General features: G+C 59.1%; 42 protein-coding genes, 1 tRNA gene and 1 pseudogene. 15 read left to right on the forward strand and 29 right to left on the reverse strand.

Annotation, left to right across the window (positions count from 1 at the left end):
• Nucleotides 1–52: 52 nt before the first annotated feature.
• The 4 genes and pseudogenes from K6U75_07460 to K6U75_07475 form a co-directional block, all read right to left on the reverse strand.
• Nucleotides 53–1060: pseudogene (locus K6U75_07460) on the reverse strand (Gfo/Idh/MocA family oxidoreductase).
• Nucleotides 1061–1218: 158 nt separating this feature from the next.
• Nucleotides 1219–1893: a prepilin-type N-terminal cleavage/methylation domain-containing protein gene (locus K6U75_07465; GenBank protein MCL6474872.1), complete on the reverse strand. Its 675-nt coding sequence runs from the start codon at nucleotides 1891–1893 to the stop codon at nucleotides 1219–1221.
• A complete protein-coding gene (locus K6U75_07470) occupies nucleotides 1890–2372 on the reverse strand; it encodes a hypothetical protein (protein ID MCL6474873.1) in 483 nt (160 codons plus the stop codon). Before K6U75_07470 ends, K6U75_07465 begins: the two co-directional genes overlap by 4 nt.
• Nucleotides 2373–2623: 251 nt before the next feature.
• A complete protein-coding gene (locus K6U75_07475; protein MCL6474874.1) occupies nucleotides 2624–3406 on the reverse strand; it encodes a sigma-70 family RNA polymerase sigma factor in 783 nt (260 codons plus the stop codon).
• A gap of 250 nt (nucleotides 3407–3656) precedes the next feature.
• Here K6U75_07475 and K6U75_07480 point away from each other — a divergent pair, with 250 nt between their 5' ends.
• Nucleotides 3657–4475, forward strand: a complete 819-nt coding sequence (locus K6U75_07480) for a polysaccharide deacetylase family protein (protein MCL6474875.1) — start codon at nucleotides 3657–3659, stop codon at nucleotides 4473–4475.
• Here the strand turns inward: K6U75_07480 and K6U75_07485 are convergent.
• The 9 genes from K6U75_07485 to K6U75_07525 all read right to left on the reverse strand — a co-directional run bounded on the left by K6U75_07485 (nucleotide 4430) and on the right by K6U75_07525 (nucleotide 14074).
• A complete protein-coding gene (locus tag K6U75_07485) occupies nucleotides 4430–4648 on the reverse strand; it encodes a hypothetical protein (protein MCL6474876.1) in 219 nt (72 codons plus the stop codon). The genes K6U75_07480 and K6U75_07485 overlap by 46 nt on opposite strands.
• Nucleotides 4649–4654: 6 nt before the next feature.
• Nucleotides 4655–5152 carry a crossover junction endodeoxyribonuclease RuvC gene (gene ruvC, locus K6U75_07490; protein ID MCL6474877.1) on the reverse strand — a complete coding sequence of 166 codons (498 nt, stop codon included), beginning with the start codon at nucleotides 5150–5152 and terminating at the stop codon, nucleotides 4655–4657.
• A 14-nt stretch (nucleotides 5153–5166) separates the two neighbouring features.
• Nucleotides 5167–6546: an insulinase family protein gene (locus K6U75_07495; protein ID MCL6474878.1), complete on the reverse strand. Its 1380-nt coding sequence runs from the start codon at nucleotides 6544–6546 to the stop codon at nucleotides 5167–5169.
• On the reverse strand, nucleotides 6543–8042 hold the full coding sequence (locus tag K6U75_07500) for an insulinase family protein (GenBank protein MCL6474879.1): 1500 nt from the start codon (nucleotides 8040–8042) through the stop codon (nucleotides 6543–6545). Before K6U75_07500 ends, K6U75_07495 begins: the two co-directional genes overlap by 4 nt.
• A complete protein-coding gene (recO, locus tag K6U75_07505) occupies nucleotides 8036–8794 on the reverse strand; it encodes a DNA repair protein RecO (GenBank protein MCL6474880.1) in 759 nt (252 codons plus the stop codon). Before recO ends, K6U75_07500 begins: the two co-directional genes overlap by 7 nt.
• Nucleotides 8795–9472: a deoxyribose-phosphate aldolase gene (gene deoC, locus K6U75_07510; GenBank protein MCL6474881.1), complete on the reverse strand. Its 678-nt coding sequence runs from the start codon at nucleotides 9470–9472 to the stop codon at nucleotides 8795–8797. It lies immediately after the preceding gene.
• Nucleotides 9473–9548: 76 nt separating this feature from the next.
• Nucleotides 9549–12692, reverse strand: a complete 3144-nt coding sequence (locus K6U75_07515; GenBank protein ID MCL6474882.1) for a DNA polymerase III subunit alpha — start codon at nucleotides 12690–12692, stop codon at nucleotides 9549–9551.
• 13 nt (nucleotides 12693–12705) lie between these two features.
• Nucleotides 12706–12852, reverse strand: a complete 147-nt coding sequence (locus tag K6U75_07520; protein ID MCL6474883.1) for a hypothetical protein — start codon at nucleotides 12850–12852, stop codon at nucleotides 12706–12708.
• 25 nt (nucleotides 12853–12877) lie between these two features.
• Nucleotides 12878–14074: a hypothetical protein gene (locus K6U75_07525; protein MCL6474884.1), complete on the reverse strand. Its 1197-nt coding sequence runs from the start codon at nucleotides 14072–14074 to the stop codon at nucleotides 12878–12880.
• Between the two features lie 139 nt (nucleotides 14075–14213).
• On the opposite strand from K6U75_07525, the gene rodA reads away from it, so the two are divergent.
• Nucleotides 14214–15317: a rod shape-determining protein RodA gene (gene rodA, locus K6U75_07530; protein MCL6474885.1), complete on the forward strand. Its 1104-nt coding sequence runs from the start codon at nucleotides 14214–14216 to the stop codon at nucleotides 15315–15317.
• A gap of 104 nt (nucleotides 15318–15421) precedes the next feature.
• On the opposite strand, the gene K6U75_07535 is transcribed toward rodA, so the two are convergent.
• Both K6U75_07535 and K6U75_07540 read right to left on the reverse strand, forming a co-directional pair.
• Nucleotides 15422–17005: an FAD-dependent oxidoreductase gene (locus K6U75_07535; protein ID MCL6474886.1), complete on the reverse strand. Its 1584-nt coding sequence runs from the start codon at nucleotides 17003–17005 to the stop codon at nucleotides 15422–15424.
• A 98-nt stretch (nucleotides 17006–17103) separates the two neighbouring features.
• Nucleotides 17104–17664, reverse strand: a complete 561-nt coding sequence (locus K6U75_07540; GenBank protein MCL6474887.1) for a hypothetical protein — start codon at nucleotides 17662–17664, stop codon at nucleotides 17104–17106.
• A gap of 153 nt (nucleotides 17665–17817) precedes the next feature.
• On the opposite strand from K6U75_07540, the gene K6U75_07545 reads away from it, so the two are divergent.
• Together K6U75_07545 and K6U75_07550 are read left to right on the forward strand one after the other, a co-directional pair.
• Complete coding sequence (locus K6U75_07545; protein MCL6474888.1) at nucleotides 17818–18522, forward strand: thioredoxin family protein; 705 nt, start codon at nucleotides 17818–17820, stop codon at nucleotides 18520–18522.
• Nucleotides 18523–18720: 198 nt separating this feature from the next.
• Complete coding sequence (locus tag K6U75_07550; protein MCL6474889.1) at nucleotides 18721–20595, forward strand: radical SAM protein; 1875 nt, start codon at nucleotides 18721–18723, stop codon at nucleotides 20593–20595.
• Between the two features lie 63 nt (nucleotides 20596–20658).
• Here the strand turns inward: K6U75_07550 and K6U75_07555 are convergent, their stop codons facing one another.
• The 3 genes from K6U75_07555 to K6U75_07565 all read right to left on the reverse strand — a co-directional run bounded on the left by K6U75_07555 (nucleotide 20659) and on the right by K6U75_07565 (nucleotide 21963).
• Nucleotides 20659–20883 carry a hypothetical protein gene (locus K6U75_07555; protein ID MCL6474890.1) on the reverse strand — a complete coding sequence of 75 codons (225 nt, stop codon included), beginning with the start codon at nucleotides 20881–20883 and terminating at the stop codon, nucleotides 20659–20661.
• Nucleotides 20880–21131 (reverse strand): hypothetical protein, encoded by a 252-nt coding sequence (locus K6U75_07560; protein MCL6474891.1) that lies wholly within the window; start codon nucleotides 21129–21131, stop codon nucleotides 20880–20882. The genes K6U75_07555 and K6U75_07560 overlap by 4 nt, the downstream gene beginning before the upstream one ends.
• A gap of 118 nt (nucleotides 21132–21249) precedes the next feature.
• Nucleotides 21250–21963 (reverse strand): prolyl oligopeptidase family serine peptidase, encoded by a 714-nt coding sequence (locus K6U75_07565; protein ID MCL6474892.1) that lies wholly within the window; start codon nucleotides 21961–21963, stop codon nucleotides 21250–21252.
• Between the two features lie 130 nt (nucleotides 21964–22093).
• Between K6U75_07565 and K6U75_07570 the strand changes: the two genes are divergently transcribed.
• The 6 genes from K6U75_07570 to K6U75_07595 all read left to right on the forward strand — a co-directional run bounded on the left by K6U75_07570 (nucleotide 22094) and on the right by K6U75_07595 (nucleotide 26157).
• The gene (locus K6U75_07570) at nucleotides 22094–22348 is read left to right on the forward strand and encodes an NIL domain-containing protein (protein MCL6474893.1); all 255 of its coding nucleotides are present in this window, start codon (nucleotides 22094–22096) and stop codon (nucleotides 22346–22348) included.
• Between the two features lie 2 nt (nucleotides 22349–22350).
• A complete protein-coding gene (locus tag K6U75_07575) occupies nucleotides 22351–23304 on the forward strand; it encodes an ROK family protein (protein MCL6474894.1) in 954 nt (317 codons plus the stop codon).
• A 3-nt stretch (nucleotides 23305–23307) separates the two neighbouring features.
• Nucleotides 23308–23407: transfer RNA gene (locus K6U75_07580), tRNA-Sec, on the forward strand.
• A gap of 18 nt (nucleotides 23408–23425) precedes the next feature.
• Nucleotides 23426–23887: a hypothetical protein gene (locus tag K6U75_07585; protein MCL6474895.1), complete on the forward strand. Its 462-nt coding sequence runs from the start codon at nucleotides 23426–23428 to the stop codon at nucleotides 23885–23887.
• Nucleotides 23888–25039: a hypothetical protein gene (locus tag K6U75_07590; protein ID MCL6474896.1), complete on the forward strand. Its 1152-nt coding sequence runs from the start codon at nucleotides 23888–23890 to the stop codon at nucleotides 25037–25039.
• Nucleotides 25040–25158: 119 nt separating this feature from the next.
• The gene (locus K6U75_07595; protein MCL6474897.1) at nucleotides 25159–26157 is read left to right on the forward strand and encodes a hypothetical protein; all 999 of its coding nucleotides are present in this window, start codon (nucleotides 25159–25161) and stop codon (nucleotides 26155–26157) included.
• Between the two features lie 141 nt (nucleotides 26158–26298).
• Here K6U75_07595 and K6U75_07600 read toward each other — a convergent pair whose 3' ends face one another.
• Nucleotides 26299–27918: a peptide ABC transporter substrate-binding protein gene (locus K6U75_07600; protein MCL6474898.1), complete on the reverse strand. Its 1620-nt coding sequence runs from the start codon at nucleotides 27916–27918 to the stop codon at nucleotides 26299–26301.
• A 334-nt stretch (nucleotides 27919–28252) separates the two neighbouring features.
• Between K6U75_07600 and K6U75_07605 the strand changes: the two genes are divergently transcribed.
• Nucleotides 28253–30427: a heavy metal translocating P-type ATPase gene (locus K6U75_07605; GenBank protein ID MCL6474899.1), complete on the forward strand. Its 2175-nt coding sequence runs from the start codon at nucleotides 28253–28255 to the stop codon at nucleotides 30425–30427.
• Between the two features lie 25 nt (nucleotides 30428–30452).
• Nucleotides 30453–30755: a hypothetical protein gene (locus tag K6U75_07610; GenBank protein ID MCL6474900.1), complete on the forward strand. Its 303-nt coding sequence runs from the start codon at nucleotides 30453–30455 to the stop codon at nucleotides 30753–30755.
• Between the two features lie 113 nt (nucleotides 30756–30868).
• Here K6U75_07610 and K6U75_07615 read toward each other — a convergent pair whose 3' ends face one another.
• The 4 genes from K6U75_07615 to K6U75_07630 form a co-directional block, all read right to left on the reverse strand.
• Nucleotides 30869–31720, reverse strand: coding sequence for a PEP-CTERM sorting domain-containing protein (locus tag K6U75_07615; protein MCL6474901.1), 852 nt, complete (start codon nucleotides 31718–31720; stop codon nucleotides 30869–30871).
• Between the two features lie 144 nt (nucleotides 31721–31864).
• Entirely contained in the window at nucleotides 31865–33427 is a 1563-nt protein-coding gene (ggt, locus tag K6U75_07620) for a gamma-glutamyltransferase (GenBank protein MCL6474902.1), read from the reverse strand.
• Entirely contained in the window at nucleotides 33424–34107 is a 684-nt protein-coding gene (locus tag K6U75_07625) for a Uma2 family endonuclease (protein ID MCL6474903.1), read from the reverse strand. Before K6U75_07625 ends, ggt begins: the two co-directional genes overlap by 4 nt.
• Before the next feature lie 31 nt (nucleotides 34108–34138).
• A complete protein-coding gene (locus tag K6U75_07630; protein MCL6474904.1) occupies nucleotides 34139–34783 on the reverse strand; it encodes a bifunctional 4-hydroxy-2-oxoglutarate aldolase/2-dehydro-3-deoxy-phosphogluconate aldolase in 645 nt (214 codons plus the stop codon).
• 101 nt (nucleotides 34784–34884) lie between these two features.
• Between K6U75_07630 and K6U75_07635 the strand changes: the two genes are divergently transcribed.
• Genes K6U75_07635 through K6U75_07645 form a run of 3 tightly spaced genes read left to right on the forward strand, consistent with a single transcriptional unit; the run spans nucleotide 34885 to nucleotide 37171 of the window.
• Nucleotides 34885–35847, forward strand: a complete 963-nt coding sequence (locus K6U75_07635) for a KpsF/GutQ family sugar-phosphate isomerase (protein MCL6474905.1) — start codon at nucleotides 34885–34887, stop codon at nucleotides 35845–35847.
• A 2-nt stretch (nucleotides 35848–35849) separates the two neighbouring features.
• Nucleotides 35850–36431, forward strand: coding sequence for an HAD-IIIA family hydrolase (locus K6U75_07640; GenBank protein ID MCL6474906.1), 582 nt, complete (start codon nucleotides 35850–35852; stop codon nucleotides 36429–36431).
• Complete coding sequence (locus K6U75_07645) at nucleotides 36428–37171, forward strand: metallophosphatase (GenBank protein MCL6474907.1); 744 nt, start codon at nucleotides 36428–36430, stop codon at nucleotides 37169–37171. The genes K6U75_07640 and K6U75_07645 overlap by 4 nt, the downstream gene beginning before the upstream one ends.
• On the opposite strand, the gene K6U75_07650 is transcribed toward K6U75_07645, so the two are convergent.
• The 6 genes from K6U75_07650 to K6U75_07675 form a co-directional block, all read right to left on the reverse strand.
• Nucleotides 37090–38265, reverse strand: a complete 1176-nt coding sequence (locus K6U75_07650; protein ID MCL6474908.1) for a hypothetical protein — start codon at nucleotides 38263–38265, stop codon at nucleotides 37090–37092. The genes K6U75_07645 and K6U75_07650 overlap by 82 nt on opposite strands.
• Before the next feature lie 15 nt (nucleotides 38266–38280).
• On the reverse strand, nucleotides 38281–39228 hold the full coding sequence (locus K6U75_07655) for a DUF6345 domain-containing protein (protein ID MCL6474909.1): 948 nt from the start codon (nucleotides 39226–39228) through the stop codon (nucleotides 38281–38283).
• A complete protein-coding gene (locus K6U75_07660; GenBank protein ID MCL6474910.1) occupies nucleotides 39216–39698 on the reverse strand; it encodes an ATP-binding cassette domain-containing protein in 483 nt (160 codons plus the stop codon). The genes K6U75_07655 and K6U75_07660 overlap by 13 nt, the downstream gene beginning before the upstream one ends.
• Entirely contained in the window at nucleotides 39699–40442 is a 744-nt protein-coding gene (locus tag K6U75_07665) for an ABC transporter ATP-binding protein (protein ID MCL6474911.1), read from the reverse strand.
• Nucleotides 40443–40513: 71 nt separating this feature from the next.
• A complete protein-coding gene (locus K6U75_07670; protein MCL6474912.1) occupies nucleotides 40514–41410 on the reverse strand; it encodes a branched-chain amino acid ABC transporter permease in 897 nt (298 codons plus the stop codon).
• 41 nt (nucleotides 41411–41451) lie between these two features.
• Entirely contained in the window at nucleotides 41452–42309 is an 858-nt protein-coding gene (locus K6U75_07675) for a branched-chain amino acid ABC transporter permease (protein ID MCL6474913.1), read from the reverse strand.
• Nucleotides 42310–42328 lie beyond the last annotated feature (19 nt).

Below are 42328 nucleotides of genomic sequence, written 5' to 3' on the forward strand. Positions count from 1 at the left end.
CATTCAGTTAAGGGGCGGAGGAATCCGCCCCTGTCACCACAGGCTTCATCACCTACTGCCTAGGTTGTGGTCTTATCTCCCCCCGTTCTATCAGGTGCACCAGCGGGTTGTCGGTGATGGTGAGCGGCAGGTCCACCCGCCCACGTCGTCGCACCGACTCGTAGCAGGCGAAGATAATCTCGGTGGCGTTGAGCGCGTTGCGGGCGCACAACTCGGACTCGCGCCCTTCGCGCAGGGCAGCAACGATGTCCGCAATCGCACGCTCGATGAAGCCCGGACCGTGCATATCCTCGTTACCGCAATCGACAGTCTCCCATTCGCCCCTTCCGAAGCGGCGGTAGCGCAACGCTGGCGCGCCCGGCTCCATGCTGCCCAGTTCAATAACTCCTTCGCTGCCGATAATGCGGTGATGTGCGCCCACAAAGCCAGCACCAATGCCCGTGGATGCCATGCCCCAAACGCCGTTGCGGTACTTCCACTGGGCAAACGCCTGATTCTCGTTGTGCGTGCCAAAGATAAGGTTCTCCGTGCGGTAGTCTATCTGGGCGATGACCCACTCCGCCAGAGTCTCGTTATTGAAGTAGTTGCACATGTCGAAGTTATGTGTGCCATAGTCATACAGGTTACCCGCCCCGAACTCCACACTGACCAGCCGCCCGACCACGCCTTCGTCCAGGAGCTGTTTCGCCATGCGGAAGGGTTTGCCAAAGCGCCGCTGGTGGTTGAAGGTCAGCCGCACGCCACGCCGTTCGCACTCCTGCGCCATCAGCCGTGCCGCGCCCCACGTGTAGTCCATCGGCTTCTCGCAGTGGATGGCTTTCACTCCCGCTACCGCGCAGTCGATCACCAGCTCGGCGTGCGTCATGGGCCAGGTACAGATGCTCACGATGTCCAGCTGTTCTTTCTCCAGCATCTCCCTGTGGCTGGTGTAGACTCTGGTGATACCGTAGGCGGCAGCAAAAGCACGCGCGTTCTCTTCCACGATGTCCGCACACGCCACCAGTTCGCAATCGGAAATCAGTTGGTAGGCGTCTGCATGGGCATACGCCATTGCGAACCCCAAGGGACCGGCACGCTCCGGTTTACGCCCCGTGCCAATGAATCCAACCCGAAACTTCGACACGTCTGTCCTCCTGATGATGTGGTGTGACGCATCGATGTTAGATGCGAACGCAGGGGTTTCCTACAATAATCGGCGTGGTGCAGGAGAGTACATTCCTATCGATACGGCCGCCCGCATGGACAATCGACTTCTGTCGCCTCGTCGTCCGGCATGCCACAAAACATTGATGGAAGTTCCTTGGGACAGGACAGGTCGCTGATGAGGTCCCAGGGTGGGCGAATGATAAGATAAGTACCATCCGAAAGCCGAAAACACCGGAGGCCGACTTTCTTCGTGCGTACTGCGCCGTCAGTACGCACTAGCAACACGTCCCCCTCGAAGGAGTTTTTGGCATACAGCCGCCCCCCGCATGGCGTGCCGTGTAGCACGCAGTAGAATACACCGTGATGGGGGTCGTGTCGGCGCAATATCTCGATATTCTTAGCCGAGTTGATGTCATCACTCAAGAGGTAAAAATAGCTCACGGGCGCAGACAACCGCTTCGTTGCATGTGGGGATGCCCCGGCGAAATGGTCGAGGGGACACGTGAACACCTGTTTGTTGCGCACGTAGGGGAATATCTGCACGATGCTTGCAGGATAGGTATCTTCGTGGTCCTCGCGATACATGCTCCAGGCGAGATGAAGCTGATGTAGATTGTTGATGCACGAAACGGTAAGCGAGCGTTTCCGCACTGCGGTCAGTGCTGGTAGTAGCAGAGCAACCAGCACAACGATGATTGCCAGCACGACAAGCAGTTCCAACAGTGTAAATGCTTTCTTTGTAATCATTGGCGCAACCTCTGTGCCAGCATGTCAGAAAGAGCAACAAGCTGCCACGTCACCCATAAAGCGCTTAGCAGGGACACGATGTCATCCAGAGCCATCACCAAAATACTCCAATCCGCGACAAAGTTCACTCCGCGCCCCACAACGACACCGATTCCAGTAACAACGAAATTAAAGCCACGCCGCCTCTTTGTTCGTATTCGGGCATCTTGGGTGGACGTATGTATCCAGTAGGCAACCAAGCCGATCACAGCTCCCACGACAGCTGCTTTATTCCAAATATGGGGAGGGGGAACAAAGACGAAACTCACTGGCATCCCCACCAAGGCGCGTGGCTGGTTAAAGAGCTCCGAAGCCACCCAATCACGGAACAACTGGAACAGCCGGAACACCACATATCCGGCGTACTGGCCGACCATACCGGCAACCAGCGCGCACAGACCGCCTTCCAAGATACGCGATGGCTCCCTTGCCGTGAGCATTTTGCCACTCCCCTCCTTCGAACCTACGGACATTGCTCCGGTGTTACCGGCGTACAATAGATTTGGGACCGGCTACGTGGACATGGAGGTTCAGGCGTCGCTTCCTGCTCGTAACAGCAGTCCCATGGTTGCCATTGTCCGCAAGTAACAAGAAAGTAGTTGTCCATCACCCACCAGCATTTGTTGCGTTTCCTGAGATAGTCTGCCCTACTGCCCCACCAGCCGTCGCAGTCACTATTGACTACGCGCTGTCACCAAGTATCATCCGTTCGATAATCAGAACCGCCCGGTGGGCAAGTGATAATTATGTACGTCGGCATGATGAGGCTCATCGCCCACCTAAATGGGTCGTTTACCACAGACATGCTGGCTGTGCCGCTACATCCCTCGCTAAATGTGTAGTTCCGGTAGATCGCCGTCCCTGCCAGAAGAGGAATCCCCCCGCAACTACCATAAGGAGAAGTATCGCTCTTGTCAGCACCAGGCGAAGCATGATCATGCACCTCCTTGGTTTTGTTTTCCGTATTATTAATCTCCCGTGAAGCCAAAATAGTTTCAATAGTTTCACAAGTATGCAAATCCTTGCGCAAACTTGCAATAGTTCTGTAGTAGCGTGTCTTGACTGTATTCTCGTTGCAAGAGAGAAGTTTGCCTATTTCGGCAAACGTGTAACCCTCAAGCACCTTCATCACGATAATTGTTCTCTGCTCATGGGACAGATGCTGTAACAAGTCTGCTATCTCCACCTCGAGGATGCCGCTAGGCCCCGTTGCAGGCAACGGAACCTGCTCCACGTACCGCTGCAAGAACGAACGCGCCCGCATATCAGCATAGTAGTCAGATAGAGCCGCCTTTAGAAGACGCGAGAGCAGGTGAATCTGCAGCGGGGTATCATCCCAAGGTGCTACCCCGCGCACTTGAAAATAGGAAATCGCAACTTCCTGGCATAAATCCTCAATATCGTCATACTTTACGCCCGACCTGCGCAAGATAGCCTGCACACGCTGTCGCCATAAGGTTTCCGAGACTTGCATTTGGTTCGCCTCCCTCAATAATGGGGCAAGTGACCATCGTCCACCGTCTGCTGAGAGAAGTGACCGGTTCAATCCCCCACGAAGAACTCCCACGGCTAGTCCAGGAAGAAGGTTACTCTTGCATTATAAAGGTTCACTACCGAACGCATTGTTTCCTTTCCATTTCACAAAATACAACCGAACAATCCTCGCATACGGTATGCCCCTGTCCTCGAATCTTGTATGGTAAAATGAAATCTAGAAGAAGCTCATGAGATGGACTGCCGCTATCATAGGGGCGCTGAATGTGGTGCTCGCGGTTGCCGTCGCCGGGCTTTGGTGGAGGCAGCTGCATCAGCCTGTGGAGCCATCCGCGAGCGACGGCGTTCCCTACGATGTCCAGCAGATGCTCGACCAGTTTCGCACTTACAAAATGTATCATGGCAACCCCGCACGCAAATGGATTGCCCTCACCTTTGATGACGGACCCCATCCTTATCACACGCCTGTTCTTCTGAAGACCCTGCGCCAGCTCCATGTACGCGCCACCTTTTTCGTGGTTGGCAGGAACGTGGACCGTTACCCCGAGCTGGTACGCCAGATGGTGGAAGACGGGCATGGGGTGGAAAACCACACGTACAACCACCTGCGCCTGAGCCAGATGCCTCTGGGGATTGTCCATGAAGAGATAGAGGCGGGCGCAGCAGCGATATGGCGCGCCACAAGACGCGTCCCGCGCTTCGTGCGTCCACCGGGCGGCATGACCAACCATGCCGTGCGGCAGGTTGCCCAGTTCGGTGGCTACGTCACGGTCATGTGGACAGACGACCCTGCCGATTATGAACGCCCTCCGGTAGAAACGCTCAGACAGCGGCTGTTCGCGCACGCAAGACCGGGCAGTATCATCCTGCTGCACGAGAAAGTCCCGCAGACGGTGCAGGTGCTTCCCGAGTTTGTCGCGGAAATGCGTCGGCGAGGCTACCAGTGCGTGACCGTCGAGGAGATGTGGAAGGATATGCAACGGTCGGTGCTGCAGATGGCTTCTTATGAGCGCGGCGGTTTGCCGTCGCCTCTTTTGGGGGGTTCCTGAGCATACAGTTCCGACAGCTCGGCAAACAGATTGCGTTCCACTTCCGACCGCTCCTTTTCATCGTACTCCTCGATACGCTTCTCCAGCAGTCGCGCCAGCCTTACCACTCGCCACACCAGCATCACGATGACCAGTCCACCCAGCACCCAGATCAGCACGCGCAATACGTCCATTGCGGGTCACCTCCCACGCGCTTCCAGTCCCTTCGCCCATGCGCTGTGCGCATGGCACAATGCAACCGCCAGTGCGTCAGCAGCATCGTCGGGCTTGGGCGTCGCGGAGAGTCCCAACAGTCTGGTCACCATATACTGAATCTGCTTTTTCTCCGCGCCCCCGTAGCCCACCACCGCCGTCTTCACCTGCAACGGAGTGTACTCTACCCACTCGATGCCTCGCTGCGCCGCCGCCAGTAGAATCACCCCAATCGTGCGCCCCACACTCAGCGCAGTGGTCTCGTTGCGGTTGAAGAACAGCCGTTCCGTCACCACCACATCCGGTTGATACTCATCCAGCAGACGGCAGACCTCTTCGTAGATGCGTTGCAGTCTGCGCGGCGCGGCGAGATTTGCAGGCGTAGTGATACAACCGAAGGTCATCACGGTAACCTTTTGCCCTTCCTGCTGCAAGACGCCGTAGCCCGTAATCGCGGTACCCGGGTCGAAACCCACTATGACCATCCTTTTGATCCCCTTCACCGTGCCTGCAGCCGTTCTGCCTGTGCTGCCAGCTTTACCAGCTTCTTGCCGTCCCCCACTACCAGAACATGTAATCGGTCAAGATGCACGTACTTTCGCGCCGCGTGAAGCACGTCCTGAGCCGTAACCGCCTCTACTCGCTGGATGTAGGTGTCGTAGGTATCGCGCGGCAGACCGTGTATCTCCAGTAACATCTGCGCGACCACCGCATCGTGTGCTGTTGGGAAGCGGAAGACGAAGGAGTTGACCAGGCTCTCCTTCGCCTGCTGCAGCTCTTCCTGGCCGGGCGGTTCTTCGGTCAAGCGGCGCGCCTGCTCCTTCATCAGCCGGATTACCTCTTCTGCCGACTCGCTTTTGGTCTGGCACCCCATCACGAATAGCCCCACCGGGTTGGCTGGTGCGAAGCTGCTCCACACCGCGTAAGCCAGCCCTCGCCGGTCACGTATCTCCTGGGTGAGACGCGAGGTGAAGGAGCCGCCCAGAATGTAGTTCAGCACATCCAGCGCGGCGCGCTCCGCTACACCGCGAGGCACTCCCAGATGCCCCACGCGCACGTGCGCCTGCTCCGCCTGCTTCGCGATGAAGCCTGTGACGGCGTTCCGTTCTTTGGGTAACGGCACGACGGGCAATCGGGGTTGGGAACCGTTCCAGTTGCCCAACAACCGGCGTATCTCCTGCAGGACTGCATCACGCTGGACATCGCCCGTGACGGCAATCCATAGGTTGCGGGGCGTTACCAGCCTTCGGTGCCATTCCAGCAGGTCACGGCGGGTAATCTTTTGCACCGTCTGCACAGAAGGTAACCTTCCCAGCGGATGGTTCACCCCGTACACCAGTCCGGCGAACTCCCTGCTGGCGATGCCCGCGATATCGTCGTTACGCCGTCGGATTTCCTCTACCGTACGCGCCTTCGCCAGGTTCACCTGCTCCTTGCGAAACGCCGGGGTTCGCACCAGCTCCGCCAGCAGGCTCAATCCTTTGCGCCAGTCCCGTGCCAGTGTGGAAAGGGAGATGCTCATCGTATCTCCCTCATCGGCAACGTCCAGTATCGCCGCCATATCCTCAATCGCCGTGTGGAACGCCTCTGGCGAACGGGCAACTGTTCCGCCGTTGCGCCATGCCCGTGCGAAGACGATGCTCAGCCCTGCCTTCTCTGCGGGCTCGTACAGCCGCCCCGCTCGCAGGCGCACCTCCACATCTACCAGCGGCAGGTCATGGTCTTCCAGCACATACAGCACAATGCCGTTGGGCAGGACGATGCGCTCCGCTTTCGGCAGGGAGTACTGCAGCGGAGGATACTCGATGCCCGCTGGAGGTAGCGCGCAGGCAATCGCTGACAGACATAACATCCACACCGTAAACGCCACGTTTCTCATCGGCCTGCCTCCGGTGCGGGTTGCAGCACCGCAATGGTGCAGTTATCTTTCTGCAGGTACTGGCGCGCCACACGCATCACGTCCTGAGCGGTCACTTTGCGCACACGCTCCGCAAAGCGAAACAGCTCGCGCCAGTCACCAAGCACTGCATCCGCCCATAGCAGCTGCGTCGCCATGCCCTCATTGGAACGCAGTTGTCGAATGAGGTCTGCCTCCGCCCATGTGCGCATCCGGTTCAGCTCAGCCTGGCTGACCGGCTGGGTGCGCAATCGTTCTATCTCACGCCAGATAGCTTGCTCCAGCTCCTGCACGGTGTGCGGATGACGGGGTACAGCGTCGATGACGAAAAGGTTCGGGTAGCGGTCGCCCGGAGCGGAGTAGGCAGCCACGCTCAGCGCGATTTTCTGCTTCTCTACCAGCTCGCGGTACAGGCGCGAGGTGCGCCCCCGCGTCAGAATGCCCTGTATCACCTCGAACACCACATCGTCATCGTGGGGTGCGCTGGGCTTGTGGAAGCCCATCAGCATCTGTGGGTTCGCAGGCATCTTCACCACCACGCGCCGAACGCCTCGCTGAGGGGGTTCTTCCGGAATGCGCCTTTCCGGCAGGGGTTGCGCGGGAATGCTCCCGAAGTATTTCTCCAACAGCGCAATGACCCGCTCCGGCTCTACGTCTCCCACCACTGCCAGCCACGTGTTGTTTGGTGCGTAGAAGGCGCGGAAAAAGCGGTCGATATCTGCCGTGCGCAGGCGCGAAACGTCCGACTCCCAGCCAATCACGGGGTTGCGGTAAGGATGCACCAGAAAAGCGGTTGCCAGAAAAGCCTCCCACAGCGCACCTTCGGGGCTATCGTCCACGCTCTGACGACGCTCTTCCAGCACCACGTCGCGCTCCTGATAGAACTGCCTCCAGACGGGGTTACTCATCTGGTCCGCCTGCATCCGTGCCGCCAGCTCCAGACGATTTGCTGGCACGCTGACGGTGTACACGGTTACATCATTGGATGTCCATGCATTCGTGCCGGGGCTGCCCGCCCGCTCGAAGATTCGGTCGTACTCCTGCGGGATGAGCCACTGGCTCACCTGTTCCAGCAGATCCTGTTCGCGCTGGCGCAGTTGGGCGATGCGCTGTTTATCTGCGCGTTCGCCTTTGGCGCGTTCCGCTTCCAGCTCGTCGTGCAAGCGTTCTATCTCGTCCCAAATGGGTTTCTCCTTCTCGTAGTCGCGCGTGCCGATGGTGGTCGTGCCCTTGAAAAGCATGTGTTCCAGCAGGTGCGTCACGCCAGTGCGTCCGCTTTCCTCGTCCACGCCTCCCACACGGTGCAGGATATAGAACGCACAGGTGGGAGACTGTTTGCGGGGCAGGATCAGCACGCGAAGCCCGTTCGACAGCCGATGCTCCACCACGCGCTCGGCGAAGCTGGTCTGGGCGTGAGCGATGCTGGCGAACAAAAAAAGCAGCATGGCTATGGCATGAACGAGACCCCTTCTCAGCATACCTCTCCTCCTGACAGCTCCTGTCGCAGTTGCCAGATTACCTGCGTGCTTTTCATCTCTCTATCCAGATGATACCTCAGATGCAGATGCACCGCGCGTTCCAGCTCACCCGCTGCCGCTTCGCCCGGGAAGTGTGCCTCGCCGCCAGCGTTCACCACGCGCCAGGTGAGCCACGCCAGTCTCGACAGCATCACTACGGGGTTCTCAGCGCGGGCACAAGAAGCGCATAAGACGCCGCCGGACCCGGGTTGAAAGCCAATCTTCTCACCGTCTACCGGCTTCGCGCAACGGGTGCAGGTTTCCAGTACGGGAGCGTATCCCTGCTGGAGCAGGACGGCGTTCTCCAGAAGACACAGAGTCCACATGGGATGGTCGCTGGTCTCCAGTGCGTCCAGAGTGTTCGACAACAGTTCAAACAGCTCCTCATCGGGCACGTTCTCTTCCAGCAAACAGTCCACCAGCTCGCAGGCGTAAATGGCAGCAGTGGCGTTGACCAGCAAGCGATGCAACCGCGCTCGCGCCCGTTCGACAGATGCCTGGGTAACTATCCAGAAAGTCTTGCCCTGAGCAAGGTGGAACCGCGCTCGCACACAGGTTTCGGTGGCTCCCGCCAGTTTACTGGTGGGTTTACGTGCCCCTTTGGCGATGGCAGAGAGCTTGCCCATTTCGCGAGTGAAGAGGGTAAGCACCTTGTCCGCCTCACCCAGCGGGCGTCTGCGCAGAACGATTGCCTGCACGTTGACGGGAGGCAACTATGTCCCCTCCTCGAGTTGCTGCAGCAGAGTCACCCCGCTGCTGGTGCCGATGCGGTCTGCACCCGCCTGAAGCAGTTCCAGCGCCAGACTCAGGGTGCGGATCCCTCCTGCCGCCTTTACTTTCAGCGGAGGAGGAGCCGCAGAACGCAACAGGCTCACATCATCGATGGTGGCTCCACCCTCACCGAAGCCAGTAGATGTCTTTACAAAGTCGGCACCGCCCTCCGCCACCGCGCGGGTTGCCTGTATCTTCTCTTCCTGCGTCAGGTAACAGCACTCGATAATCACCTTGAGCACAGCGGCAGGGGTCGCCGAATGGCACAGGGCGACTATCTGCTCGATCTCATGGCGCACGGTGCGCCAGTCGCCCGATTTCAAAGCGGGAAGGGCAATCACCATATCCAGCTCCGTAGCCCCCGCCGCCAGAGCCTGCTCCGCCTCATAGAGTTTGACTGCGGACATGTTCGCTCCCAACGGGAAACCCACCACAGTGCCCACAGCAACGTCGCTTCCCTGCAGGTGGCGCACGGCGATTTTCAACCAGCATGGCTGGATGCACACGCTGGCGAAGTGGTATTGCAACGCTTCCTCGCACAACCGCTCGATATCGGCGCAGGTGCTGGTCGGGCGAAGCAGGGTGTGGTCGATGCGTTTGGCGAGTTCCGCACGGGTCATATCAGTTACTCCTCCCGGTCTCATTGTATCGGATTCGAGGGAGGACGGTCAATGAGCAGCGTGCATCGGGCAATACTTACACCCGCAGGCAGACCTGCTCCACAGGCTCGGGAAAGCCGTTGGTGACATGCACAGGGCGATAGGGTTCCACGCGCTGCACAATCACACTCAACCCGCGTCCACGCCGTTGCAGGTGCCCTTCCACGATAACCAGCGGCTGCGTCAGCACCCAGTGCCCGTACGCCTGATACACCTTCTCGAACAGCACGGCATCTACCAGTCCGAACTCATCCTCCAGAGAGACGAACAGCACTCGACGCCCACTGCGCGTCGGCGGGCGATGGGGACAGACAACCAACCCCGCGAGTTTCACCCACGCGCCGTCGCGCACCATCGTCAGGTCGGCGGTACTCAGGATCTCCCGACGTTGCAGGTCGTCGCGCAGGAAGGTCATCACATGGCAATCCACGCTCAGCCCCAGTATCTCCCACTCATACCAGAACTTCTCCCATGCCGTAAAATCCTCCGCTTGCAGGGAGGGCGCTGGTAGGGCTTCGGCAGGGAACAGATTGCCCAGGGCCTGCCGCTGAGCCAGGGCGTATGGAAGTTGCATCAGCCACTGTCGGCGGTTAGGATGCCATGTATCGAAGGTTCCACACAGGATTAGCCGCTCCAGGGTATCTCTGTGCAGTGTGGCGCGACGACACAGGTCTTCTAAGGATTGGAACGGCCGTTCGGCACGCGCTGCCAACAGGCTCTCTATCTCCTCGCGGCTCATTCCCCGCACGCGGCACCACCCAAGACGGATGTTGCCCTCTTCCACTGTGCAGGCAATCTCACTGCGGTTAATGTCGGGCAGTAACAGGCGGATGCCGCGCGTTCGCGCCTGCAGCGCCAGGGTATTCGGGGGATAGTAGCCCATCGGCTGGCAGCTGAGCAGCGCGGCGTAAAACTGCGCGGGGTAGTAACGCAGCATGTAGGCGGTCTTGTAGGCGGTGTCACCGAAGCTGGCGGCGTGCGCCTCACAGAAACCATAGCCTGCGAAGCCATAAATCCACTCATACACCCGCATCGCCAGATGTGCGCTGTATCCCCGCTGCACAGCGCGCTCCACAAACAGTCTGCCCAATCGCTCCATCTCCTGTCGGGAGCGGTGGTGGGTCATCGTCTTGCGCAGCTGGTCTGCCTCGCCGGGGGTGAAGCCTGCAAGGCGCGTGGCGATGAGAATAATCTGTTCCTGGAACACGGGCACGCCGCAGGTATGGCGCAGGATGGGTTCCAGATGGGGGTGCAAATAATGCACGGGATCGTCTCCGTTGCGGCGGTTGACAAAGGGAGTAACCATGTCGCCGCGGATGGGTCCCGGGCGTATCAGCGCCACGCTGACGTCGATATCCATCTGGCACTGCGAGCGCAGGCGTGTATGCAGGCTACGTTGCGCTGGGCTCTCTATCTGAAACGCCCCGATGGTTTCGCCTGCGCGTATCATCTCGAAGGTATCGGGGTCATCGTAGGGGATGTCGCTCACGCGGAAGTCGGGAACACTGCGCCGAATCTGCCCTTCAGCGTGTTCGACGGCAGAGAGCATCCGCAGGGAGAGCAGGTCGAGTTTGACGAAACCCGCTGTTTCCACGTCGTCCTTATCCCATTGCACGACCTTGCGGTTCATCGGGGACAGCTGCACAGGCACAATGCTGTCGATAGGCTCGCGGCTGATGAGTATCCCGCCCAGATGCGTGCCCAGATGGTGCGGCAGGTTGGCAATCTGGGCGCACAGTTTCAGCATCTGTTGTACCTGATGGGCGGTGAAGCCGCTTTCACGCAGCTCGGGCGCGTTCGCAAAGGCGCGCTCCAGGTCGTCGGCATAGCAGAACAGGGGGATGCGTTTCGCCAGACGGTCTACCAGGTCCGAGGGCAAGCCCAGCGTTTTGCCAACCAGTCGCACAGCGGAGCGGGCGCGGTAGGTGGAGAATGTTCCCACCATCGCCACATGCTCCTCGCCGTAGCGTTGACGCAAGTAGTGGAAGACCTCCTCGCGGCGGTTGGCGTCGAAGTCAAGGTCGATATCGGGCTTCTGGCTGCGCTCGATAGAAAGGAACCGCTCGAAGGGGAGTCCGCGTCGGATGGGGTCGATATCGCTGATACCCAGACAGTAGGCGACCGCGCTGTCGGAGACGGAGCCTCGTGCCGCCCAGCGGATGTGCTGCTCTCGGGCGAAGCGGGTCAGCTCCCACACGGCAAGGAAAAAGTCAGCGTATCCCAGCGTGCAAATCACATGCAGCTCCCGTCGCAGTCGGCGGCGCACCTGGTCGGTGATGGACGGATAGCGTTGTTTTGCCCCTTCCCGCACCAGTTGCTGCAGCATCCGCTCGGCGGTTTGACCGTGTGGCAGGGGGAAGCGGGGGAACAGATCACGCCCCAGCGGCACCACGTCCGCTGCGCACCGTTCGGCAAGAAGCAGGCTGTTCTGCCACGCTTCGGGGCAATCTCGATACCGCTTCTGCCAGCTCAGCGCGTCCGCAAGGGTGTTGCAGTCATTGATGGGACGCAGTGGGTGTGCCTCCGAGACCGTAACGCCGAGACGGGCACAGGTCAGCAGGTCATGCGCGGGGAAGCGGTCTGCAGTGGCGTAATGCACGTTCGCGGTGGCAACAACGGGCAGCTGCAGGCTCTGTGCTGCCTCGATCTGGCGGGCGACTATCCATGCATCGCCAGGCTTGCGGGTGTGCTGCAGTTCCACGAACAGGTTCTCTTTACCGAAAACGGCACGCAGGGTTTCGAGCCATTGCCGTGCTTCCAGATAGCGTTGCGCCCGCAACAGATAGGTCAACCTGCCCAGACGACACCCGGTCAGCGCAATCAGACCTTCAGCATATCGCTCCAGCCATTCCAAGCGTACCTGCGCCTTGCCGCGCGGCGACTGCAGGTGGGCGCGTGTCAGTAGCTGGCATAGATTCGCATACCCCTTTCGATGCTCACATAACAGGGTCAGGTGGAGACCGTCTTCCAGCGTCACTTCCGCGCCCACGATGGGCTTGATTCCATGACGGTGACAGGCTTGTGCGAAACGCACCGCCCCGTAGACCCCATGGTGGTCGGTCAGTGCTAAGGCGGGCATCTCCAATCGCGCCGCCTCGGCAACCAGCTCCTCTACCGCGCTGGCTCCGTCCAAAAAGCTGAAACCCGAGTGTACGTGCAGGTGTACGCCTCCCTGACGCATTGTCCACGCCTCCTCAGTCCAGCCATTTCTCTAACGTCCATCGCTGTGTGGCAGGCTCCAGACTGACCTCCAGCACCCGCTGATGCTCGGTAAGCAGGCGGTAAAACACGCGCTGGCTCTCTCCCTGCCACCAGCGGCCGGTCTCTAACCACTCCTCCACCACACAAACCTGCCAAACCTGCCCTCTATACTGAATCCGACAGGGGCGTCCATCGCTCGTCTGCTCCACCTGAATAGGCAGAAAGGTTGCACGCTTCATAGTAGCGTCTCATCCTTTCGTTCCAGCTGGGTTCCAGTTGCACCAGGGGAAAACAAGCTTCCCCCCCAAACCGCCGACGCAGGTATGCCAGCGCCGCTTGCAGGTCACTGCGATGCGCTACTGAGGATTCCAATTCGAGCTGGGTTGGGCGGGAAGCCGTCGACCAAACCACGCGGAGTTGCCACCGAACAGGCTGGGGATAGGACGCACGCATCTGCCACAGGCGGTTTATCTGGGCATAGATAGCGCGTTCATCGGACAGGGGGGCAGGCAGTGAGCGGTGGAGATTCTGCCGTTTGCCGCCTTCGTACGTTAGCGTCAGACGCACCTCGACGATGCCCTGTCCGCACTGCGACGCTTTTGCTGCTATCTCGCGGGCTACTCGCTTCCACAGCGTCTGCACAGCCTCTTCGGTGATGGCGTCGGCGAACTCGCCGCCTGTTTGCCAGCAAGGCGGGGGGTAGAGCGCACGCACGCAGGGGCTATCGTAGCCCTGCGCCAGATACCAGACCGACAGCCCGTTCTCCCCCAGCAAGGTGCGCACCTGCCCTATCGGTTGTGACGCCAGCGTCCCGAAAGACGTCCAGCCCATCCGCAGGCATCGTTGCACGACCCCTTCATAGTCTGCTGGCAGCAGCTGCAGTGGCAGTGGCCATAGCGACAGCAAAAGCGGCGGCTTTAAGATTTTCAGGCGCAGACCCTCTCGCGCCGCCGCCCGCAGTGCCACCTGCGCCGAGAGCCTGCCAGTGCTGAAACCCGCCGTCAACGTGACACCCATGCGCTGGCTCTCGGAAAACAGCGTGCGCCATGCCTGCCTGCCACCATCCTCGAAGCCGCGCCAGTCCAGTAACATCGTGCGAGAGTCTATCGGCTCGGTTGCCAGGGCAAGCTGGGAACAGCGTTGCATCCATTGTTCGTACAACTGTTGGGTTGCCTCTATGTCTTCTCGCAGACAGAGCGCGTGGGGGCACACCGCGCCGACGGCGGACTGCGGCATGGAATGCCTCACGCCGAACGATTGCGCCAGCGCATTTGCCTCGACGACGCGCCCATCGCGTAACACGACCGCAGGGCGATCTTGTGGTGCCTGTAGCGCGCTCAGGGCAAACCCACTGGCGCGCACGCACAGGGTGTTCAATCCTTTCATGTGCATTAAAATAAGTGTATTTTTGTATATTATATTCTGGACGAGACCGCTTGTCAAGGGTAATCCAGTGTTGGCTTGCCCTTTCCCCTGCGAACCTGATACACTGTAGTCGCTCATGAATCGGAGATTTTTGCGAGAACTGGACTGGGCGACCATCCTGCTGGCGCTGGCGTTGTGTGCGTGGGGGCTGCTCATGATTTACAGCGCACGCCGGGCGCAAGGGGATGGACTGTTTTTCGTGCGCAAGCAAGCCATTGCGATGGGCATTGGCATTATAGCGATGTTTCTGGTCGCCTCCCGCCCGATACAGACGTGGCTAAGGTGGACGCGCTGGTTTTACGCACTGAATATCGGCTTGCTGTTCTACGTGGACTTTTTCGGCAAGACCACTAAAGGCGCACAGCGATGGATACCCCTTCCGGGAGGCTTCAACCTCCAGCCATCGGAGATGGCGAAACTCTTCGTTATCCTCACGCTGGCTGCCTGGCTTGCCAGCAGAGAAGAGCAGATACGTTCCCCTCAGCTGGTGCTGAAATCCTTAGCGTACATTGGAGTGCCTGTGCTGCTGATATTCAAACAGCCAGACCTGGGCACCTCGCTGGTGGTCATGGCGATATGGTTCGGCATGATGATGCTGGCAGGGGCAAACTTGAAGCATTTAGGCATCGTGTTGCTGGCTGGACTGGTGGCGTTTATTGCGCTGTGGCACACGGGCGTGCTGGAGGATTATCAGAAGAACCGCTTCATCGCCTTTTTGAACCCGGAACGAGACCCGCGTGGCTCGGGCTATCAGATTCTACAGGCGCGGATTGCGGTCGGATCGGGGCAGGTGTTCGGCAAGGGGCTGTTTCGCGGCACGCAGAACGAGCTGCTCTTCATTCCCGAACAGCACACGGACTTCATCTTTACCGTCGTGGCGGAGGAGACGGGCTTTGCAGGTAGTATCGCTCTGTTGTCGGCATACGCCTTATTGCTGTGGCGATTCCTGCGCCTCATCTTACAGTCGCACCGCCTGTACGTCAGGCTGATTGCGGCAGGCGTTACCACCTTTTTTGCCTACCATATCATCGTCAATACTGGCATGGTAGTTGGCATCCTGCCAGTGGTGGGGGTATGGCTGCCGTTTGTCAGCTTCGGGGGAACGGCGGTCATCACCTGCTTCGTCGCTCTCGGTTTGATGCAGGCGATACATCGGCAGCAGTATGAAGTGATGTTCTAACGCACACGGAATGCGCCGGGACCTCGGCGCGCTGAACTCGTATGCCCGCCTGTATAGCCCTGCGTAACTCCTGATGACATCAGTTTGGGAGAAGTTCCATCCGCTCACACCGGGTGCGTCTGCGGCCACTCCAGTTCGATGCCCTGCGCGCGTAGCAGGCTCTGGTAGTCCCGCAACAGGCTCTCGTCTTCGCGCACTTGATGGGGTTCCGTGCCACGCTGGATACAGAACGCTGCTAGTAATCCTGCCGCCTCGCCGATGTTCCATTCCACCGGGTGCAGGCGGAAACAGCCGTTGGTGATGTGCGTGGTGCCGATGTTTTTGCACGCCGGTAACAGGTTGCGCATGCGCACGGGCAGCAGCGCGCCAAGCGGTATCTGGAACGGCAACGCGCCGATATCGATGGAGTTGGTGCCGTTGGTGCTGGGGTGCAGGTCAATGCGATAACACCCCACGCCCACGCTGTCGGCAAAGGGCTGTGCCCTGTCCGCGCCCGGGTTCAGTTCGGAGGCGACGTGCTGTTCGGTCACGGTGAACACGGCGCGGATGCGGCGCGACTCGCGGATGTAGGGGAACATCGCCAGCCCGTCGTCGGTGCCGGTGATGTCGGGGCGCAGGTACAGGCCGGGGTAGCCGGTGCCGCCGTCGGGGCGCGGGGCTTCCGTCTGCAGCCAGTAGAGCAGGCTCAGCGACAGCTGCCGCGCCTCCTCCAGCCGTTGCTGCACGACCGCTTCGGGCTGGTCGATAATCGTGCCCGCAAAGTAGTCGTTTTGCGGCCAGTTGACGATGGTTACCTCGTGTGGAGCAAGCTCAGGCGGATAGTGGTCGCGACAGACAATGCGTCGGTAGGTAAACAGCGCGCGATAGGGGTTGTCGGTTTCGTGCGGGAACAGGAACCACCGCGTCTTTTCCAGCGTGATGGGGTGGGCGGTGTACCAGCTGAGCAGTTTGTCGGGCCAGAAGGCAGGCTGGTATTCGCGCCAGCGGTCGTACTGGGCGGGTTTGTCGATGGTGTGGCCGCCTTCAGGGTCGTACGCCATCGCGAAGCACCACGTGATCCCCTGCACGTTGTCCGGTTGCGGGGCGCCAGCCACGGCGTGTGGTTCGCCCGTTTCACGCTGCGATTCCGCGCCCACCACATACTCGGTACCGGTCATCGGCAGCAGGTCGCCCAATTCGGTGGCATCCAGCACATAGCGCGCCTGTACCGCCTCTTCATCACCCGTACGCAGGTTGCGGAAGGTAACGGCAAGCACGCAGTCGCCCTGCACCTCGGCGCGGATGGGCTTGCGATGCAGGCGGATGTCCAGCCATCCTGCAGTGCGCGGGTAATGGAGCATCGTTTCCAGCACGGCTAACCCCACACGCGGCTCGTGGCACAGGCGCGAGACCCAGCCGTTGCCCGGGTTTAAGCGGGGGTTATTGCGCGCCTGCAGGGTGAGCGGGTAGTGGTCTCGGTAGAACTGGCGTACAGCGTTTCGATACTGCCGGTAACGGGCGGTGCAGCCGAAGCTTTCGATCCAGGGGTGTTCGTCGGGGGGAACGGCTTGTGCGGTCAGCTGTCCCCCCACCCACTCGGTCTCCTCGGTCATAACCACCGTGACACCCAGGCTGGCAGCCGCCATCGCGGCGGCACAGCCGCCGGTACCTCCACCGACAATCAGCACATCGCAACGGGTTTCGCGCATCGTTCCCCCTCCACGAAGGCGCATATTGATTTGCTTATACTCCCCGAATCAAAAAGCCTCCTGCGGGGCGTGCCCGCAGGAGGCAAAACAGCAGCCGTTTACCGCCCCCAGCGTTCGAACACGATAAGGTCGCCCTTCCAGACGATGCCACGCCACTCCAGCTGATAGGGCAGCGGAGAGTTTTCCGGCACGAAGGTCATCTCCACCGTGTCAAACAGCATGATGCTGGGACCCAGAGCGTCGGTTGGATCGCGCCAGTCCACGATGGTAGCCTTCAGTGTGCCCTTGATACCCCTGCGTGTGAAACCGATGTAAGCGGTGGCTGGTCCGCTGAACGTGGCGGCAAAGGGTCTGTCCATTGCATACGCATCCGCATCGTGCATGACCACCAGCACCGGCACAATCGGTATCCAGCTGTCGACTGCCGGGGTCACCGTGCGGAAGACCAGCTTGCCCGCCAGGGGGTCATCGGGGGGCGTTACCCCCTCAGGGCACAGGATGTTTCGCACCGCTACCTCGATGGTGCCCGCGGTATGGGGGGTGTTGGTAATCAACACGGTGCCGGAACCGTAGCACTTCTGGAAGTAGCAAACGTTGTCCTGCGCCAACAGCGGGAGACTCCACAGCACCAGCGCAAACGTCAAGACGAGACGAGACATACCGGCTCCCTCCTTCGGGATTGGTGGAGTGATTTACCATTCTCGTAGACGATGCAAACGCCAAAAATGTTCCCTAACCCGTGATGAATCTCCGTCGCAGGTACCTGAGTCCAACTCTGTGGAAACCACCTGAGCCAGAGGAGGAATGAGAACATGGCTATCCTGACCGACAAAGATAAGGCAGCGGTACGCGAGCGGTTGAGCGAAATGGTCAACCCTGTAAAGATGATTGTCTTCGCGCCCGCCACCAACCTGATAGCACCGGGGCGACGGGAATGCGCCTTCTGCACCGAGCTGCGCGAGCTGATGAGCGAGCTGGCAGACCTGCATGACAAACTGCAGGTAGAGTTCGTGGACCCGTATGCCGACCCGGTTCGTGCAGCAGCCTACGACATGAAGAAAGACGAGCAGGGCTACCTTGTACCTGCCATCGTGCTGACCGGCTTGCAAAACGGCGAAGAAGTGGATTACGGCATCCGGTTCTACGGCATCCCCGCGGGCTACGAGTTCGCCACCCTGCTGGAGGACATCCTGATGATTTCCACAGGGCATCATCATCTGTCGCCGCAGGTGCTGGACGAAGTGACCAAAATCGACAAACGGGTGGACATGATGGTGTTCGTCACGCCGACCTGTCCTTATTGCCCACGTGCGGTGCTCACGGCGCACCAGTTCGCTTTCGTCAACCCGAACATCCGCGGCGCGATGATTGAGGCGATGGAGTTCGAGCAGCTCAGTCAAGATTGGAATGTATACGGCGTGCCTAAAACCGTCATCAACGAGGTGGTGGAGTTCGAAGGGGCAATGCCAGAAAACATGGTTTTGCGTTACCTCGAAAACGCTCTGGTGAAAGCGTAAAAATGGAAGGCGCGCCCTCGCCCCCTGCACCAGCGGGGGGCTTTTTGTTACAGAGCAGGCAATATTCTTTCTGGAACCCCCTCATTTCCCCTTGACTTTACGCAGGTTAAACGCCTATAATCAATCAAGCGGTGAACGGGCAAGGTGTACGGATTGTTTGTGCCCCGCATCGGCTGTAAAACGGAAGGCAGGAGAGAGATGGCTCGAGAATTACCGAGGTTGAACGTTATTCTGGTGAAACCCTCCAAGTACGACGACGACGGCTACGTGATTCACCATGTACGGGGTGTTTTACCCTCGAACACATTGAACGCGCTGAACGGCTTGTTCCGCGACGCCGCGCAGAAAATGGGCATTACCATCGAGATGCACCTCATCGATGAGACCGTGCAGCTGGTGGTGCCGGAGAGGGTGATGCGCAAATGGGCGATTCCCGGCGTTCCCACGCTGGTCGGTCTGGTAGGCGTGCAAACGAATCAGTTTCCCCGCGCGGTGGATTTGGCACGGCGGTTCAAAAAACTCGGCGCGATGGTGATTATCGGCGGGTTCCACGTGAGCGGTTCGCTGGCGCTGTTGGGACTGACACCCGAGCTGCAGCAACTGCGTGAGGAGGGTATCAGTCTGTTCGCCGGGGAGATCGAGGGGCGCACGGAGGAGCTGTTGACCGATGCCCTCCACGGCAAGCTGAAGTCCATCTACTGGCTGGGCGAATTGCCCGACCTGTCGAAAGAGTGGGCAGCACCCCTGGTAGACGATACAGTGGCACGGCGGTTCATGCTGCCTTACGCCGGGACGATGGACACCTCGCGTGGGTGTGTGTTCAAGTGTTCGTTCTGTACCATCATCCATGTGCAGGGCAACTCGATGCGTTACCGTTCACCGGAGCTGATTGAGAAACATGTTCGAGAGCACTATCCTCGCATCAAACATTACTTCTTTACCGACGACAATATGTCGCGCAACCCTCGCTGGAGAGAGATTTTTGAGCGTCTCATCCAGATGCGAGAGCAGGAGGGCATACGCATTACCTTCATGATGCAGGTGGATGTGCCTTCCTACCGCATTCCCGATTTTGTAGACCTGGCCGCACGCGCAGGTTGCTCGCAAGTGTTTATCGGACTGGAGAGTCTGAACCCGGACAACCTGAAGGCGGCCTCGAAAGGACAGAATAAGCTGAACTTTTTCGAGGAGATGATACAGGCATGGCACCGCTACGGTATCGCCGTACACACCAGTTACATCATCGGCTTCCCCTTTGACACCGTGGAGTCGGTGCGGCGGGACATCACCACACTGATGGAGGTGGTGCAGCCCGATCAGGCGAGCTTCTTCATGCTCACTCCCCTGCCCGGCTCGGTAGACCACCTGGAGATGACCAAACGCGGAGAGTGGATGAGCCCGGACTTTAACGAGTACGACAGCTTCCACGCGGCGCAAAACCACCCGAACATGACCAGAGAGGAATGGTTCAACGTGTATCGGGAAGCGTGGAGGCGATTCTATTCGGTGGAGAATCTAATCAAGGTGCTCAACCGTGCGACGCCGGAATCGTACTGGGGTATCTTCAAGAACGCGGTATGGTACGCTTACGCCACTCACTGCGAAGAGGCGCACCCCATGATTATCGGCTTCTGGCGGCTGAAAGGGCGTACCGAACGCCGACCTACCTTCCCGATAGAGAGCCGGCTGGCGTATGCCTGGCGACGCACGAAGGATACCGTGGTGCTATCATGGCGGGTCGTCCAGCTGATACTCATGTTCGAAAAGATATGGCGCGCCACCTGGCTCACGAAGCGTACGGCGGAGTGGCGCGAGAGCGTTGCACAAGTCAAGGAGGCACAGGTGCAGCGTCAACAGCGCGCAATAGCTCGAGCGGTGGCTTTCTTTACTTATCTGCACCTGCGCATGGGGCAATCCCGTGAGGCGTGGCAGGATGCCTGGCACTTGCTGAAACGCGGCAAACTATGGCATCCTCGCCTCTATCTCAGCAGCATCTATGGAACCATGTTGGGTGTGTCGGAACTGATGACTCGCGGCTGGCTGTTCCTGATGAACCTCGTGTTGGAGACGTGATTGGATATATTAGGAGCTCCACTGTTGGGTTATGCCTTCACGCCTGTATACAACAGGGCGTTTTTAACCCCACAGTGTCGGTACGCCGTCCACGACAATCTTGCGGTCTCGGCTGATAAGAGGCACACGCAAGAATAAGGCAGTGGCTGCGATAATGCGGGCAGAGCACGCCACCCTCCGTCCCTGCGCAGTAGCATCCTCTACGAGTGTGCGCACGCTGCGCGGAAGACGTGGGTCTGCAACAAGTAACCACACCAGTGCGTGAGTGTCCAGAAGATACTCAATCATGTGATATCATCCCGCAGCTGGCTCCATATCTCATGCCTCACCGCATCTATTTCTTCCAGAGAGGGAGCAGGTGCAAGGTCACCACAGTATCCCCATAAGCGGAGTTCCCCTGTACCACCGAGCATTTTTTGTCGTCCGATCGTCTGTTCAAGATGCTCGGTCATCTGCCTCAGCAGGCGGAGTTGCTCGACAAGGGGAAGATGCATGACCTGTGCCATGACATCCTCGGCTGTAGGTGTCTGGTTCATTAGGCACCCCCTTCGTCCGTCAGTGCGCAAAACACACACTTGTCGGTCTGTTGCTTTACGGTTCCTTCGCCACCACATACGATTATACCTGTCCCTCTCATGGTGCTGCCAGCGCACTCTATTCTTTTTTCTGTTCCAGCAGCCACTGGATGACCTGTGCGCTGCTGTAGGCGGGGTCCCACGAGTTATGACCGATGCCGGGCAGTTCGGTATACTTGACCATCGTGGACCCTGCCTTCTTCAAAGCCTCCACCATCTCGCGCGAGAAAGAAGGCGGCACCACGTTGTCGGCATCGCCGTGAAACACCCATATCGGCACATTCTTGAGCTTTTCCGCATCGGCGGGATTGCCTCTTCCACAAATCGGCACCACCGCGGCAAAGGTGTGGGGATACCTGGCGGCCAGCTCCCAGCTGCCGAAACCACCCATGGACAAACCGGTCAGGTACACGCGCCTGGGGTCACACGAAAACTCCTTCATCGTCTGCTGGAGACACCGGTACGCCGCCTCCAGCACCTCTCCGTTCCACCACTTATCCGCAGGGCACTGCGGCATGACAACAATACAGGGAAAACGCTCTGGATACGAGCGTATCGCCGAACCGATACCTACCTGCGTTTGCCTCAAACCGTCGCTACCGCGCTCGCCTGCCCCGTGCAGAAAGAGGATGATGGGGTACCTGTTGGTGGGCGTGTAGTCGCGCGGCACGTAGACCACGTAGGGCATGGTGACGTTGTCTCCGGCGTACGTCCTGTTCAGGAAACCCGTCTCCAACGGCTTATCGGCCTGCGTGGTCGCGGTTGCCAGTAGCAACATCATGAGCCACATCATTCTCCTCCCTGTCGTTTTTGGGTTTGATTCGCGTTTGCTCGCAGAGTTACCTGCGAACAGGTTCTTGCAGGAGTCTCCATAGCACGGGCAGAAACCATGTAAGGACATTATCCCTTAGAGGCAGAAACACATGGCGAAACTGAGAATGTTGATTACTGCCACCGCCGATCAGGTCAAGGAACCCTTCCTGTGGCGGCTGGGCAAGGACTATAATGTGGTGGTGAACATCAAGCGAGCGAACTTTACCGAGGATGGCGGCTACGCCTATGTGGAGCTGGACGGTTCGGTGGAAGAGATACAAAGGGCAACAGCGTGGCTGCAAACGACCGGCATGATTATCGAGCCGGAAGACAGGTCGCTCTTCCCCGAGAACAAGCCCGGATAGCAATGACCGACGCGCCTTATATCGTTGGGGTGGACATCGGCGGTACGAAGGTGGCATGTGTGCTGGCGGATGTGGAGGGGAACATCCTCGCCCGACAGTGGCAGCCAACCCGCGCCGGTGAAGGCTGGCAGGTAGTGGTTCAGCAGCTGTTCGAGATGACTGAACGGGTGCTGGAAGGGGTATCTCCTCACCAGGTGCGCGGCATCGGCATCTCGTGTGGAGGTCCGCTGGACAGCCAGAGAGGGGTCGTTTACTCGCCGCCGAACCTGCCGGGCTGGGATGCTGTGCCGATCAAGCAGGTCTTTGAAGACCACTTCGGGTTGCCCGCGCGCCTCGAAAACGATGCCAACGCCACCGCTCTGGCGGAGCACCGCTTTGGCGCAGGGCGTGGCACGCGCAACATGGTGTTCATGACGTGGGGCACGGGCGTCGGCGGGGGACTGGTGCTGGACGGCAGGCTCTATCGCGGCACCAACGACCTTGCCGGTGAGATTGGGCATACCACTGTCCTGCTGGACGGTCCGTTGTGCGGCTGCGGCAAACGAGGGTGTCTGGAGGCTCTGGCTTCGGGACCCTCTATTGCCCGCCGTGCGAGGGAGCTGGCCGGGGAATCGCCGGAAAGCCTCATCTGGCAGCGAACCTCCCCCAACGAGGTCACTGCACAGCACGTGGTAGAGGCGGCACACGCGGGAGATACCTTCGCACGGTTTGTGCTGGCAGAGGCGGGAACCTACATGGGTATCGGCATCGCGAACGTGGCGCAGATATTAAACCCCGAGCGGGTGGTTCTGGGTACCATCGCCGTCAAAGCCGGTGACCTGGTGCTGGAACCGTTGCGTCAAGCACTGCAGGTGCACGCCTGGAGCAGAGTGCGCGAGGTGCTGCAGGTGGTGCCTGCCGAACTGGGCGACCGCGCGCAGGACCTGGCGGCGGTGTGCCTGTGGCTGGAAGACTAGCACGAGAGCGCATGGGGACTGGTGTCCTCCGCAGCCTTCAAAGCTGTCTGCGGGGTGGGTTGCCCCCGTCCCGGGTGGGTTCGATTCCCACGCGCTCTCGCCACATCGGGAGGAACGGACGATGGAAGGCGAAGCTCCTGCGAACCGCTTGACATGGGCAACCATCGTGTTTGCCTTTGTGGGCTCGGTGGTGATGTACGGTGTGCTGGCGTACATGCTGCAGCAGAGTGGCGACCGCCCATCTGCCTCCGGGCTGGAAGCGATGCGTTTGCCAACCACTCTGCTGGGCGTTGCCTCTCTAGTGGCTTCGGTGGTGTGGGCGCAATCGCGCCTTGCCGTTCGCGGGGAGTACGCCTCCGTCACCACAGATATTCCCACTCCCAAGCAGTTTATCGTGCATACCTTAATCGCTCTGAGCTTTGCCGAAGCCTGCGCCGTGTTCGGGCTGCTGCTTTTCTTCGTGGGAGCGTCCTTCACCGATTTTCTGATGTTCGCCGTTCCCAGTGTAGGTGTGATGCTGTTCTTTGTGCTTCCCAAAGGCAGCGCATACTGGACGGCATGGGAAAGCCGCCGGGAGGAGTAGTTGCTGAATCTGGAGCGGGTGGAAGAGGCTATCCAGCGAGCCACCCAGCGACCAGAGCTGGACGACACCGCATTACTATTGTGGCTGCGCCGCGAGTTTGACCCGTCCATCGCCTCCCAGGCGGTGCAGCAGATACACCTGCGCCACCGTGCAAAGCAGAAGTTCTCCCGCGCCGAGCAGATGTGGTTTACACCCGAAGGTCTGGAGCAAAGCTCTTCGGAAATAGTCGCTACCTATCATGCCTCGCGCTTTCCCGAAAAGGAGCTGGTGGTGGACGCAGGCTGCGGTATCGGAGGCGACCTCATTGCTCTGGGTGGGCGCGGCGAGACGGTCGGTGTGGAACGCGATGCACTCAGCATCCACTTCGCCAAGCGCAACACGGAAGTGTATGCGGTGGAATCCTGCTGTCACCTGATTCATGCTGACCTTTTGCGCCTGCGGCTGGAGGAGGCTCCCTTCCTGTTCATCGACCCGGCACGGCGTGCGGAGCACAGGCGGTGGTCATCGCCGGACAAATGGCAGCCGGACTGGGCAACGGTGTGTCGTCTGGCAAAGAGCGTGCAGGGCGCACTGGTGAAGACAACGCCCGCGCTGCCCATGTCGTACATACCGCCAGATGCCGAACGAGAGTACATCTCCGTGGACAGAGAATGCCGGGAACTATTGCTGGCTTTCGGAGAGTGCAGGCAGGGGAGGTCAAATAGTGCGCTCATCCTTCCCGAAAAGGCAAGGCTGACCTCTGCCGGCTCCCCTGCCCCACCCATCCATACGCCGATGGACTGGATATACGACCCGGACCCCGCAGTGGTTGCTGCGCACCTATTGCCAGAGCTGGCTCAAGTGCTCGGTGGTTATCTTCTGCACCCCCAGATTGCCTACCTGACCTCCGCCAACCTCATACCCACGCCCTTTGCCCGCGCCTACCGGGTGCTGGAGCACTTTGCGTATTCCCGCAAGAGGCTTTTCGAGCGACTGCGCGCCCTGAAAGCAGGCAGTATCACGGTGAAAAAGCGCGGAGTGGCTGTGGAGCCAGAACAGCTGACGCGCGCGTGGAAACCCGCAGGCGACAGGGCAGTCACCGTGCTGATGTACCGAACCGATTCGGGAGTCACGGCGGTGCTCGCAGAGGATACGGGATTTGCTAACAGCTAACAACTGCCATTTGCACGAATGGAAATGTCTTTTTATCAATTTATAAGGCAGTTTACTTGATTTTACAGACAGTATGTGGTATAATACCTGCAACAACGTTCAGCAGGAGGACTGCCAGGATGCACGTGTTAGCAGCACAACGATTGCAAAGCCTGAAACTGGGCGAAGCGGTCACCTTCAAGAACCTGACGATGTTCCCGTTACTCGACGGCGTGCAGGGCGACCCCGATTACCTCACGCTGGATGACGCGCTGCAGCAGGGACTGGTTTCCGTCACCGAAGTACATGAAGGCGGTATCGTGAACAACCTGAAGGTCACCAACCGCAGTGGTTTTGCTGTGCTGATTGTGGATGGCGAGGAGCTGGTTGGAGCCAAGCAGAACCGCGTGGTGAACCTGACCATCCTTGTGCCCGCGCAGCAGACGGTAGTTATCCCCGTGACCTGTGTCGAGCAGGGACGCTGGCACCACGTCTCCCATGAGTTCTACACCTCGCGACAGGCGATGCCTGCCACGATGCGGGCACGAAAGTCCGAACAGGTATTCGCCCGCAGGATGATGGCGGGAGATGCTTATGCCGACCAGTCCGCGCTGTGGGATGAGGTTGCGATGCGCCAGATAGCCCTGGAAGTGGAGTCTCCAACCGGCGCCATGACGGACATTTACGACCGCTACGAGCACACGCTCAGCGACTACGAGCAGGCGTTCCAGCCGCTGGAGGCACAGGTTGGCGCGCTGTTTGCCATCAACGGGCGTATCGTGGGGCTGGACCTTTTTGACTTTGCCCAGACCTTCCGCCGCTTCTTCCCCAAGCTGGTGCGCAGCAATGCGCTGGACGCCATCACCTTCTTCCAGCCGGAGTTTACCCCCCTGACAGCCGACGGAGCACATCAGTTCATCGAACGGGTTGCCCGCGCCGACTCTCAGGTATTCCCGGCGGTAGGCGAAGGGGAAGATGTGCGTTTCCGCGCGGCAGGGGTAGTTGGTTCCGCACTTGTGGCAAGGGAAAGGGTGGTACATCTGTGCGCCTTTGCCCACCACTCGGGCGAAGACGACCACCACGAGCTCTTCACCAGCCTGATTCGCCCCAGTGAGCGCAGACGCAGGCACTGGTGGTAATTCTCCCTGCCAACGCGCCCTTCTGAACGCCGGCGGGGTATCTCGTGTCACGCGCTTCGAGATGCCTCGCCGGCGCGACGGATTTGCGGTATCAGCGGTTCGTCATCCACAGGTGGATATGACCGCTGTAACGTGATCGCCTCACCGTTCGATGTATGTGGTCACGTGCGGCAGATGCCCCATCAGCGAGTCGCGGATACCCTTCACATACGGCTTGATGAGCTCCACGTCGCGCTGGAAGTAGAGGGTAATCCAGGGCACATCTTCGGTCACAGCCAGGCGCTCTGCCTCACGGTACAGCTGGATGCGCTTCTGCTCGTCCTGTTCCCTGTCCGCCTGGTCACACAGCGCATCGAAGCGCGGGTTGCTGTAGCCCACCACGTTTTCGGGCGCGCCGGTGCGCAGCATCACTGACAGGAAGTTCTGGGCATCCAGATAGTCCGCTGCCCAGCGCAGATGGATGAAGGGCAGTTCCTTGCGGTCTAAGGCGTCCAGAAACGCCCCCCATTCCATCTCGCGCAGTTCTACATTGATACCCAGCTCCTTACGGTACTGCTCTTTAATCATCTCGGCGGTGCGGCGCAGGTCGGGAGTTTTCTCGCGGAAGGTCAGGGTAAGCGTGGGAAAGCCCCTGCCGCCCGGGTAGCCAGCCTCCGCCAGCAGCTGCCGTGCCTTTTCGGGGTCGTACGGGATACCGGCGAATTCGGGGTCGTGCCCCAGCACACCGGGCGGTATGATGCCGTTCGCCTTCTGCGGCACACCCATTAACGCCACCTTCACGATGGCGTCCTTATCGGTCGCGTACGCCAGCGCGAGCCGCCACCGGCGGTCTTTAAAGGGCTGAAAAACGTTCTGATTCAACCCCAGATAAAACACCGCTGCGCGGTCGAAGGTGCGCAGCTCTTTGCTCAACACGGGGTCCTGCTGGTCGCGCAGCAGGTCTCCCTTCTGCACGTCCACGATGTCCAGGTCACCGCGTTCGTACATGGCGTGGCGGGTACTGGCATCCAGCACAATGGGTCGTTCGATACCGTCCAGTCTGGGCGCACCACCGTGATAGTCCTTGTTCGCAGTCAGCACCACCTTCGAGCCGGGAACGTACTGGCTCACCTTGAAGGGGCCCGTGCCGATAGCACATCGCTCATTGATGCGCAGGCGTCTGCCGTTCACTTCGTCACCGTCCTGTTCAATCGCCTCGCGGCAGACCACGTAGGCGGTGGGGTAAGTGAGCTTGGCGAGAAAATAGGCTTTCGGATGATCGATGGTGATGCGCACGGTGTACTTATCCACCACCTCCACGCCCTTCACCTCTGTGGCTTTGCGGTTCAACTTATCCAGTGCGCCCACGATGTCGTTCAGGTAGGTGGCGGAGACGGGCGAAGCCAGCTCGGGGTCGCAGGCGCGTTCGATGGAGTACTTGAAGTCCTCCGCGGTCACCTCACGCCCATTGTGGAACTTCACCCCTTGTTTCAGGCGGAAGGTGTAGGTACGCCCGCCATTGCTGATTTCCCAGATCTCCGCCAGATTGGGTTGCAGGCGGTTGTTTTCATCCCACTGCACCAGTCCTTCGAAGACGTGGAAGAGCATATCGATGGTGGGACCGTCGCGCACCAGGGCGGGGTCAAAGGTGGTCGGTTCGGTAGTGAGCGCGTAGCGCAACACGTTTTGAGCGGGTGGCGCGGAAGCCTGCCGCTTGCCACAGCCCACTGCCAGGAGTGCGATGGACAGCAGTATTATGATAGAGAGTGCATATCTGCTCACGCTACGGTTTACCCCCTTGGTCTTTGCTCCAGCCGGTGTGTATTGTCGCAAAGCATTTGGGCATCACCTGCGCCGATTCCTGCCGGCAGCAGGTATAATCGGATAGTGGCAAATGAAGTTAGGAGTGACGCGGTTTCCATGAACACGCGGCGGGACAACCTTTTTCAGCGATTATACAGACAATTTCCTGTCATGCTGAGCGCAAGTGAAGCATCTCAGAGCGACAAAAAGAGATTCTTCGCTTCGCTCAGAATGACAGATGATGTCGCTTTATATCGCAAACCTCCCTTACAGTCTTTTAACTGCGTCACTCCTATGAAGTAAAGGCACACCGATGTCCCAACAGGAGATACATCTGCATATCGAAGGCATGACCTGCGCGGCATGTGTGGCGCGGGTGGAGCGCGCGCTGAAGCGGGTGCCGGGCGTGCACGAAGCGGTTGTCAACCTCGCTACCGAGAGCGCTACCGTGCACGCCGACCCGGGCGCGGTACCGGTGGAACGGCTGCTGGAAGCGGTAGAGATGGCAGGCTATACCGCCCAGCCCGTTACCGAGGAAACCCCTGCCCCCTTGCCTTCCCGCCGCACCGAGCAGGAACTGCAGACCGCTCGACGTCGGCTGTTAGCCAGCGTCGTGCTCACCCTGCCGGTCTTCGTGCTCAGTATGGCGGTGCACCATCCTTCCTACACGCTGAAACTGCTCCAGCTCGCGCTGACTACCCCTGTTCAGTTCGTTATTGGCGCGCCGTTCTACAACAGAGCATGGCACGCGCTCCGCGCCCGCAGTGCGAACATGGAGACGCTGGTCGTGCTGGGCACATCGGCTGCCTACCTCTACAGTCTCGTCGCTACGTTCTGGACGGGCGGCGCGGTGTACTACGAAACGGCGGCGGTCATTATCACGCTGATTACCTTCGGCAGGTATCTGGAGGCGCGGGCGAAGGGACGCGCCCGTCAGGCGATTGAACGGTTGATGCGCCTCGCGCCACAGGAAGCCACACGTATCCGTAATGGCGACGAGGAGCGCGTGCCCGTCTCGGCGATGCAGGTGGGTGACCTGCTGCGCGTGCGTAGCGGGGAAGCGATACCGGTGGACGGCGAGGTGCTGGACGGTTTCGCGACGGTGGATGAAAGTATGCTGACAGGCGAAAGTGTGCCGGTGGAGAAACGGTGCGGTGATAGCGTTGCCGCCGGTACCATCAACACCGACGGCGTGCTGGTGATACGTGCGCAGCGGGTGGGCGCAGATACCACGCTGGCGCAGATTGTGCGCACAGTGGAACGGGCGCAAGAGGCAAAGCCTCCCGTTCAACGGCTGGCGGACGCAGTGGCGGCGGTGTTTGTACCCATCGTGCTGGTGATTGCGCTGGGCACGTTTCTGGTGTGGCTTCTGGTGTTGAAAGCGGGGTTCACGACGGCGATGATACATGCGGTGGGGGTGCTGGTGATTGCCTGCCCGTGTGCGCTGGGACTGGCGACGCCGACCGCTGTGCTGGTGGGCACAGGCAGGGGAGCCGAGCTAGGCGTGCTGGTGAAAGATGCGGAAACCCTGGAACGCGCCCGACAGGTGGATACAGTCATTCTGGATAAAACAGGCACGCTGACCTTGGGCAAGCCGCAGGTGCATCATGTGGAGACGCGGAACGGAATGCCCGAGCAGGATTTGCTGAGGCTCTGCGCGTCGGCGGAGGTCGGCTCCACGCACCCGTTTGGGCAGGCGGTGGTGCAATTTGCCCGGCAACAGGGGATACCGTTATCCAGAGCAAACGGTTTTCGCGCCATCCCCGGCGGCGGGGTAACCGCAGAGGTGGAAGGGCATCGGCTGGTGGTTGGCTCCGCGCGTCTGCTGGAGGAAGAAGGAGTAGCCATCAGCCCGCAGGACTGGCAGAGGATACGCACCCTCCAATCGCAGGGCTATACCACGGTGCTGGTGGCAATAGACGGTGAAGCCGTCGGGGCGTTTGCCCTGCGCGACGAGCTGCATCCCACCGCACGCGAGGCGGTTGCTCAGTTGCTGTCGCTGCACATGGAGGTGTGGATGGTCACGGGCGACCAGCGCGTGGTGGCGGAAGCCATCGCCAGAGAGGCAGGTATTCCATCCGAACGGGTTCTTGCGGAGGTTTCACCGCAGGGTAAGGCAGAAGCCATTGCCATTTTGCAGGCTCAGGGACGCAAAGTGGCTTTTGTGGGAGATGGCATCAATGATGCGCCCGCTCTGGCGCAGGCGGACGTCGGTATCGCAATGGGCGAGGGCACTGACGTCGCGCTGGAGAGCGCGGGCATCGCGTTGCTGGGCAGCGACCTGCGCGGAGTGGCGACCGCCCTGAAGCTCTCACACGCCACTGTGCGCACGATACGCCAGAACCTCTTTTTCGCCTTCGTGTATAATGTACTGGGTATCCCTCTGGCAGCAATGGGCTATCTCAGCCCGATGCTTGCCGCTCTGGCGATGAGCCTGAGTTCCGTGTCGGTGGTAACGAACGCGCTGCGCCTGCGACGCGCCGTGTAGAAACTCTGGCAAGGGAGGTGGTGTGATGGCTATCAGCGGAATGGTGCATCACGGCCTGACTAAAGGTCAGCGCAAGGAGTGGCGGCGCAAAGGCTACGCTACCGCCAGTCTCTACGGGAAGGGCATCGAACCTCTGCAGCTGCTGGTTCCCGTCCGCGAGGTTATCGATAGCATCGTGCGGCAGGGTGGCAGGAACAACGCTGTGCTGGTGCTGAACCTGCAAAACGGCTCGAACCGCCTGCACACCGTGCGCGTGAAGGAAATCCAGCGACATCTGACCACACACGAACCCACCCATTTCGACTTCCACGTGCAGAACGCCAGCTGAACCATGCTCTCGCGCGCACGGCAGGCTTCACCTGCAGAGGCGAGAGCAACAAAAAGGCAATCCCTCTCCTGCTCTCAGGAGAGGGACAGGGAGGGAAGGAGCGTCCGGCTCGGTTAAGCCTTTTTGCGCAGGCGCAGCGCGACCGGCGCCAGACCGCTCAGCATCAACGCCCACGTGCCCGGCTCAGGGATGACGGGACCGGGTGGGGCGCTAAGGGTTACCACCTTCGTGAGGCTTCCGCTCAGAGTCTCTCCGAGTGTCAGCGTTTTCCGCCACTGGAACACGTTGGTCATGTCGCCCGTTCCGCCTGCTGAATTGGAGACATTGTACACTGCGCTGTCGTTCAGCAGGTCGCGCAGGTTGGCATAGAAGTCAATGTCGTAGCCCACCAAGTCAAACTCGCTGGCGATAACGTCCACGAGCGTGTTTCCCTCTTCGTAATGGACGTCAACCGGCAGCGGGGGGAAAGCGGTATCGCCGCCCGGAGTGTCGTTCAGGTCGAAATCCGAGTAAGCGAAGAAGTCGACCGTAATAGGCTGCGGTAAGGGTGAGTAAATGTGCTGGATGCTCCAGGCAACGTTGACGTAGGCAGAATTTGCGTTGACGCCGTTGAGCGTGTAGTCTAGCCTGATCAAAAGCGCATTTGGCAGATTACCAGCGTCTTCCCTAAAAACCAACTGCACGTTGTTGGCACCGCCGGACGTAATGGTGACCAGCTTGGTCAAGGGCTTTTCCGCACTATCTAGGTTGGTGCGGTACCACCACCAGTTTTGGTACATGTGGTCGGTACCGTTAGTGTCCTTGAAGTCACCAAGCCCCTGCTGGCTGATATTCTCGGAATACGTCCAGCCGTTGTGGGTCAGGGTGAAGGTAGTTGCCAGAGCCTGCGAACCGCCCAACAGCACGGACGCCAGCGCGCCCAGTAAAACGATACGCCACAGGTTTTTGAGCAAACCTCCAGACATGGGTTTCGCCTCCTTTGACGAATTTGTGCTTCGCCCTTAATCTAATGCAAAACCCATGCCAGAGGTGCTGTGCATAATACGGGTTCTCGGCAAAAGGCAGATGAAAAATGGCACAATTACTGTCAGTAGCAGTACGGGGATGGCTTACCAGCCGGCGGCGTGTCCGTCGCAGCGGGGGTCGGAGCCAGCGAGCAACGCCCTGCTTGCGGGGTGCACCGCAATGACCTGTACCGCACCCGATTGCCCCCACTCGGGCAGTAACAGCACGCGATGCCCCTTCTGCTCCAGCGCGACCAGGGTCTCCGTCGGCACGCGGCGCTCCACTTTAAGCCCCTCCGTGTCATGCTGCCAGCGGGGCGCCTCTACCGCCTCCTGCGGGTTCATGCCGAAATCTATCAGGTTGCAAATAACCTGCGCGTTGCTCTGCACCTGCACATCGCCTCCCGGCGTACCCCCCACGAAAGCCAGCTCCCCCTCACGGGTGAGCAGGTAGGCATTGAGGGTGTGCGCGGTGCGCTTGCCTGGCTCCAGCACATTGGGGCTGTTGGGGTCTAACGAGAAGCCCGTCATGCGGTTGTTGAACAGGACACCCGTGCCTTCTGCCACTTCCGCACAGCCGAAAGAGTGGAAGATGCTCTGGATGAAGGAGATGGCGTTGCCGTAGCGGTCTACCACACAGAAGTATGTGGTGTCGTGTTCTATCTCGCCTGCGGCAACGCGGTTGGCGGCGCGGTTGGGGTCTATCTGTCGCCTGCGCCGTTCCGCGTACTCGTTACTGAGCAGCACGTCCATCGGCACCGATACGAAGCGCGGGTCGCCGAGGTAGGCGTGTCTGTCCGCGAAGGCGAGTTTTTTCGCCTCCACCTGCAGATGGATGACGTCGGCGCTGAGCGCGCCCATGCGGTGCAGGTCGTAGCCCTCCAGAATGTTCAGCATCTGCGCGAGGATGTGTCCCTGCGAAACAGGCGGCTGCGCGTGCAGGGTGTAACCGCGGTACTCCACGCGAAGCGGTTCGAGCCACTCGGCGGGCGGCTCGGCAAGGTCTTGCTCGGTAAACAGTCCGCCGTGGTGCTGGCAGTGTCGTACGATGCGCTGGGCAATCTCCCCCCGATAGAACTCCATCGGTCCGTGCGCGGCGATGCGGCTCAGCGTCCAGCCAAGGTTTGGCTGTGTCATCATTTTGCCGGGATAAGGCAGCTCGCCGTCGGGCAACAGTTCGCGCCAGGTGATGGGAAACTGCCTTAGCAGGTCGGCGTGCGCATGGAATACCTGACTGTAGCGGTAGCCCGCGGGGAATCCCTGCTGTGCGTAGCGGATGGCGGGCTGTAACAGTTCGGCGAGCTCGCGGGTGGCGTACCGCTCGTGCAGCAGTACCCAGGCGGATACCAGCCCCGGTACCGACGCGCTCTGGATGCCTCGCAGGGGAATCCCATCGCGGAAGCGTTCCAGGGTGGCGGCTTGTGGGGCAGGACCGGAGGCGTTCAGCGCGTGCGTTTGTCGCGTGCGGGCGTCGTATAGCACCACGAAGGCATCGCCGCCCAGATGGCTGTTGTAGGGTTCCACCACCGTCAGCACCGCGCTGATAGTGAGCGCGGCATCCACGAAGTTGCCCCCGCTTTGCAAGACATGCAGCCCCGCCGCCGTAGCCAACGGCTGAGAAGTGGCCACTGCGCCGTTTCGAGCCACGACCACTCCGCGATAGGTCACTCTGCGCTTTCCTCCCGTTGTCGCAGTTTCGCCTCCAGTTCCCGCAGGCGGGTTTCCATTTCTGTTGCTCGCTCTTCCAGCTCTACGGCGGTTGGGATAATGCGCCCGCGCACGGGGTCATACAGACGCACCAAGTAACCATCGTCCTCTGCGCGCACCACCACTTCCAGCCCCAACAATTCACTGCGAGCGCGCCACTCGCGGTCGCCGGGATGTGCCGTCGGTATCTGCTGGTATGCGCCCCCCGCCAGGCGATGCAGAATGACCGGTTCTATCAAATATTCACGCCGCACGTCGATCAGGATGTACTCCTTCACACCCAGTCGCTGATAAAGCCGATACTTCCTGTCCAGGTCCTCCCCTGCGGTGGAGCGGGAGGTGAGCTCGATAATCACATCGGGCGCCTTACCAATCTCCCACACCTTCCACGTGGCGCGCCACGGGCGTTTGGGCACGCCGAAAGCCACATACACGTCAGGGGCGACGCGCTGCGAGGGGTTCCCTTCCACCCAGTACAGGAACTGATTGCCCGCGACATACACATCGTCTCGTGCCGCGAAGTACCGCTTTAGCGCGTCGATCAAATACAGCATCGCTTCTAAATGTTCTGGTGTCTCCGCCATGGGCTTGCCATCCGATTCCGGGTAATGCACCGGGCGTTGTATCTGTACGGTCGCCACACGCCTCACCTCCCGGCTTTATTATAGCAGATTAGGCGTGTTCGATATGCAGGTGACTTAATGCCACCAGTGCTTCCGCGGTTTGCGCCACGCCCTCGAACTCGCCTGCCAGTATCGCCGCCTTCGGGAAAAGTGCCCCGCCCACACCCACCATATCCGCGCCTGCGTGCAGGTATTCAGCGGCGTTGTGCGCGTTCAACCCTCCCACCGCCATCAGCGGTATCTGTGGTAACGGTGCCTTCACTTCCTTGAAAAACGCTGTGCCCAGCGTCACCGCCGGAAATACCTTCACAATCGGCGCGCCCAGTCGGGAGGCGGTCACCATCTCCGTCGGGCTGAAGACCCCTGGAATGGGCGGCACATTCGCCCGCAATGCGGTCTCCACCATGCCCGCATCCAGTATCGGCGAGACCACGAACTGCGCCCCTGCGTCGATGACTGCCTGCGCTTCCTCTGCGTTCAACACCGTCCCTGCGCCCACCACTGCCTTACCGTCCCATCGCTGACGCGCGGCGCGCAGAATCTCCAGCGCACCGGGCGTGGTCATGGTGACCTCCACCGCCCGCAGTCCATGTTCGATCGCCACCTCCAGTGCCTGCAGCGCGAGGTCAGACCTTGGCAGACGCAGGATGCCCACCACCTTCCCCGCGAGCAGCTGCTGCACAATCTCTTTCATGTGTATCACCCCCTGTTACCATCTTCGCGGGGCGCAGAGAAATCGCCTGCAACGGATGGGGCTGGGGGCAGTCAGAGCGTACTGGTATAATAGCCAGTGGAATGATAGAAACAGCCAGAGAGGTGTTGCACACGGAGGCGCAGAGCATTTTGCGCCTGATTGACCGTCTGGACGAGCGGTTCGTTCGGGCGGTGCAGACGATACTTGCCTGTAAAGGCAGAGTGGTGACCACGGGCATGGGCAAGTCGGGCGCGATTGCCCGCAAAGTGGCGGCGACGTTTGCCAGTACGGGCACGCCCAGCTTCTTCCTGCATCCCGCGGAGGGCGTTCACGGCGATCTGGGCATGGTGACGCCGGAAGACGTGGTGCTTGCCCTCTCCACCAGCGGCGAGACCGACGAACTGCTGGCGATACTGCCCGCCCTGAAGCGAATCGGCGTGCGGCTGATAGCGATGGTGGGACGCACCGAATCCACCCTGGCCCAGGAGGCGGACGTGGTGCTGGACGTCTCGGTGGAACGCGAAGCCTGCCCGTACAACCTCGCCCCGACCGCGAGTACCACAGCCATGCTGGCGATGGGCGACGCGCTGGCGATTACGGTGATGCAGGAGCGGCGCTTCACCCCCGAGGACTTCGCGGTGTTTCACCCTGCGGGCACGCTGGGCAGGCGGCTGCTGCTGCGGGTGCATGACGTGATGCGCACGGGCGACAGCGTGGCGGTGGTGCATCAGGCGAAGCCGTTGCGCGAGGTGCTGTTTGCTATCACGAAGGCGAACGCGGGCGCGGCGTGCATTGTGAACGACGACGGCACCTTGGCGGGCATTATCACCGACGGCGACATCCGCCGACACCTGCTGCGCGACGTCGCCAGTCTGGACAAACCAGCGGCGGAGCTGATGACCCGCACGCCCTACGTGATCGAGGGCAATCCGCTGGCGGTGGAAGCGCTGCACCTTTTTGAAAGCCTGCCAGTCAAAATCGGCGAGATGCCCGTGCTGGACGAGCAGCGCAAGCCCGTCGGAATGTTGATGTTGAAAGACCTGTTGCGGACGGGGATTGTGTAGCGATGGTGGAACAGAACTCGCTTACCTTATCGGATTCAGCCCTTGCGGAGAGGCTGCAGGCGGTGAAAGCGGTGATACTGGACGTGGACGGCGTGCTGACCGACGGCGGGATTTACTACGACCCCACCGGGCGCGAAATCAAGCGGTTCCACGTCGCCGACGGACTGGGGATGGAGCTGTTGCGTCACGCCGGTATCCGCGTGGTGATTCTTTCGGGACGTGTCGCCGAAGCCATCACCCGTCGTGCCGCCGAGTTGAGGGTCACCGACTGCTATCAGGGCGTGCGCGACAAGAAAGCGCAGATTGAAAAGCTTCGCCAGCAGTGGCAGTTGAAAGCGGAGGAGCTGCTGTACGTGGGCGATGACCTGAACGACCTGCCCGCGTTCGAGGCGGTGGGCGTGCGGGTGGCAGTGGCGAACGCCGATGCCCTGCTCCAGTCGCAGGCGCACTACGTGACGAGAGCGACAGGTGGCAACGGCGCGGTGCGCGAGGTGTGCGAGTGGCTGCTGAAGGCGCGCGGAGAGTGGGAAAATGCAGTGGAGGCTTACCTGCAGTCGCGAAGGGAGGCAGGTAGTGAGCCGTGAGCCGACTGGTCATCCTGCATACCAACGACATGCATAATGTGCTGGCGCGGGATGAGCAACGTGCGGCACGGCTGATGGAAATCGTGGAGGCGGAGCGGGCAAACCCGCCCGTGCTGCTGCTGGACGCCGGCGATGCGATTGGGGCAGGCAACCTGACCTTCAACCCCGCCGGCGAGGCCATTCTGGAGCGGATGACCGCCATCGGCTACCACGCGATGACCATCGGCAACCGCGAGTTCCACCTGACGGAGATTGGCTTCACCACCAAGCTGAACCGGGCGCGCTTCCCTGTGCTGTGCGCCAACGTGCGTGCGCGCGGCAATGCCCGATTGCCGGTGCGCTCCCACCTGATTCTGGAAACGCCCGTCGGGCGGGTGGGCATCTTCGGTGTGACGGTGCCGATGATTACCGGGCGGATGTTGAGCCACCACGTCAGCGCATACGTGTTCGACGACCCCATCCGCGTGGGCGCGGAGATGGCGGAGCGGTTACGCCCGCAGGCAGACCTGCTGATTGCGCTCACGCATATCGGGCTAAAGCAGGATATCGAGCTGGCAAAGCGTGCGCCCCAGATAGACCTGATTATCGGCGGGCACAGCCACTCGGTGCTGGAGGAACCGCAGCGCGAGGGGCGCGTGGCGATTGTGCAGGCGGGCAGTTACGCGCGGTTTGTGGGCAGGGTGGAAGTGGAGTTCGCCGAGCCGACCACCATCAGCGGCAAGCTGTTGTCGCTGGTGTAGTCACCGGGCACACCCTGAAGCTGCTGACGACTTCCCTTCGCGTTCTTGCGCCACGCGTCGATGTCTATCACGTAGATGCCATCTAAGCACCCTGCAAACAACTTGTTGCCCACTACAGCAAGGGACACACACGTACCCACCCCGATGGACAGACGCCGACGCTGTTGCCCTGTCGCAGCATCCAGCGCCAGAATATATCCGCGTTCCTCGTGCGAAATCTGCCCCCCTCCCACATACACCTCTTTTCCATCCTCGCTCACCTCAAGTGCCCAAGCACCAGCTCCCATCCTCGGCAGGGCAAAGGCATCCCCGATGAATTCATTCTTGGCAGCATCCATCATCAAAAACGCCTCGTCGCTCACCAGATACAGCATCCTGCCATCACGAGACGAGATGATGCGCTCAATGGTTTGCGACGCAGGCAACTCCTTCAACAACTTCATCGTGCCAGCATCATAAATAGAGACCGTCGCTCCTTTGTCATCCGTCATGTGTGGGACATACAACCTGTTGCCACCTGCAGAAAGTGCTATCGCTCCTATCTCCCGCATCCTCAAGGTGTGCAAAACCTGACGAGTATTGAGGTCAACCTTGTCGAGAGTCTGCCAGAAGAGCAGCGGTTGCGGCGGGGTGCGCAGTGCATATGCAACCTGTCTTACCGCATCCAACACCCAGTAGTCATATCCTTGTGCCAGCCAGGAAACACTGCTACGTTCTTTCTCCGCCAAGATGGCGACCGCCCAGATGTGATTGCTCTCGAACTGCTCTACGACGCGTTCTTCCTCTGGCGATAGTAGCATCACCTTGTAAGGAGGCGCGAAAGGATCGCGGTCTTGCCCCGGTTTGGGCGGCTCCCTCAGCACTTTGATAATGTCTTGTTCTCCCGTGGGATTGACAGCGATGACCCGCTTGCCATACGGTTGCACAATCCATCCGAAGTAGCCCGAAGGCAGCCCCGGCACACGCCGCACCCAACCATGCTGTTGGGTGTTCGGGTAGGTGGCAGCAGACTGCGGTTGAGGCGCGACCAACAGTATGCCTGCGAGCCCCATTACCGCAGCTAGTTGCAGAATGGCTCTGGTGTTACCGGACATCTTGATACCCTCCTGTTACCACGGGAATGGTCCTTCAACACGTTCCGTTGGACCTATTCTGCCTCGAATCAGCCAGTAGCGGTTAGCATTATACACAATCGCTCGAGACCTTCTCTCCACGTTAGCCTGAAGCCATGCATTCAAGCACCTGTCCCCAGTACGCGTGTGGTCTGGTGGCACGTGCGATGTCATCAACTCTGCAAAGCGTTGAGCAACCTCAATGGATCCCTGCTCGTCGGTAGGCGCAAGATCATGATACCCGCACAGCCCCCGCAGTCCTGCCCGCCTCAAGGCAGCACTGCCCCACGCATAGCCGTTCGTGTGGTCGGGCTTAAGCACGCTGCAACCGGCAATGATGAAGTACTTCAGGTCTTCTCTCCAGTTCACCGTAGGGGCAACGTTCGAAACGGTGAACGTGCCGCCGTTGTCTAAACACTGCAGGGAGCCATTGCTGCTGTAGCCATGCCCACTATAATACAGAATGTCCGCCTGATTCTTGACGGGCAGCGTGTGAGACTGATTCCCCGCCTGTATGGTTATCTTCTCCACGCCCGCCGCCTGTATATAGCGCAGCATCGTGAAAAGTATGGGAACAGTGAGGCTTTTGCCACGTGAGCGTGCCTCACCGCGCTTCTGGTGAGTGGACGATAGCCCGGTCTGTAAAGCCTCTGAATCGAGGTAGTTCGATGGCGGTCCCGTGACGTAGTCGTAAGTCGTTACTTCTCCCACACCCTCATCGACCATCCGAACTTGTATCCTTTGGTTTGGCACGCTGGGCCCATCCGCCATCATTATCTCCTGTCCGCGCGGTCGGTGAAAGTGGTAATGATTAGGTTTATCTGCACACCTGCCCGCGTAGCGCAAAGTCACATGTATACCCCTCGTATCGGAGACGCTGGTGAACAGTCTGGCTGTCACCACTGCGTTGCGAGGCGGCTGTCTGGACGCTTTCACATGTGCCATAATATACAGCGCGTTCCCGTCGGGTTGCTGACGCAAAATGGCGAACTCGCAAGGACCTGGCCGCTCAGGGTCTTGCCCATCTGATTCCGTCTCTCTTTCAGGATCGGAAAAATTCCAAAAACTCTCTCTAAATTTTTTTGAATCACTCTACGGTCGGCAATAAGATAGGCGCCCATCAAGAGGTTTTCCAAAACGGTAAGCTCAGGGAAAATCCTTCGGCCTTCGGGAACCATGCTTATTCCTAACTGGGCCCTTTCATGAGCAGAAGTTTCAGTCAAGGGGTTCCCATAAAAAAGGATTTCTCCCTTTCGACATCTCACCAGACCCATAATTGCCCTGAGGGTCGTACTTTTTCCGGCCCCATTGGCTCCGATAATGGTGACCAACTCCCCCTCTTTAACCGAAAAGCTCACCCCTTTGAGGGCCAAAAACTCACCATAAGAGACTTCCATTTCTCGAACTTCTAACATCTAACCTTCCTTCCCGAGGTAGGCTTCAACCACACGGGGATTAGAACGGATCTCTTCTGGAGGCCCTTCAGCAATCTTTGAACCATGATCCAGAACCACAATCCTCCGGCATAGATCCATCACGACATGCATATTATGTTCGATCAAAAGAACTCCAATCCCCTCTTCGGCGATTTGCCGAATAAGGTCCATCAATTGAATCGATTCTTCAAACCGAAGCCCCCCCGATGGTTCATCCAGGAGAAGGAGACGGGGATGAAGGGCCAGGGCCCTTGCAATCTCGACTCTCTTTTTAATCCCCAAGGGTAGGGTTTTGGTCAATTGATGAGCATAGGGTTGAAGCCCTGTTCTTTCAATCAGTCTTCTTACTTCCTCCAAAATCTCACCCTTTCGAAAGGGTGCTATCGAATTCAATAGATTTGGATAAAAACGATGTCCTGAGGCTACCAGAATATTCGTCTCCACATCCAAATTTAAGAAGGGCCTAACGATCTGAAACGTTCTACCCACTCCTAATCGACTGATTTGATGGTGTTTTAAACGGAGAAGGGACCTTCCTTGAAAAAATATTTCCCCACCTGATGGAGAATAGATTCCGGAGATGAGATTGAAGAGGGTTGTCTTTCCTGCTCCATTGGGACCGATGATCCCCAGGATCTCTCCTTCTTCAGCGGAAAAACTAACCCGATCCAGGGCCCGAAGTCCATCAAACTCTTTACTTAGATTCTTCACTTCAAGAAGCACTCTTCCCTCACTCCCATCTTTTAATTAGATTTCGGCCCGTAGGGGAATACCCTCTTCACGGAGGTTTCAAGTTAATCCTCTCCCGATTTCCTCCATGGAGATCCAATCCTCCTAAAAAACCTTGGTAGGACCGATTCTTGGCCCAGAAGTCCTCCTGGTTGAAAACGCATCATCGCCACAAGAAGAAGCCCGTAAAGGAAAGTCCGATACTCCATAATCGGTCTCGAAATCTCAGGGAGAATCCCCAGGATGATGGCTCCAACAATGGGCCCCCATCGGGTTCCAATTCCTCCAAAAACGACCATACAGAGGATGACAATGGATTGTCCAAACCCAAAATTTTGAGGCATGATAAAGGTCAAAAAATGGGCATAGAACCCTCCAGCAAGACCAGCAATGGCGCTACCAAGGATAAAGGCGATCACCTTAAACCGGACAATATCCACTCCCATTGCCCCTACAGCCACTTCATCCTCCCGAATGGATGACCAGGCCAAACCCAGCCAGGACCGTTCTAAACGTCGGTCGAGAAGAAGGAGAAGAATCAAAATGACGAGGATAAGAATAAAGTATTCTGGTTTGGTCATCTCCCGACCAAACCATTTAGGTAGGTCGATCCCTCCGATTCCCATCGCCACACCAAAAAAAGGAAGATAAAGAAAGACCGCCTCAACGACAAAGACGATCCCCATCGTGGTGATGGCAAGAAAGTCATCTCGGACACGGAGACATGGAATTCCCAACAGGGCTCCAACCATCCCCGCCACCATCGTCCCGAGAGGAACGGAGATCCAGAAAGAGAGTTCTGTCCTTGTATAAAAAAGGGCAGACGTATAGGCGCCAATACCAAAAAAGGCAGAATGTCCCAGAGAGATCTGACCCGCCCTGCCTGTAATGATATTCAGACTATGGGCGAGCATGGCATAGATGGTGATGGTGATTAGGATGGTGATGAAATATCCGCTGATCACTATTTAAGACCTTTCACGTCTTACTTTTCACGATGGGCTTACCCTTTTCCTAACAATCCATAAGGTTTAAACATCAATACCAGGATCATGGCCACAAAGGCGACCGCATCTCTTGGGAAGGGGATAGCTAAAATCCCTATAAAGAAGGTTTCAGCCATCCCCACGACAAAGGAAGCGAGGACTGTACCAGGGATGTTCCCCAACCCTCCAAGGACAACGATTGCCAGGGCCTTATAGGCTGGGATGCTTCCCATGGTTGGCCAGACCTGATTGTCATAGACCCCAATGAGGACTCCTGCTGCTCCTGCCATGGCAGACCCTATAAGAAAATTAATGGCTACAATCGCCTTCACATTGACACCAAAGGAGGAAGCGGTCTCTGCGTCCATTGCACACGCCCGCATGGCCAACCCGGTTCGAGTGCGTGAGAGGACGACCCAGAGGATGATCAGAATCAGGAAGGTCACGAAAAGGATCAAAAGCTGCGTCTCGGTAAGCTGAAAACTCCCGAGAGAGAGATTTCCGATTCCAATCTTTGCATTATAGGTTAAGGTGTGAGGGCCGGCCACAATTCGAAAAGCCTCTTCCATCGCAGTGAAAAGACCGATGGAGACGATAAGAGGTGCAATCCTCGGTAGATGAAGGAGTGGAGAGTAAAGAAATCGTTCAACCAGATACCCACCCAGCGCAGATCCAGCCATTCCAATAAAAAGAGAAAGCCAGAATTCTCCTGTCAGACGAAACGAAAACCATCCGATATAGGCTCCCAAAGCATAGATTCCCGCATGGGCCACATGGAGAATCCTCAGGATTCCATAGACCATGGTAAGTCCAAGAGAGATGAGAGCGTATACACTTCCTACAGCGATTCCATTCGCAAGTTGTTGAATCAGCATAAAAAGGATACTTGAGGGG

The organism is Bacillota bacterium (assembly GCA_023511455.1).
Classification (GTDB): domain Bacteria; phylum Armatimonadota; class HRBIN16; order HRBIN16; family HRBIN16; genus HRBIN16.

Bases quoted from the DNA above. Each gene is read 5' to 3' on its own strand.
- K6U75_07585 (MCL6474895.1), top strand. From the start codon at position 23,426: ATGGAAGGCGAAGCTCCTGCGAACCGCTTGACATGGGCAACCATCGTG.
- K6U75_07630 (MCL6474904.1), bottom strand. From the start codon at position 34,783: ATGAAAGAGATTGTGCAGCAGCTGCTCGCGGGGAAGGTGGTGGGCATC.
- K6U75_07485 (MCL6474876.1), bottom strand. From the start codon at position 4,648: ATGGACGTATTGCGCGTGCTGATCTGGGTGCTGGGTGGACTGGTCATC.
- K6U75_07555 (MCL6474890.1), bottom strand. From the start codon at position 20,883: ATGATTGAGTATCTTCTGGACACTCACGCACTGGTGTGGTTACTTGTT.
- K6U75_07605 (MCL6474899.1), top strand. From the start codon at position 28,253: ATGTCCCAACAGGAGATACATCTGCATATCGAAGGCATGACCTGCGCG.
- K6U75_07480 (MCL6474875.1), top strand. From the start codon at position 3,657: ATGAGATGGACTGCCGCTATCATAGGGGCGCTGAATGTGGTGCTCGCG.
- K6U75_07675 (MCL6474913.1), bottom strand. From the start codon at position 42,309: ATGCTGATTCAACAACTTGCGAATGGAATCGCTGTAGGAAGTGTATAC.
- rodA (MCL6474885.1), top strand. From the start codon at position 14,214: ATGAATCGGAGATTTTTGCGAGAACTGGACTGGGCGACCATCCTGCTG.
- K6U75_07655 (MCL6474909.1), bottom strand. From the start codon at position 39,228: ATGGCACATGTGAAAGCGTCCAGACAGCCGCCTCGCAACGCAGTGGTG.
- K6U75_07545 (MCL6474888.1), top strand. From the start codon at position 17,818: ATGGCTATCCTGACCGACAAAGATAAGGCAGCGGTACGCGAGCGGTTG.
- K6U75_07515 (MCL6474882.1), bottom strand. From the start codon at position 12,692: ATGCGTCAGGGAGGCGTACACCTGCACGTACACTCGGGTTTCAGCTTT.
- K6U75_07615 (MCL6474901.1), bottom strand. From the start codon at position 31,720: ATGTCTGGAGGTTTGCTCAAAAACCTGTGGCGTATCGTTTTACTGGGC.
- K6U75_07610 (MCL6474900.1), top strand. From the start codon at position 30,453: ATGGCTATCAGCGGAATGGTGCATCACGGCCTGACTAAAGGTCAGCGC.
- K6U75_07660 (MCL6474910.1), bottom strand. From the start codon at position 39,698: ATGTTAGAAGTTCGAGAAATGGAAGTCTCTTATGGTGAGTTTTTGGCC.
- K6U75_07465 (MCL6474872.1), bottom strand. From the start codon at position 1,893: ATGATTACAAAGAAAGCATTTACACTGTTGGAACTGCTTGTCGTGCTG.
- K6U75_07560 (MCL6474891.1), bottom strand. From the start codon at position 21,131: ATGAACCAGACACCTACAGCCGAGGATGTCATGGCACAGGTCATGCAT.
- K6U75_07500 (MCL6474879.1), bottom strand. From the start codon at position 8,042: ATGCTGAGAAGGGGTCTCGTTCATGCCATAGCCATGCTGCTTTTTTTG.
- K6U75_07570 (MCL6474893.1), top strand. From the start codon at position 22,094: ATGGCGAAACTGAGAATGTTGATTACTGCCACCGCCGATCAGGTCAAG.
- deoC (MCL6474881.1), bottom strand. From the start codon at position 9,472: ATGACCCGTGCGGAACTCGCCAAACGCATCGACCACACCCTGCTTCGC.
- K6U75_07650 (MCL6474908.1), bottom strand. From the start codon at position 38,265: ATGTCCGGTAACACCAGAGCCATTCTGCAACTAGCTGCGGTAATGGGG.
- K6U75_07535 (MCL6474886.1), bottom strand. From the start codon at position 17,005: ATGCGCGAAACCCGTTGCGATGTGCTGATTGTCGGTGGAGGTACCGGC.
- K6U75_07635 (MCL6474905.1), top strand. From the start codon at position 34,885: ATGATAGAAACAGCCAGAGAGGTGTTGCACACGGAGGCGCAGAGCATT.
- K6U75_07640 (MCL6474906.1), top strand. From the start codon at position 35,850: ATGGTGGAACAGAACTCGCTTACCTTATCGGATTCAGCCCTTGCGGAG.
- ruvC (MCL6474877.1), bottom strand. From the start codon at position 5,152: ATGGTCATAGTGGGTTTCGACCCGGGTACCGCGATTACGGGCTACGGC.
- K6U75_07575 (MCL6474894.1), top strand. From the start codon at position 22,351: ATGACCGACGCGCCTTATATCGTTGGGGTGGACATCGGCGGTACGAAG.
- K6U75_07475 (MCL6474874.1), bottom strand. From the start codon at position 3,406: ATGCAAGTCTCGGAAACCTTATGGCGACAGCGTGTGCAGGCTATCTTG.
- K6U75_07565 (MCL6474892.1), bottom strand. From the start codon at position 21,963: ATGATGTGGCTCATGATGTTGCTACTGGCAACCGCGACCACGCAGGCC.
- K6U75_07595 (MCL6474897.1), top strand. From the start codon at position 25,159: ATGCACGTGTTAGCAGCACAACGATTGCAAAGCCTGAAACTGGGCGAA.
- K6U75_07550 (MCL6474889.1), top strand. From the start codon at position 18,721: ATGGCTCGAGAATTACCGAGGTTGAACGTTATTCTGGTGAAACCCTCC.
- K6U75_07540 (MCL6474887.1), bottom strand. From the start codon at position 17,664: ATGTCTCGTCTCGTCTTGACGTTTGCGCTGGTGCTGTGGAGTCTCCCG.
- K6U75_07495 (MCL6474878.1), bottom strand. From the start codon at position 6,546: ATGAGAAACGTGGCGTTTACGGTGTGGATGTTATGTCTGTCAGCGATT.
- K6U75_07470 (MCL6474873.1), bottom strand. From the start codon at position 2,372: ATGCTCACGGCAAGGGAGCCATCGCGTATCTTGGAAGGCGGTCTGTGC.